The organism is Streptomyces sp. NPDC044106, from assembly GCF_056433985.1.
The window spans coordinates 1-49,847 of record NZ_JBWKFZ010000032.1 but is presented as its reverse complement, the minus strand read 5'-3'; the positions used below and the strand labels follow the sequence as shown (position 1 = coordinate 49,847).

At 72.2% G+C, this 49,847-nt stretch carries 51 protein-coding genes; 30 read left to right on the top strand and 21 right to left on the bottom strand.

Annotation, left to right across the window (positions count from 1 at the left end; translation table 11 throughout):
* A partial coding sequence (locus AC07DI_RS36635; RefSeq protein ID WP_478909199.1) for a flavodoxin domain-containing protein occupies positions 1-142 on the bottom strand: 142 nt, incomplete at its 3' end.
* A gap of 433 nt (positions 143-575) precedes the next feature.
* Here AC07DI_RS36635 and sigJ (AC07DI_RS36630) point away from each other — a divergent pair.
* A complete protein-coding gene (sigJ, locus tag AC07DI_RS36630) occupies positions 576-1,511 on the top strand; it encodes an RNA polymerase sigma factor SigJ (RefSeq protein ID WP_384250790.1) in 936 nt (311 codons plus the stop codon).
* A 77-nt stretch (positions 1,512-1,588) separates the two neighbouring features.
* Here the strand turns inward: sigJ (AC07DI_RS36630) and AC07DI_RS36625 are convergent, their stop codons facing one another.
* Positions 1,589-1,972, bottom strand: coding sequence for a nuclear transport factor 2 family protein (locus AC07DI_RS36625; RefSeq protein ID WP_384250793.1), 384 nt, complete (start codon positions 1,970-1,972; stop codon positions 1,589-1,591).
* Between the two features lie 184 nt (positions 1,973-2,156).
* Between AC07DI_RS36625 and sigJ (AC07DI_RS36620) the strand changes: the two genes are divergently transcribed.
* Entirely contained in the window at positions 2,157-3,089 is a 933-nt protein-coding gene (gene sigJ, locus AC07DI_RS36620; RefSeq protein WP_478909197.1) for an RNA polymerase sigma factor SigJ, read from the top strand.
* A 121-nt stretch (positions 3,090-3,210) separates the two neighbouring features.
* Complete coding sequence (locus tag AC07DI_RS36615; protein ID WP_478909195.1) at positions 3,211-3,684, top strand: carboxymuconolactone decarboxylase family protein; 474 nt, start codon at positions 3,211-3,213, stop codon at positions 3,682-3,684.
* Here the strand turns inward: AC07DI_RS36615 and AC07DI_RS36610 are convergent.
* Positions 3,660-4,505 (bottom strand): hypothetical protein, encoded by an 846-nt coding sequence (locus tag AC07DI_RS36610; RefSeq protein WP_478909193.1) that lies wholly within the window; start codon positions 4,503-4,505, stop codon positions 3,660-3,662. The genes AC07DI_RS36615 and AC07DI_RS36610 overlap by 25 nt on opposite strands.
* Before the next feature lie 706 nt (positions 4,506-5,211).
* Between AC07DI_RS36610 and AC07DI_RS36605 the strand changes: the two genes are divergently transcribed.
* From AC07DI_RS36605 to AC07DI_RS36595, 3 genes are all read left to right on the top strand, one after another.
* The gene (locus AC07DI_RS36605) at positions 5,212-5,691 is read left to right on the top strand and encodes a hypothetical protein (protein ID WP_478909191.1); all 480 of its coding nucleotides are present in this window, start codon (positions 5,212-5,214) and stop codon (positions 5,689-5,691) included.
* An 82-nt stretch (positions 5,692-5,773) separates the two neighbouring features.
* The gene (locus AC07DI_RS36600) at positions 5,774-6,088 is read left to right on the top strand and encodes a hypothetical protein (RefSeq protein WP_478909189.1); all 315 of its coding nucleotides are present in this window, start codon (positions 5,774-5,776) and stop codon (positions 6,086-6,088) included.
* A 598-nt stretch (positions 6,089-6,686) separates the two neighbouring features.
* A complete protein-coding gene (locus AC07DI_RS36595) occupies positions 6,687-7,217 on the top strand; it encodes a VOC family protein (RefSeq protein WP_478909188.1) in 531 nt (176 codons plus the stop codon).
* A 91-nt stretch (positions 7,218-7,308) separates the two neighbouring features.
* Here AC07DI_RS36595 and AC07DI_RS36590 read toward each other — a convergent pair whose 3' ends face one another.
* Positions 7,309-8,754: a multicopper oxidase family protein gene (locus AC07DI_RS36590; protein WP_384250803.1), complete on the bottom strand. Its 1,446-nt coding sequence runs from the start codon at positions 8,752-8,754 to the stop codon at positions 7,309-7,311.
* A 230-nt stretch (positions 8,755-8,984) separates the two neighbouring features.
* Between AC07DI_RS36590 and AC07DI_RS36585 the strand changes: the two genes are divergently transcribed.
* Positions 8,985-9,461: a cupin domain-containing protein gene (locus AC07DI_RS36585; protein WP_478909186.1), complete on the top strand. Its 477-nt coding sequence runs from the start codon at positions 8,985-8,987 to the stop codon at positions 9,459-9,461.
* A 751-nt stretch (positions 9,462-10,212) separates the two neighbouring features.
* Positions 10,213-10,758: a ferritin-like domain-containing protein gene (locus AC07DI_RS36580; protein WP_384251241.1), complete on the top strand. Its 546-nt coding sequence runs from the start codon at positions 10,213-10,215 to the stop codon at positions 10,756-10,758.
* 141 nt (positions 10,759-10,899) lie between these two features.
* On the opposite strand, the gene AC07DI_RS36575 is transcribed toward AC07DI_RS36580, so the two are convergent.
* Both AC07DI_RS36575 and AC07DI_RS36570 read right to left on the bottom strand, forming a co-directional pair.
* Entirely contained in the window at positions 10,900-11,274 is a 375-nt protein-coding gene (locus AC07DI_RS36575; RefSeq protein ID WP_384250808.1) for a hypothetical protein, read from the bottom strand.
* Between the two features lie 67 nt (positions 11,275-11,341).
* Complete coding sequence (locus AC07DI_RS36570) at positions 11,342-11,602, bottom strand: hypothetical protein (RefSeq protein WP_478909183.1); 261 nt, start codon at positions 11,600-11,602, stop codon at positions 11,342-11,344.
* Between the two features lie 302 nt (positions 11,603-11,904).
* Between AC07DI_RS36570 and AC07DI_RS36565 the strand changes: the two genes are divergently transcribed.
* Complete coding sequence (locus AC07DI_RS36565; RefSeq protein ID WP_478909181.1) at positions 11,905-13,083, top strand: PP2C family protein-serine/threonine phosphatase; 1,179 nt, start codon at positions 11,905-11,907, stop codon at positions 13,081-13,083.
* A 62-nt stretch (positions 13,084-13,145) separates the two neighbouring features.
* On the opposite strand, the gene AC07DI_RS36560 is transcribed toward AC07DI_RS36565, so the two are convergent.
* The 4 genes from AC07DI_RS36560 to AC07DI_RS36545 form a co-directional block, all read right to left on the bottom strand.
* A complete protein-coding gene (locus tag AC07DI_RS36560) occupies positions 13,146-13,361 on the bottom strand; it encodes a hypothetical protein (protein ID WP_478909179.1) in 216 nt (71 codons plus the stop codon).
* 73 nt (positions 13,362-13,434) lie between these two features.
* A complete protein-coding gene (locus AC07DI_RS36555) occupies positions 13,435-14,739 on the bottom strand; it encodes a cytochrome P450 (protein ID WP_478909178.1) in 1,305 nt (434 codons plus the stop codon).
* Between the two features lie 95 nt (positions 14,740-14,834).
* Positions 14,835-15,731, bottom strand: a complete 897-nt coding sequence (locus AC07DI_RS36550; RefSeq protein ID WP_478909176.1) for an SDR family oxidoreductase — start codon at positions 15,729-15,731, stop codon at positions 14,835-14,837.
* Between the two features lie 574 nt (positions 15,732-16,305).
* Positions 16,306-16,932 carry a hemerythrin domain-containing protein gene (locus AC07DI_RS36545; RefSeq protein ID WP_478909175.1) on the bottom strand — a complete coding sequence of 209 codons (627 nt, stop codon included), beginning with the start codon at positions 16,930-16,932 and terminating at the stop codon, positions 16,306-16,308.
* 266 nt (positions 16,933-17,198) lie between these two features.
* Between AC07DI_RS36545 and sigJ (AC07DI_RS36540) the strand changes: the two genes are divergently transcribed.
* Complete coding sequence (gene sigJ / locus AC07DI_RS36540; RefSeq protein WP_478909174.1) at positions 17,199-18,230, top strand: RNA polymerase sigma factor SigJ; 1,032 nt, start codon at positions 17,199-17,201, stop codon at positions 18,228-18,230.
* 11 nt (positions 18,231-18,241) lie between these two features.
* Here the strand turns inward: sigJ (AC07DI_RS36540) and AC07DI_RS36535 are convergent, their stop codons facing one another.
* The 3 genes from AC07DI_RS36535 to AC07DI_RS36525 form a co-directional block, all read right to left on the bottom strand.
* The gene (locus AC07DI_RS36535; RefSeq protein WP_478909173.1) at positions 18,242-18,946 is read right to left on the bottom strand and encodes a cation:proton antiporter; all 705 of its coding nucleotides are present in this window, start codon (positions 18,944-18,946) and stop codon (positions 18,242-18,244) included.
* Positions 18,946-19,599 carry a cation:proton antiporter domain-containing protein gene (locus AC07DI_RS36530; protein ID WP_478909171.1) on the bottom strand — a complete coding sequence of 218 codons (654 nt, stop codon included), beginning with the start codon at positions 19,597-19,599 and terminating at the stop codon, positions 18,946-18,948. Before AC07DI_RS36530 ends, AC07DI_RS36535 begins: the two co-directional genes overlap by 1 nt.
* 570 nt (positions 19,600-20,169) lie before the next feature.
* Positions 20,170-21,228 (bottom strand): GlxA family transcriptional regulator, encoded by a 1,059-nt coding sequence (locus AC07DI_RS36525; RefSeq protein WP_478909169.1) that lies wholly within the window; start codon positions 21,226-21,228, stop codon positions 20,170-20,172.
* 95 nt (positions 21,229-21,323) lie between these two features.
* Here AC07DI_RS36525 and AC07DI_RS36520 point away from each other — a divergent pair, with 95 nt between their 5' ends.
* A complete protein-coding gene (locus AC07DI_RS36520; RefSeq protein WP_478909167.1) occupies positions 21,324-22,154 on the top strand; it encodes a dienelactone hydrolase family protein in 831 nt (276 codons plus the stop codon).
* 117 nt (positions 22,155-22,271) lie between these two features.
* Here the strand turns inward: AC07DI_RS36520 and AC07DI_RS36515 are convergent, their stop codons facing one another.
* On the bottom strand, positions 22,272-23,783 hold the full coding sequence (locus tag AC07DI_RS36515; protein WP_478909165.1) for an SDR family oxidoreductase: 1,512 nt from the start codon (positions 23,781-23,783) through the stop codon (positions 22,272-22,274).
* 115 nt (positions 23,784-23,898) lie between these two features.
* Positions 23,899-24,879 (bottom strand): MBL fold metallo-hydrolase, encoded by a 981-nt coding sequence (locus tag AC07DI_RS36510; protein WP_478909163.1) that lies wholly within the window; start codon positions 24,877-24,879, stop codon positions 23,899-23,901.
* A 289-nt stretch (positions 24,880-25,168) separates the two neighbouring features.
* Between AC07DI_RS36510 and AC07DI_RS36505 the strand changes: the two genes are divergently transcribed.
* The 3 genes from AC07DI_RS36505 to AC07DI_RS36495 are packed head-to-tail and all read left to right on the top strand — an operon-like array spanning position 25,169 to position 27,384.
* The gene (locus AC07DI_RS36505; protein ID WP_384250839.1) at positions 25,169-25,378 is read left to right on the top strand and encodes a hypothetical protein; all 210 of its coding nucleotides are present in this window, start codon (positions 25,169-25,171) and stop codon (positions 25,376-25,378) included.
* Positions 25,365-26,798: an amidase gene (locus AC07DI_RS36500; RefSeq protein WP_478909161.1), complete on the top strand. Its 1,434-nt coding sequence runs from the start codon at positions 25,365-25,367 to the stop codon at positions 26,796-26,798. The genes AC07DI_RS36505 and AC07DI_RS36500 overlap by 14 nt, the downstream gene beginning before the upstream one ends.
* A gap of 43 nt (positions 26,799-26,841) precedes the next feature.
* Positions 26,842-27,384, top strand: coding sequence for a TetR/AcrR family transcriptional regulator (locus tag AC07DI_RS36495; protein WP_384251244.1), 543 nt, complete (start codon positions 26,842-26,844; stop codon positions 27,382-27,384).
* A gap of 486 nt (positions 27,385-27,870) precedes the next feature.
* On the opposite strand, the gene bdeA is transcribed toward AC07DI_RS36495, so the two are convergent.
* Positions 27,871-28,743: a bis(hydroxyethyl) terephthalate hydrolase gene (gene bdeA / locus AC07DI_RS36490; protein ID WP_478909159.1), complete on the bottom strand. Its 873-nt coding sequence runs from the start codon at positions 28,741-28,743 to the stop codon at positions 27,871-27,873.
* A gap of 475 nt (positions 28,744-29,218) precedes the next feature.
* Between bdeA and AC07DI_RS36485 the strand changes: the two genes are divergently transcribed.
* The 4 genes from AC07DI_RS36485 (at position 29,219) to AC07DI_RS36470 (ending at position 32,145) form a co-directional block, all read left to right on the top strand.
* Positions 29,219-29,971 (top strand): MgtC/SapB family protein, encoded by a 753-nt coding sequence (locus AC07DI_RS36485; protein ID WP_384250844.1) that lies wholly within the window; start codon positions 29,219-29,221, stop codon positions 29,969-29,971.
* Between the two features lie 117 nt (positions 29,972-30,088).
* Positions 30,089-30,784, top strand: coding sequence for a ribonuclease H family protein (locus tag AC07DI_RS36480; protein ID WP_478909158.1), 696 nt, complete (start codon positions 30,089-30,091; stop codon positions 30,782-30,784).
* A gap of 105 nt (positions 30,785-30,889) precedes the next feature.
* Positions 30,890-31,642, top strand: coding sequence for an alpha/beta fold hydrolase (locus AC07DI_RS36475; protein ID WP_478909156.1), 753 nt, complete (start codon positions 30,890-30,892; stop codon positions 31,640-31,642).
* The gene (locus AC07DI_RS36470; protein WP_478909154.1) at positions 31,639-32,145 is read left to right on the top strand and encodes a hypothetical protein; all 507 of its coding nucleotides are present in this window, start codon (positions 31,639-31,641) and stop codon (positions 32,143-32,145) included. The genes AC07DI_RS36475 and AC07DI_RS36470 overlap by 4 nt, the downstream gene beginning before the upstream one ends.
* A 306-nt stretch (positions 32,146-32,451) precedes the next feature.
* Here the strand turns inward: AC07DI_RS36470 and AC07DI_RS36465 are convergent, their stop codons facing one another.
* The 3 genes from AC07DI_RS36465 to AC07DI_RS36455 all read right to left on the bottom strand — a co-directional run bounded on the left by AC07DI_RS36465 (position 32,452) and on the right by AC07DI_RS36455 (position 35,091).
* Positions 32,452-32,673, bottom strand: a complete 222-nt coding sequence (locus AC07DI_RS36465) for a hypothetical protein (RefSeq protein WP_478909152.1) — start codon at positions 32,671-32,673, stop codon at positions 32,452-32,454.
* Between the two features lie 149 nt (positions 32,674-32,822).
* Entirely contained in the window at positions 32,823-33,719 is an 897-nt protein-coding gene (locus tag AC07DI_RS36460) for an NAD-dependent protein deacetylase (RefSeq protein ID WP_478909150.1), read from the bottom strand.
* A gap of 76 nt (positions 33,720-33,795) precedes the next feature.
* Positions 33,796-35,091, bottom strand: coding sequence for a PAS domain S-box protein (locus AC07DI_RS36455; protein ID WP_478909148.1), 1,296 nt, complete (start codon positions 35,089-35,091; stop codon positions 33,796-33,798).
* Positions 35,092-35,415: 324 nt separating this feature from the next.
* Here AC07DI_RS36455 and AC07DI_RS36450 point away from each other — a divergent pair, with 324 nt between their 5' ends.
* The 3 genes from AC07DI_RS36450 to AC07DI_RS36440 are packed head-to-tail and all read left to right on the top strand — an operon-like array spanning position 35,416 to position 40,165.
* Positions 35,416-36,789, top strand: a complete 1,374-nt coding sequence (locus AC07DI_RS36450; protein ID WP_478909147.1) for an ATP-grasp domain-containing protein — start codon at positions 35,416-35,418, stop codon at positions 36,787-36,789.
* Positions 36,786-38,801, top strand: coding sequence for a PEP/pyruvate-binding domain-containing protein (locus tag AC07DI_RS36445; RefSeq protein WP_478909145.1), 2,016 nt, complete (start codon positions 36,786-36,788; stop codon positions 38,799-38,801). The genes AC07DI_RS36450 and AC07DI_RS36445 overlap by 4 nt, the downstream gene beginning before the upstream one ends.
* A complete protein-coding gene (locus AC07DI_RS36440; RefSeq protein ID WP_478909143.1) occupies positions 38,798-40,165 on the top strand; it encodes an MFS transporter in 1,368 nt (455 codons plus the stop codon). The genes AC07DI_RS36445 and AC07DI_RS36440 overlap by 4 nt, the downstream gene beginning before the upstream one ends.
* Positions 40,166-40,211: 46 nt before the next feature.
* Here the strand turns inward: AC07DI_RS36440 and AC07DI_RS36435 are convergent, their stop codons facing one another.
* Positions 40,212-40,898 (bottom strand): HAD family hydrolase, encoded by a 687-nt coding sequence (locus tag AC07DI_RS36435; RefSeq protein ID WP_384250891.1) that lies wholly within the window; start codon positions 40,896-40,898, stop codon positions 40,212-40,214.
* A gap of 228 nt (positions 40,899-41,126) precedes the next feature.
* Here AC07DI_RS36435 and AC07DI_RS36430 point away from each other — a divergent pair, with 228 nt between their 5' ends.
* The 8 genes from AC07DI_RS36430 (at position 41,127) to AC07DI_RS36395 (ending at position 46,863) form a co-directional block, all read left to right on the top strand.
* Positions 41,127-41,846 (top strand): DUF998 domain-containing protein, encoded by a 720-nt coding sequence (locus AC07DI_RS36430; RefSeq protein WP_478909142.1) that lies wholly within the window; start codon positions 41,127-41,129, stop codon positions 41,844-41,846.
* 55 nt (positions 41,847-41,901) lie between these two features.
* Entirely contained in the window at positions 41,902-42,759 is an 858-nt protein-coding gene (locus tag AC07DI_RS36425; protein WP_478909140.1) for a DMT family transporter, read from the top strand.
* Positions 42,760-42,871: 112 nt separating this feature from the next.
* Positions 42,872-43,216, top strand: a complete 345-nt coding sequence (locus AC07DI_RS36420; RefSeq protein WP_478909138.1) for a hypothetical protein — start codon at positions 42,872-42,874, stop codon at positions 43,214-43,216.
* 301 nt (positions 43,217-43,517) lie between these two features.
* A complete protein-coding gene (locus AC07DI_RS36415; protein WP_478909137.1) occupies positions 43,518-44,033 on the top strand; it encodes a hypothetical protein in 516 nt (171 codons plus the stop codon).
* 118 nt (positions 44,034-44,151) lie between these two features.
* A complete protein-coding gene (locus tag AC07DI_RS36410) occupies positions 44,152-44,478 on the top strand; it encodes a nuclear transport factor 2 family protein (RefSeq protein WP_478909136.1) in 327 nt (108 codons plus the stop codon).
* 200 nt (positions 44,479-44,678) lie between these two features.
* Positions 44,679-45,089 carry a hypothetical protein gene (locus AC07DI_RS36405; protein ID WP_478909134.1) on the top strand — a complete coding sequence of 137 codons (411 nt, stop codon included), beginning with the start codon at positions 44,679-44,681 and terminating at the stop codon, positions 45,087-45,089.
* 52 nt (positions 45,090-45,141) lie between these two features.
* Positions 45,142-45,306, top strand: coding sequence for a hypothetical protein (locus tag AC07DI_RS36400; protein ID WP_478909133.1), 165 nt, complete (start codon positions 45,142-45,144; stop codon positions 45,304-45,306).
* A gap of 456 nt (positions 45,307-45,762) precedes the next feature.
* Positions 45,763-46,863, top strand: coding sequence for a glycoside hydrolase family 113 (locus AC07DI_RS36395; RefSeq protein WP_478909131.1), 1,101 nt, complete (start codon positions 45,763-45,765; stop codon positions 46,861-46,863).
* 474 nt (positions 46,864-47,337) lie between these two features.
* On the opposite strand, the gene AC07DI_RS36390 is transcribed toward AC07DI_RS36395, so the two are convergent.
* Positions 47,338-48,720: a DEAD/DEAH box helicase family protein gene (locus tag AC07DI_RS36390; protein WP_478909129.1), complete on the bottom strand. Its 1,383-nt coding sequence runs from the start codon at positions 48,718-48,720 to the stop codon at positions 47,338-47,340.
* Positions 48,721-48,985: 265 nt separating this feature from the next.
* Between AC07DI_RS36390 and AC07DI_RS36385 the strand changes: the two genes are divergently transcribed.
* Positions 48,986-49,561 (top strand): transcriptional regulator, encoded by a 576-nt coding sequence (locus AC07DI_RS36385; RefSeq protein ID WP_478909127.1) that lies wholly within the window; start codon positions 48,986-48,988, stop codon positions 49,559-49,561.
* Positions 49,562-49,847: the final 286 nt, after the last annotated feature.

Here is a 49,847-nt window from a genome sequence, read left to right as displayed (position 1 = left end):
CGGCCTCGGGGGCGGTCTCGGCGACCTTGCGCAGCCGCACGTTCGCCCCGGCCTTCTCCGCGCCCTCGGCCACCGCCTGGGCCAAAGTGTGCACGTTGCCAGTGGCGCTGTAATAGATGATCGCAACGTTCACAGGTTCCACAACTGTTTCCTTTTCTGTGCGTGTTCTATCGGGTCGTGCCGCGGGATGCGGCCGCTCGCGCGCGAGGGCCCCACATCCCGGTGGGGATAAGCCGGTGGGCAGGAGGAAAACCGCGCGGCCCTGCCGCGGCGGGCCGGACGGGCCCTGCCGCGGCCCGGATCACGGGAGGCCGCCGGCTGGTGATCCGCGGATCGCTATGAGGTGCACGGGAATTCTCCTGACGGGTGACGGACGGCTTCACACGGTTCGAAGCCGGGGTGGGAGAGCGCCGATTCCCGCTCCGGGCGACCGGGGGATGGGCCCCGGAAGGAATTCGATCTCCACCCGTACGACGACACAGCCCGTTGTAATGTGAGGTGACGAGCGCCACCTTCAGTGCGATGCCTCATCGAACTGGTGAAGCCAGGGCGCGGCCAAGGGAGTTGGCGACACCATGAGCATGCACCCCGAGCCGGAGGACAGCCGGCTCGAACCCGGCCTGAGCGCGGTTCTCAGCGAACGGCGCCAGCTGATCAACCTCGCGTACCGCTTCCTGGGCTCCCTGGCCGATGCCGAGGACGTCGTGCAGGAGACGTACGCCCGCTGGTATGCCATGTCCGAGCAGCGCAGGGACGCCGTCGCGGCGCCCGGCGGCTGGCTGACGACGGTCGCCAGCCGCATCTGCCTGGACCTGCTCGGCTCGGCCCGGGCCCGGCGCGAGCGCTATGTCGGCGAGTGGATCCCCGAGCCGCTGCCCGACCGGATGGAATGGCTCAGCGGCCCCACGGGAGCGGCCGCCGACCCGGCCGACCGCATCACCCTGGACGAGTCGGTCAACATGGCCTTCCTCGTCGTCCTGGACTCCATGACCCCGGCCGAGCGCGTGGCGTTCATCCTGCACGACGTCTTTCACTACTCCTTCGCCGAAGTCGCCGAGATCGTCGGCCGCAGCCCGGCCGCCAGCCGCCAGCTGGCCTCCTCCGCCCGCCGCCGCATCCGCACCGCCCAGCAGGCCCCGGCCACCGCCACCGCCCGACGCGCCGATGTGGTACGGGACTTCAAGCAGGCCTGGGAGGCCAAGGACATCGACGCCCTGATCGGCCTGCTGGACCCCGACGCCACGACGATCGCCGACGGCGGCGGCCTGGTCAGCGCCCAGCTGCAGCCCGTCACCGGCGGCGAGCAGATCGCCCGCGTCTTCGCCGACGTCGCCGGGCGGGCCCCGGACCTGACGATCCTGGAACGCACCGTCAACGGCCAGCCCGGCCTGGTGGCCCAGCAGGACGGCGTCACCGTCTCGGTGCTGGCCTTCGACGTGGCGGGGGAGCGGATCACGCACATCTGGGCCGTGCGCAACCCCGAGAAGCTGCGCTTTTGGACGGCCGGCTGACCCCGGGCGCATTCCGGCCACCGCACCCCCCCCGGGCACCCTGTCGGCACCCCGCCGGGGCCGGGGCCGGGCCGGGGTCAGCCGCGGGGCGGCCCGCCGAGCGGGACCTTGTAGCTCTCCAGGTGGCTGATCGCCTCCCCGGCGAAGGTGAACACGTCACAGAAGAGGAACTCCGCCTTCTGGCCGCCCGGCAGGGCCAGCACGGCGCGGCCGGTGGCGACCACCGTGTCCCCCTCCTCGATCAGCCGGTCGACGGTGATCTCCGGCCGCTGCACGACGCCCTTGGCGGCCGCGCCGTCCTTGTTCTGCACGATGCCCCGCAGGGCCTCCCTGCCCTGCACCCGCGTCTGGCCCAGGCTCTCCCACACGACGTCGTCGGTCACCAGGGACAGGACCAGTTCGTGGTCACCGCTGAGGACCCCTTCGCGGTACCGCTCCACGGTGGCTTTGTGTTTGCTCATGTCACATGACTAGGGGATACGCCTAGGAAGGCGCTGGAATCCCGACAGAAGCGGACGCACCCTCCCGGCGCAGTCCGGGCACAGCGCCACGAAGCGGTCGGTGCGGCCTGACATTTGGGGGTGCTGTCTCGTCGGAGGGGGGACGGCAGTTTCGGCCACGGGGAGCAGAGGGAGCACGCGGGCGATGAGGACGCAGACCGAGCCGGAAGACGATCAGCTTGAGGCGGGCCTGAGCGCGGTCCTGAGCGAGCGGCGTCAGCTGATCAACCTCGCGTACCGCTTCCTGGGCTCCCTGGCCGATGCCGAGGACGTCGTGCAGGAGGCCTACGCCCGCTGGTATGCCATGAGCCGCGCGCAGCGGGCGGCCATCACCTCGCCCGGCGGCTGGCTGACGACGGTCGCCAGCCGCATCTGCCTGGACCTGCTCGGCTCGGCCCGGGCCCGGCGCGAGCGCTATGTCGGCGAGTGGATCCCCGAGCCGCTGCCCGACCACTCGGAGTGGGCGAGCGGGCGGGCCGGGTCGGCCGCCGACCCGGCCGACCGCATCACCCTGGACGAGTCGGTCAACATGGCCTTCCTGGTCGTCCTGGACTCCATGACCCCGGCCGAGCGGGTGGCGTTCATCCTGCACGACGTCTTTCGCTACTCCTTCGCCGAAGTCGCCGAGAGCGTCGGCCGCAGCCCGGCCGCCTGCCGCCAGCTGGCCTCCTCCGCCCGCCGCCGCATCCGCACCGCCCAGCAGGCCCCGGCCACCGCCACCGCCCAGCGTGCCGACCTCGTGCGCAGCTTCAAGCAGGCCTGGGAGGCCAAGGACATCAGCGCCCTCATCAGCCTGCTGGATCCCGAGGCGACCGGGCTGGCCGACGGCGGCGGTCTGGTCAACGCCGCGCCGCCCACCGGCGGCGGCGAGCAGATCGCCCGCTACCTGGTCACCATCACCGGCAAGGTGCCCGGCCTGACGATCCTGGAGCGCACCGTCAACGGCGAGCCCGGCCTGGTCGTCCAGCAGGGCGGGGTGACCGTCTCGGTGCTGGCCTTCGACTTCGCCGGCAGCCGCATCAAGCACCTGTGGGCCGTGCGCAACCCCGAGAAGCTGCGCCCCTGGACGACCGGCTGAGCCGCACCGGCGCGAGGGCCACGAGAGGGATATTGCGAGGCCCAAGGGGGTGCTGTCACATCTTGACGGGCTGTTTCGTCAGAGCTGTGTACGCACCATCAGCACGGCAGAGGAGCCGGACATGGACGCTCGCTTGAACCTCTTCGACAACCCGGTCTCGGCCAAGTTCCTCAAGCGTCTGGCCGCCGCGGGCCAGGTGGCAGCCCAGTCGACGCTGCCGGCGGCGACGCAGGAACTGGTCGGGCTCCGCGCCAGTCAGATCAACGGCTGCGGCTTCTGCGTGGACATGCACACCAAAGAGGCCGCCCACGCCGGGGAGAACCCGGGCCGCCTGCACCTGGTCGCGGCCTGGCGCGAGGCCACGGTCTTCACCGACGCCGAGCGCGCGGCGCTGGAACTGGCCGAGCAGGGCACCCGGATCGCCGATGCGGCCGGCGGCGTCAGCGACGAGGCCTGGGCGAACGCCGCCCGGTACTACGACGAGGAGCAGCTCGCCGCCCTGCTGGCCATCATCGCCCTCATCAACGCCTTCAACCGCGTGAACGTCCTGGCCCAGCAGCCCGCCGGGGACTACCGCGTGGGCCAGTTCGCCTGAGCAGCTGTCTTCGGCCCCCGGCCGTGAGACAGCGGCAGCCGACTGACCTGCTGCGGGGGCGCCGGCGGGACGGTCCGGCGGAATGGCCGGGAGCGTGGTGATCCGTTGCCGGCGACGGACCGGAGCGCGCCAGGGGCATTCCCTGCCGGCGCCGCCCGTGCCACCTGCTCGTACGCCTGGCGACCAAGCGGCAGCGCTTCGCCGACCCGGCCGTCAGGGCCGTACAGCACCGTGCAGTTGCAGTTGTTCATGACCGGCCCGTTTCCTCGTGCACGGCACCGGCCAGCCGCCGCAGCCGGGCGCCGCAGCCGGGCGCCGAGCCGGGCGGCCCCGGACCAGCGCGGCCGGCTCGCCTTGGGGCGGACAGCAGAGCCAAGCCAGTCGGCCGCCTCCGTCCCGGCCTGGGGGCGGGCGGTATGAGCAGCCGATGGCCCACTGACATGGAGCCGGTCGGGCGCGTGGTCGGCCAGGCCCTGGTAGCCCGCGCTGCGGCTGAGCCGCAGCGCGGTGAGCGTGCCCGGCCCGGTGCGCATCGGCTCGGTGGACACCACCTCCCGCTGCCCGCCACGGTGCTCGGTGAGGGAGGCTTCGTGCCCCACAAGCCCAAGCACGGCGACCTCGACGCCTGCCCGTGGCAGGCCGCTGTCGACGCACTCCGCGATCGGCTGGCCCTCGCTGTCGCGGCCCCAGTGCGGTTCCTCCGCCGAGGTATCGCGCCCGCTGGCCAACACACAGAGGGCCATCCGCTTGCCGATGTTCATGCCCATGCCGTGGACCGCGCCCCCGGGCAGGACCTCCGCCCGGCCCTCTTCGTCGCGCACGAAGCTCGCGCTGTGCGGCGTAGTGCCGCTGCCACGTCGCCGGCCACGCCGGGTCCCAGTGCTCATCCACCACCCGGAGCGCGGCCTCCCGCGCCGGGTGGTCACAGCGTCCAGCGCTCGTCGCAGTACGTGCAGGCCGCTTCCACGTTCCCCCGGAAACGCGCGCAGTGTGCACAGATGCCCCCGGATTTTTCGCGACATGCAGCACCTGCTCCACACCTGCTCCACACGCTTATCCTGAACCGGAAATTTTTCCGGATTCCGGGCCAGTGGAAAGTTGCCCCTATCGCTGCATCGGGAATTCCTCATGGATCTTAGACGGGGCTCCCGGTAAGCTCCGGTCGTGGCGGGGAAGCGCAGTCAACTGCGGAATTGCTGCCGAACTGTTGCGGAGGAAGGTACCTGCATAGAATTACCGGCATTCTCCCATCCCGGCATTTCCGTGCACAGCCGTGAGGTCGGCACGAGGGGAAGGGGGGCGGCCTGCTGGGGTATTACCGGATGCGGCGCCGCAATCAACTCGGCACTGCGATTGCATAGCAACTGCGAGTTGCTTCACATTCTCCGGAGCTGCTTTGATCCGCCCGTAAAAGGAAGCACAGATCCACAGTGCCCGCTCTTGAGTGGCGCGGGCGTGGAAGCGGCCGCATTCCCGTCAAAGACCACGGCCGCTCCACGTCGTGTGAAACACACAAGGAGATGTTACGTGAAGGGCAATACCCTGCGGATAAGCGCGGTCACCGCGATGGCCGCGGTCGCCTTCGGTGTCGCGGTGCCGGCGGCCTCCGCGGCCGGGCATCACCGCACCGGTGGTTTCGTCGCATCCTTCACGGAGGCCGGGTGCGGGCTTCGGGCCTCCGAGGCCCGCGCCCTGCTGGCCGTGTGCGAGTTCCGCGCCGAACTCGCACCCGGCGCCGAGGCCGCGCTGCAGGCCGTGGCCGACGGTGCCGCTACCCAGGAGGAGCAGGCCGTTGCCCGTGCGTCCGCCGCCGGCACGATCTGGCAGCTGATCAAGAAGGCTGGTTCGTCCGTCGTCAAGGCGGCCAAGAAGGCGGCCGGGAAGTACGCGACCTTCCGGAACTGGATCAACAGCCTGTCCTGGTACCACCCGATCAAGCTGGCCTGGCAGGCTGCGAGCGGCGAAGCCCAGTACCGGATGTGGAAGTACGTCCACGACCACGTCTGACGCTCGTGCCGTGAGGGCCGGATGCCCCTCCTCATCCGGCCCTCACGGCCACCCGCCCCGGCCCCGAAGGACCTCAGAACCGATGACTTCCTCGCGACCTCACCATCCCGGCAAGGCGGTCGGCCCGTCCCCCGGAAACCGCACCGAGACCGTGATCGGCACGTTTCTGCTCACGGCCTTCGCCGGCTTCGTGTTCCTGCTCGTCGCGGACGCCCGCGACAACGACACCCTGGCCACGACCGGCCGTGTCCTGCACTGGGCGGCGGGAGCGGGCATTGCCGCCACCATCGTCATCACCCGTACCGCGCTGCGGCGCCGGACGTCCGGCTTCGACTGGATCTTCGCCGTGGTGTGGACCGTCCTCACGGTCCTGGCTCGGATGAATGGGGACCTTTGATCCGGTGGGGCGGGCGTGAGGATGCGCAAGGCACGTGGCCGACCGGGACGCCCTCCTGAACCGCCACTCGCGCGCCCGCATCAGAGGGGCATGCATTCCACCAGATCGACGTCACCGTAGCCGCCGCAGAGGCGCAGACGGAGCTTGCTCCGGGCGCACACCTTGGGCGGGGCCCGTCGCTGTTCCGTCAGGATGCCGCCCGTTCCGAGGCGACTCGGCGAGCTGCGGACGAGGCCTTCCGGCCCGGGGCCGCCCCGAGCAGATTACTGTTCAACCTTTTCCCGCCACTGGACGCACGCCGGGCCGGCATCCGCCGTCTTGGCGGTCGGCCTGCGTCAACGGGGCGGACGAGTGCGACGTCGGGCCAGGCCGGAGCCCTCGCACCCGCCAGGCCCGGCGAGTGGTGGGCCCGTCCGGGCGCGGATGCGGCACGTGCCGGCCCTCGTCGGCCGGCCGACGGGCCAACCGCTCCCCGGCGTACACAACGGCTCGAATTGATTTAGCGTTCAACCTCATTGAGCGGCATGCTGGCCACTAGGCCGGCGACCACCCAGGTCACCAGTCCAACACCCCGACCCGTCACGGGAGATGACTCGACATGAGCGAGAGCCTGCCGCTCCGCCTCCACCACCACGCCTGGATCACTGACGACCAGGAAGCCAACCGGCGCTTCTACGAGGAGGTGATCGGCCTGCCCCTGGTCGCCACGTGGACCGAACGCGAGGTGCTGTTGGGAACCGAGCGCGTCTACAGTCACACCCTCTACGGCCTGGCCGACGGCAGTGCGCTCGCCTTCTTCCAGTTCGCGAACCCCAAGGACCAGGAGGAGTTCAGGACCGGCATCAATTCCACCCCCGTGCGCCACATCGCCTTCAAGGTCGAGGCGGAGGCCCAGGAAGCCATGCGCGAGCGCGTCACCGCGGCCGGCCACGCGGAGACGAACGCCCATGTGGTCGACCACGGGTACTGCGTCTCGCTGTACATCACAGATCCCAACGGGCTGATACTGGAGTTTGCCGTCGACCACCCCGAGGCGGAAAAGATCGGCGCCGAGCGGCGAGCCACAGCACACGAGGACCTCTCCCGCTGGCTCGCCGGCGACCACGCCGGCAACAACCGCTGGCGCTGACCACTCGTCCGGCTTTGTACCCGCCCCACGGCCAAGGCCCCCGCCGCCGGGGGCTTTCCGGCGGCGGGGGCCTGGTGGCGGGCGGCCCGGTTCAGCTGATCTTCATGGTGGCCATCATGCCCATGGCCGAGTGGTCGAGCATGTGACAGTGATACGGGTAGGAGCCCCGGTAGGTGTCGAAGGTCGCCTGCAGCTTGACCGTCTCGCCCGCCAGGACCATCACCGTGTCCTTGAGCCCCGACTCGCCGGGCGCCGGCGGCTTCCCGCTCCGCTCCAGGACCCGGAACTGCACCAGGTGCATGTGGAAGTTGTGCGGCACCCGGGTGTTGGCGTTGGTGACCGACCAGATCTCACTGGCGCCGAAACGGATGCTGGAGTCCACCCGCGAACCGTCGTAGACCTTGCCGTCCAGGAACGCCTTGGGATGCTCCACGCCCTCCTCCATGCGCATCTCGATGGCGCGCTCGTTGGTGGGCGTGGGCAGCGGCGGCAGCGAGCGCAGCACCGCGGGCACCGAGCTCGGGTCCTCGGCGGTGCGCACCACGTCGAAACGCAGTACCTTGCCGACCTGCTCCGCGGTGCCGTTGAAGATGACGTTGTTCTCCAGCACCACCTGATCGCCCACCGCGTAGCGCGAGAAGTCGATGACGACATCGGCGCGCTCGCCCGGGGTGAGCACGAACGACTTGGTGGTGTGCGGGCGCGGCAGCAGGCCGCCGTCCGAGCCGATCTGGATGATGTCGCTGCCGTCGGAGAGCTGCAGGCCCAAGAAGCGCTGGTTGGCCATGTTGGCAAAGCGCAGCCGGTACTTGCGGGCGGCGACCTGGAAGTAGGGGTAGGGCACGCCGTTGGCCAGCAGCGTGGTGCGCTGCAGGTCGTCCATGACGTAGATGAGCTGGCCTGCCGTGTCGAAGTTCGCGTCGCGGATGCCTATCTCCACGTCGTACTCGCCCTTGGGCAGCGGCAGCTGGTCCTCGATGCTGTCGCTCAGCAGGTAGCTGCCGTGCATGCCGCGGTAGACGTTCTCCGCCTCCCGGTGGTGGGCGTGGTCGTGGTACCAGAGCGAGGCGTGCGGCTGCTTGTTGGGATAGGTGTAAAGACGCTCGCCGCCCGGGGCGAGGGTGTCCATCGGGTCGCCGTCGTTGGTCTGGCTCACCGAGGCGCCGTGCAGGTGCACCGAGGTCGCCACGTCCAGCGCGTTGCGCTGGCGCACGATCACGGTGCGGCCGGTGCGGGCCTTGATGGTCGCGCCGGGGAAGTTGCCGTTGTAGGTCAGCAGATCGGTCTGGATGCCCGGCAGGATCTCCTTGCGGGCCGGACGCATGGTGACGTCGTAGTGATCGGCCGTCGCGGTGCGGAAGGTGGGTCTGAGCACCGGCATCCTGGGCATGGGCACGGCGAACAGTTCCGGGGTGGCCGCTGTGGACGGGCTGGCCTGGGCGGGGTCCACGGCAAGCAGGGGAGTGAACGACGCCCCGGTGAGCCCTACGCCCGCGGCGGCGAGTCCGGTGCCGAGCAGACGGCGTCGGGTGACCATGGTTGCCCTCCTAAGTACAGTCGAGTGAAAACCTCGGCACCCGCCGGGCGCCCGCCCCTCGCAAAAGAGGCGCGGCAGCGTCCAGCCGTGCGGTGCCAGCCGCAGTCCACCAGGGGCGGCTCGAGGCTCACTCGGGTCTGCTCCGGGCGGCTTTGCCCCCATTGGCCGGGGCCGCGCACGCCGGAGCACGCCCCCTCAGCCCCCGCCGCCCCGAAAGGAGCCCCCGGCCCATGAACGACCCGGCCTCCGCCGACCCGGCCTTCGCCGGCCCCGAGCAGACCCTCGCCCCGGGGCGGGGCCCGATCAGCGTGGTGTGGTCACTGCCCGGCCAGGGACGCGGCCTGGAAGCCGCCGTGGTGCGCCTGGCCCCCGGCGCGGGCCTGGAGGAGCACACCGGGGACGGCTGCGCGCTGCTGCTCACCGTGCTGGCCGGCAGCGGCGAACTCACCCTGCCCGGCGCGGTGCTGGCCCTCGCGCCGGGCGCCCTGGCCTGGCTGCCCGCACCCACCCCGCGCGCCCTGCGCGCCGGCGGGCACGGCCTGACCTACACCACCGCCCACCGCCCGCCCCGCGCCGCCGCCCCCGGCCCCGGCGGCGAACCGGTCTGCCTGCTGGAGCGGGTCTGCCCGCAGTGCGGCCGCCTGAGCGCCGAACGCGAGGACCGCTACTGTGCCCGCTGCGCGACACCGCTGAGCGCCCCCGGCTGACGGCCCCCGGCCCCGGGGGCCGCGCGGCTCGTGGCCCGGCGCGCAGCCGGACAGCAGCAGCTGGGCCCCCAGCCCTGCAACAGCTGGCGCGGTGCCGCCTGTTGCCCCGGGCCCGCCCGCCTGCCCGCCCGCCCGCCTGGCCTGGTCCTGGTGGCGGGTGCCGGGGGACGCCGACGATGCCGGCCCGGATGCGACCGTACGGCCGACGCCGCGGCGATCCCCGGCCACCGGGGGACCACATGGACGTTGCCGCACAGTGACGGTGCGCTGCCCGCACCGGCAGAGCACGCCACCCGCGGTGAACCGCACCCTCGCCGCGCTGCGGGCGGTACGCCAACCGGGCCCGGGCAGCGATTCCCCCACTCACCGCGCTGCGTGCAGGCGCTGGTCGACGAGCGGGTCCCCGCCGGGGGTACTGGGGTGGGAGCCCTCGGCCGGGCGCACCGGCCGCGTACCGGCTCACGGACACGCCTTCCGTTCTCTTCCGGGGGCGGTGCCAAGGGGACGGCGCCCAGCCCGCCCCCTCTCGCGGGCGGCCCCGGGGGAGCGCCTCGGCCCGGCCCCGGCCCCGTCGTTCGGCCCGGCCGGCCGGTGGTTACACGGGGTTCGGCCAACGCCACCCGCGGGCCCCGCCCGCCCGCGTGCCGGGCCGCCCCCGCGGGAGGAATATGGCGAAATGGGTACGTTCAAGGTCAGTGGGTCGCCGGACGGTCCGCCCGCTGTCTCGTTCACCGAGGAGAGAGCAGTTGTCATGGCCGAGTTCCTGACCGACATCAAGACCATCCGCGCCCGGGCCCGCCAGCAGATCGAGAAGGGCCCGGTGACCGATGCCTACGGCGCGGACCTGGAGCGCGTCCTGGCCGTGCTCAACGAGGCTCTCGCCACGGAGGTCGTCTGCACGCTGCGCTACCGGCGGCACTACTACACGGCCTCCGGCCTCTACTCCGAGCCGGTGGCCGCGGAGTTCCTGGAGCACGCCCAGGAGGAGCAGGAGCACGCCGACCGGCTGGCGCAGCGGATCGTGCAGCTGGGCGGCGATCCCGACTTCAACCCCGACACGCTCACCGCCAGGTCCCACGCGGAGTACCACGAGGGCACCGACCTGATCGAGATGATCAAGGAGGACCTGGTCGCCGAACGCGTCGCGGTGGCCGCCTACACCGAGATCACCCAGTGGCTGGGGGAGGGCGACCCCACCACCCGCCGGGTCTTCGAGGACCTGCTGGCCCAGGAGGAGGAGCACGCCGACGACCTGCGCGGCCTGCTGGAGCGCATCCCGGGCGACCACCACGCCTGAGAGCCGGTCCTTGAACGCCCGCCTGCGTCCCGGCGCCCGGCACGCGCCCCCCGGCGGGAAGCGCCTCCTGGAGCGCCCGCGCCGCGGGCCCGGCCGGAAGACGGCCGGGCCCGCGGCGTCACCGGTCCCCGCGGTGCCGGGTCACCTACTCTCCAGGCGCAGGGTCACATCCTTTTCCTGGTCGCCCGAGGCGGAGCCTTCCTCGGCGACGGTGAAGGCCGCCGAGAGCACCTTGACGATCTGGTCGACCGCGACGTAGCCGCCCTGCACCGTGGCGGTCACCGCACCGTCCAGCGGCGGCGGCCCGCCCGGCCCGCCGCCCGCCGGGCGGGCGGTGTCGAACACGCCGCTCCACACGGTCGGCCCGCCGCCGTCCCGCGCGGAGCGCGGGGCCGCACCGTCCTCCCGGTCCGAGGCGAACGCCGCCTTCAGCACGGTGAAGACGCTCTCCGCGTCGTTTGCCGTCCCGCTCAGTTCCACCGTGACCTGCGCCGAGGGTTCTCCCGCACCGCTCACCGTCGTTCCTTTCCATCGCGTCGTACTGCTGGGCCGAGGACCGGGCCGTCCGGGCCCGCCTCCGGGCTCACCCGGAGGGCTCCTCCGGCACCGGTTCCCGGTCGGGGCCGCCCGCGTTCGCGGAGCCCTCGGGCGCACCGGAGTCACCGCGCCGGCCGGCGCCGGCCTCGTCCGTGTCGGGCACGTCGTCCCGCTCCCCGCGGCCGCCGTCGCTCTCCCGCGCCGGCTCCCAGCGGTCCTGCCCGCTGTCGGCCTGCTGGTCGGGCGGGTCCCGGGGGACCGGCGTGCTGCCGTCGGCGCCGGGGGACGCCGGTACCTGCTCACTCATCGATGTCTCCTCTCGACCGTCCGGCTCCGGGAGCGTCCGGCCCTTGCCGGCGGGGCGCACCCGGGGCTGGGGTGCAGGTACCCGCGCAGGGCAGGACAACTCGTACTGATCACCGTGGACCACCCGCGCCCGATCGGCGACACGGACGGGGCGCCCGAACGCACCCCGCACCAAGCCGCGCACCAAGGCCCCGCGCGACGCCCCCGCACGGCGTGGCGGGCGGCCCGCGGCAGCCGAGCAGATGCGCCAGGGCGGTGTGAGACTGCTCGTGTCACGCCGCCCGTCCGCGGAAGGGAGAAGACGTGCCGCCATCGGAGCCGCCCAGCGGACTGGAGGAGTTCCTCGCGGACCCCGACAACGCCGTACTGGACCTGGCCACCGCGGTCGTGCAGTGCGCGACGGCCCTGGGCGTGCCCCAGGCGGTCATCTACCTCGCCGACCTCCAGCAGCGCCGGCTGGTCCCGCTGAACGAGGAGGGCGCGGGGTTCGCCATGGACGAATCCCTGGCCGGCTGGGCCTACCGCACCCTCTCCCTGCGCGTGGAGGAATCCCCCATCGGAGGCATGACCGCCTGGCTGCCGCTGCTGGACGGCGCCGAACGCCTCGGCGTGGTCGCCGTCCACGCCCCCTACCTGGACGCCACCCTGCTGCGCCGCGGCCGGGCCCTGGCCGCCCTGCTCGCGATGATGATCACCTCCAAGCGCGCGTACAAGGACAACCTCGTCCAGCGCACCCGCGCCGAACCCATGCGCCTGCCCGCGGAGATGCTGCGCGCCTTCCTGCCGCCGCGCACCATCGGCAACACCCACGTGGTCTCGACCGCCGTGCTGGAGCCCGCCTACGAGATCGGCGGCGACGCCTTCGACCACTGCCTCACCCGGACGGACCTGCACGCCACCATCGTCGACGCGATGGGCCACAACCTGCTCTCCGGCCTCACCACGGCCGTCACCCTGGCCGCCTGCCGCAACGGCCGGCGCACCGGCGCGGACCTGCCCGAACTCCTGGACACCGTGGACACGGCACTGGGCCAGTGGCTGCCCGACCAGTTCTGCACGGGCATCCTGACCCGCCTGGACCTCTCCAGCGGGCTGCTGCGCTGGAGCAACTGCGGGCACCCGCCGCCCCTGCTGCTGCGCGACGACCGGCTCGTCGAGGGCGCCCTGGAACGCGATCCCGACCCGCCCCTGGGCTTTCCCGCCGGCCTGCGCGGCGGGGAGCGCCAGGTGCACGAGACGACACTGGAACCCGGCGACCGCGTCCTGCTCTACACCGACGGCCTGACCGAGGCGCGGCTGGCGGACGGCACGGAGTTCGGGCTCGAACGGTTCGCCGACTTCGTCACCCGCGCCTCCAGCGCCGGGGAGGTGGCGGCGGAGACCCTGCGCCGGCTCATCCACTCGATCCTGGACGCGCAGAGCGACCGGCTGCGCGACGACGCCACCATCCTCATGATCGAGTGGCAGCCCTCGCACCGGTGAACCACCGCCCCCGGGCGGGGGTACTTGCCCCGCCCGGGCCCGGCCCCGCCCTGGCGCAGCCCCTAGCTGTCGTCGCCCCGGTCGTCGCGGTGGATGTCCTCCTGGGCGGTGGGGCTGGGCGTCAGGGTGTCGCCGGCCTCCCCGTCCTTGGCGTGCTCGCGCTTCTCGTCGGGCACGGGCCGCTCCTCGGCCTCCTCCACCTCTTCCAGCACCTCACCGGCCGCGGTCTGGGCGGGGGTGTGCGGGTGGGTGTTGTCCTCGCGGTGGCTGTCCTGCATGGTGATGTCCCTTCCGGTCCAGGTGTCTCGTACGTCTTCCTCGCCCAGGGCCCCTTGTCGCCGTGCCCTGGCCTCAGGCGCCCTGCCTGCCCGCCTCACCCGCCGTATCCGCGGTGTCTGCGGTGTCTGGGGTGTCTGCGGTGTCTGGGGTGTCTGCCGTCGTGATGACGAAACCGCTGCGCGGCCGGGTGGGCACCCGGTGCAGGGGGATGCGCAGGTCCTGCTCCGGTACCCGGTAGTCCAGGCGGGCCAGGCGGGGCAGCAGGGTGCTCAGGACCGCCAGGGTGATGTCCTCGCCGGGGCAGCGGTGGCCCTGGGAGGCCTCGCCGCCGCCCTGCGGCACCAGCTCGTCGCGGCCGGGCTCGCGGCCAGTGAACCGTTCGGGGTCGAACACGTAGGGGTCGGGCCACAGCGCCGGATCGTGGTTCTGCCCGTACAGATCGAGCAGGACCATCGTGCCCTCGGCGATCGGCTCCCCGCGCCAGGCGGTGTCCCGCGGCGCCAGGCCCGCCACGAACGGCGCGAAGGGGTAGAAGCGGCGCACCTCGTGGGCGAAGGCCCGCGCGTAGCCCGCCTCGTCCCGCGCGAGGCGCTCGCGCAGCTGCGGGTGGCGGTGCAGGGCGTGCGCCCCGAAGACGGTGAACCAGGTCACCGCGACCGTGGGACGGATGATGTTGAGGACCTCCACGGCCGCCGTCCGCGCATCGAGCAGCTCACCGTCGGCGTCCCGGTGGGCGGCCACGGTGTGCACGGCGTCCGTGGGTGTCCCGGCCCGGTCCGGCTCGGCGCGGGTCGCCTCGATGAGGCGGGCCAGGGCCTGCTCCTGGCGGGCGCGGGCGCGCCGGGCGCGCACATGACGCGGCCCCGCGGTGGCGAACCCGTCGACCATCGCCACCAGGTCCCGCGCCATCTGCCGCGCCCCGTCACCGGGACGGTCCGCCCAGGGGATGCCGGCCCACCGGCACACGGCCCGGGTCAGCACCACGCTCACCTCGTCGAACAACGTGAACCGGGGCAGGCAGGACCACTCCTTGCGGGCCTGCTCCCACTCCTCGCCGACCCGCTCCGCCAGCGCCTGCACGCCCGGCCCGTCCTTGAGCAGGGAGAGGAACAACGCCTTGCGCGCGCGGTGCTGTTCGCCGTCCAGCGTGTGCACCGCACCGTGGCCGAAGAGCGTACTGAGAACGGGGCCGGGCAGCGCGGTGCGGCGCCGCACGTGGTCCTCGTCGTAGAAGAAGGCCACCGCCTCGGGGCCGCGCAGGGCGATGGCGGGCTTGCCCAGCAGCCGGGCGCGCACCGTCTCGCCGCCGGAGCACCGGCTCCGGTCGGGCAGCCAGGCGTAGCCCTGGACGAGCAGGGGCAGCGTGCTGTCGATCATTGATTTCCTCTCAGAAACACGGGGGCGCGGGCCAGGAGCGGGGCAAGGGGGGGCGCGGCGCCGGCACGGCCGGACCCGGGGCCCAGGGGGCGGGCTCAGGGCAGGGGCGTGCCGCCCGTGGCGTTCATGATCTCGGCCGTGATGAAACTCGCGTGCTCCGAGGCGAGGAAGACGTAGGCCGGTGCCATCTCCGCCGGCTGCGCGGGCCGGCCCAGCGGCGCCTGCTTGCCGAACTCCGCGGTGTCCGGCAGCGTCGCGGGGATCAGCGGCGTCCACACCGGGCCCGGCGCGACCGCGTTGACGCGGATCCCGTCCTCGACCAGCATCTGCGCGAGCCCCTGGGTGAAGGTCACGATGGCGCCCTTGGTCATGGCGTAGTCCAGCAGGTGCGGGCTGGGCTTGTAGGCCTGCACCGACGCGGAGTTGATGACCGAGCCGCCCCGCGGCATGTGCGGCACCGCCATTTTGCACAGCCAGAACATGCCGTACAGGTTGGTGCGCACCACCCGGTCGAACTGCTCCGTGGAGATGGCGCCGATGCCCTCGGGCTGCGACATCTGGTACGCGGCGTTGTTGACCAGCACATCGATCCGCCCGAACTCGGCCACCGCACGCTCCACGAGCCTGCGGCACTGCTCCTCCTCTCGGATGTCGCACGCCACCGCGACCGCCCGGCGCCCGGCGTCGCGCACCCAGCGGGCGGTCTCCTGCGCCTCACCGGCCTCGGACGGCAGATGGGTGAACAGGATGTCCGCCCCCTCCCGGGCCATGGCGATGGCCACCGCCCGCCCGATCCCCGAGTCGCCCCCGGTGATCAGCGCGGCCCGGCCGGACAGCAGCCCGGAGCCGCGGTAGGAGTCCTCGCCGTGGTCGGGCGGGGGGTCCATGGGCCCGGTCCAGCCCGGCGGTTCCTGCTCCTGCTGGGGGAACTCCGGCCGCGGGCCCCTGCCGGTGGGGTCCTGGGGGCCCTCCTTGCCGGGGGTGTCCTTCATCTGCTGCCGCCTTCCCTGGTGCCTGCGGGCCGGCGCACCGGCCCTGCCGGCCCGGGCGCCTGTCCCTACCTTCCGCAACAGCGCAGCACCTCACCACCGGAGCCCGGCGGGCGAGGCGCACCGCTGCGCGCCGCCCTCGGGTGCCCGGGCACCCGAGGGACAAAACGCACCTCACGGGAGACTTGGGGCCGCCCAGGCATGTCCCGCACGATCGGGGGGAGCTGAGGACCATGAAGATCCTCATCGTTCTCGTCGTCATCGCCGTCGCCGCCGCCTGGTACATGAACGGGCGCAAGGGACGCTGAGAGCCTGTCTTTGCACCCGCCTGCTTGCCGTCCGCGCGGCCGAGGAGGCCCCTGCGGGCTTCCGGCCCCGCCCGGTACGGGGACGGAGCGGGCTCAGCCCCGGCCGGTACGGGGACGGGCTCAGCCCCGGCCGATACGGCATCCCACCCCCGTGCACCGTGACGATCCGCTCCCGCGAGCCGAGCTCGGCGCGCAGGCTGCTCACATGGGTGCCGACAGTGCGGGCCGGCTGCCAGGAGCCGGCCGGTGGTGGGTTCGAAGACCGGTCCTCAGGCGGAGAACAGCTTGCGCTTTTGGTAACCCGACTCCCAGAACAGCTTGTTGAGGACCTTCACCGGTGCGGGCATGCAGTCCAGGAACCGCTTGCGCTCCGCCTCACCCGTGCCGTCCATGACCCAGGGAATGTAGACGGCCGCGCCCTTGGGGCCCTGCTTCTTGGCCATGGCGCCGCGGAAGGCGTCCCAGTCCTTGGTGGTGCACACGTCCTGGATGAGCGGCAGCGCCGCGTCCTCCTCGTGGCGCATGTGGGAGCCCAGCGACCGGGCCAGGCGCTCCACGCGCTCGGCCAGGTCCGGCGACCGCTGGGACAGGCCCGTGTCGACGGCGCTCAGCACCGCGTCGAGCGAGGCGTGCTCGGCCTCCATCTCGGCCAGCAGCTTCTGGTCGTCGGGGCGTTCGGTGATCTGCCGGGCGACCTGCGGCCACAGCACGGCGTCCTCCACGCTGTGGTGGACGTGCAGCTGGCGCTTGAAATTCTCCCAGCCGGCCCGGACCCGGGGGGCGTCGGCCCGGCCGGCCGCCACGGCGGCCGCGAACCTTTCGAGGTCACGCCGGAACGCATCGTGCGTCGCGTACATGACGGCGAAGTTGATCGGGGCCTGCTGTGCAACTGCCATGGTGTGCCGTTCCTTTCGTCGGCGACCGGCCCCCGCCGGTCGACATGTCGGGCAACTCGCGGCCGTGGCCGGGCGGTTCGGATCTCACCGGCCGCACCCCGGCACCCCCGCGGCCGGGGCTGCCCTCGCCGACGGGAGGGCGCCGGCATGGACGGGTGTGACACCGGGCCCCGATTCTGTGAGGTGAAACACACCTGCCGGGCCGATGTCACACTCCCCGCGGCCCTGTCCTCTCAGTGGCGAACGCGTCACACGGGAGGTGGACCATGTCCGACAGCGCGGAAGACGACGTCACCGGCGAGGAGTTGACCGGCGAGGAGTTGACCGGCGAGGCCGCCCCGGCCCAGGGCGCGGCGGCCGGGGGCGCTCAAGGCGACGTCATCGAAGCCTCCACCGAGGTCTTCGTCAGCCACCGGGAACTGCTCTTCTCCATCGTCTACAACCTGCTCGGCTCCGTCGCCGACACCGAGGACGTGCTGCAGGAGACCTGGCTGTCCTGGTCGGGCAGGAAGAGCCGCTCACCGCGCCAGGAGATCGAGAACCCGCGCGCCTACCTGGTGCGGATCGCGGTCAACCACGCCCTGGCCCGCAAGGACGCCATCACCCGCAGGCGCGAGACGTACGTCGGTCCCTGGCTGCCCGAACCGCTGATCACCAAGACGGCCGGTGAGCGGGTGCCGGACGGCGCCGAACAGGCCCTGCGCACCGAGTCGGTGTCGATGGCGATGATGGTGGTCCTGGAGACGCTGACCCCGCTGGAGCGGGCGGTGTTCGTGCTGCACGAGGTGTTCGGCTACGCGCACACCGAGATCGCGGGCATCCTGGACCGCAGCCCCGCCGCGGTGCGCCAGCTCGCCCACCGGGCCCGCGCCCACGTCCAGGCGCGCCGCCCCCGCTACGAGACGACCCCGCAGGTCCAGCAGGAGGTCACCGAACGCTTCGTCGCCGCGGCGCTGGGCGGCGACCTGGACGCGCTGATGGAGATGCTCGCGCCGGAGGTCACCATGTGGACCGACGGCGGCGGCAAGGTGCGCACCGCGGGCCTGCGGCCCGTCACCGGCCGCGACAAGGTCTGCCGCATGCTCGCCGGATACGCCGGGCGGGCGCCCAAGGACCTCGACGTCCACTACCGGCACGTCAACGGCGACGCCTCCGCGGTGGTCTTCTCCCAGGAGTCGCCCTACGCCGTCATCGTCATGGACCTGACGCCCGGCGGCGACCAGGTGCGCGGCATCTACGCCGTCACCAACCCCGACAAGCTGGCGCGGGTCCGCTCGGACCCGGACACCGAGGAGTGAGCGCACGCCCCTCACCCCGGGCCGGGCGCGGCCTCGGCGTTCTCGGCCGGGCCGCCCGCGGCCGCCGCCACGCCCGCCTGCGCGTCCGGTGCGCTCTCCGGCGCCCGCTCAGGGCCGGCGCCCCCGGCGGGCGCGCTCATGTCCAGCGCCCGCAGCAGCGGGCCCGCCATGGCGGTGGTCACCAGCGCCATCACCACCATCATCGTGAACATCTGCGCCGAGATCAGGCCCAGTTCGCGGCCGATCTGGAGAATGACCAGTTCGGTCAGGCCGCGGGTGTTCATCAGCGCCCCGAACGCGGTGGCCTCCCGCCAGCCCAGGCCCGCCGCCCGGGCGGGCAGCGCCGCCCCGGCGAACTTGCCCGCCACGGCGCACACCACGATCAGCGCGAGGGCCGGCAGCCCGCAGACGCCGAGCGCGCGCACGTCCACCGAGAGGCCGGTGACGACGAAGAAGACCGGCAGGAGCAGCGCCGAGACCTTCTCCAGGGGCACCTCGAGAAGGTGGTGCAGCTCGGCGGCGCGCCGGCGCGGCATGGCCAAGCCGAAGGCGAACGCGCCGAAAATGGCGTGGATCCCGATCCAGGAGGTGACGAAGGCGGAGACGAACACCCCCGAGACGATCAGGACGAGCAGAGTGCTGCGCTCGGCGCGCACCGCACCGCGCACCGCACCGCGCAGCAGCCGGGCCAGCAGCGGCCGTACGCCGAAGGCCATCACGATCCGTACCCCGCCGTCAGGGCGAGGACCAGGAAGAACTCCCCGCTGCCGCCCGTACCGGCCACGGCGGCCACGAGGACCAGGACGCACCAGGCGGCCACGTCACCGATCGCCGCGCAGGCCATGGCCAGGGTGCCGGCCCGGGAGGTGGTCAGGCCGCCGTCGTGGATGATCCGCGCCAGCACCGGGAAGGCGGTGATGGAGAACGCGGTGCCCAGGTAGAGCACGAAGGTTCCCCCGCCGACGCCGGGGCCGGCCCGCGTGGAGTACAGCAGGGCCGCCGCGCCCGCGCCGAGCGCGAACGGCACGGCCATGGCCAGGGCGGCCACCGCGCCGACCGCCCGACCGCGCCCGTGCAGCCGGGTCAGGTCCAGTTCCCAGCCGGCCAGGAACATGAAGAGCACCAGGCCCACCTGGGCGACGGCGCCGAGCAGGGGCCGCGCGTCGGCGGGGAAGATCCGTGCGGGCGGGTCGCCCGGCAGCAGTCCCAGCAGGCTGGGGCCGAGCAGCAGGCCCGCGGCGATCTCGGCGACGACGGGCGGCTGGTGCAGCCGGCGCGCGAGGCGGGCCATGGCGGCCCCCGCGAGCAGGACGATCGCCACATCGATCAGGACTATCGCTTCCAGCGGCAGGGCCTTGCCCGTTGCCATCTCGCCTCCACACAACGCGACGTGCGGCAGCGCCGGCGGGGATCGGGACCCGGTCGGACAGCCACCGCCGTGTACGGCCGGGCCCCCGGGCGGGGGCTCAGAGCCTGTGTCATATCCCCACCCGGCCGGGGACATGACACAGGCTCTTAGAGCCTGTCTTTGAACCCCCGCCTGCGCCCCGGCGCCCGGCACGCACGCTCGGCGCACGGAGCCCCAGGACAGGTGGCTCCGCCACATGACCTGGAACTCCGCACACCGATCGCACGCACCGAACACCGCTGCGCCCGCGCTTCGCGCGGACGACGGGGGTTCAAAGACAGGCTCTTATCGGACAACGGTCAGGTTTGTTCGGGGGAAGCCTTCCCGCCGGCGGTGACGGGGTGCAGCCGGATGCGCCGGCCCCGCGTGTGCAGCTCGCAGCCGCCCTGGGCCAGGGCGCTGCGCACCCAGTGACGACCGGGGGCCGTAGGGCAGCGGCATCACACAGCGCGGGCCGCTGCGGAACACCGCTACCGCCTCACCGTCCCCCCTGTTGCCCTGTGTCCCGCCATGGAGGGGTGAGGGGGCTGGTCAGGGGTGTTCCGGGTCCTGGGCGGGCCGGCGGAAGGCGGCGCGGTACGCGCTGGGCCTGTGGCCGGTGTGGCGGGCGAAGATTTCGCTGAATCCGCCGGGGTTGCGGTAGCCCACCTCGGCGGCGACGCTCGCGATCGTCCGCTCGGTCGTCTCCAGCAGGTGTTTGGCCCGGCGCACCCGGGCGGTGTGCAGGTAGGCCAGCGGGCTTAGGCCTGCCTCCTGGCCGAAGCGGCGCAGCAGGGTGCGGGTGCTGACGCCGAACTCCCGGGCCAGGGCGGGCAGGTCGTAGCGGGTCTGGAGGTTCTGCTCGAGCCACCGCTTGACGCCGGGGGAGAAGCCGCGGCCCACGGCGGGCAGCAGTTCGGTGTCGACGTAGGCGCTCTGGGTGGAGCGGGCGTCGTCCAGGAGGGTGATGCGCGCGGTGCTGCGGGCGATGCGGGGGCCGTCGTGCTCGCGGATGAGGCGCAGCGCGAAGTCGTACATCGCGCTGAAGGCGGCCGTGGTGGTCACGCCCCCATCGCTGACGACCAGTTCCTGGGGGCGCAGCCGCACCTGCGGGTAGCGGCGCGCGAATTGATCCGCGTACAGCCAGGACGTCGTCGCCTCGCGGGCGTGCAGCAGCCCGGCCTCGGCGAGCAGGAAGGCGCCGACGCAGACCGACACGAGGGCGCCGCCCGCCTGCGCCTGCGCGCGGACGGCGGCCGTCTCCGGCCCCAGGCGCGCGAGCACACCGTCGAAGTCGGGACCGGCACCGGCACCGGCACCGGGACCGGGGCCGGGGCCGGGGCCGGGGCCGGGGCCGGGACCGGGGGCGGTCTCGAAGCCGGGCACGATGAGCACGTCCGCCGGGCGCAGCGCCGCGACCTCGATGCCCGCGCCGCCCGAGGCGGTCACCCGCCGGCGGGGCGAGACGACCGACACCCGGTAGGAGGGTCCCGGCCTGCCCTGCGCCGCGGCGACGTGCCCGGCCATGGTCAGCAGGTCGAGGATCCCGTACACCTGTGAGGCGAAGCAGCCGGGGTAGGCCAGCACACTGACCCGCAACGCACTGGACACCCGCACCTCCGGCACTCGGCGGTGGCGGGATCACCGGGAGATGTGGCGATGCCGCCGCTTCTCGGCAGGGGCAGCCTCTCGTCATTCTTTCGCCCATGACAACCAGCCAAGGACAGCGCGACGATCCCCTGGACGACTTCGAGCGGCGGCAGGTCGTTTTCGAGGGCGTCGGCAAGAGCGTGTACGTCACCGGGGACGGCCCGGGTGTCGTCCTGATGCCCGAGATGCCGGGCATCAGCCCGGACGTGGCCCGTTTCGCCCGGTGGCTCCGTGCGGCGGGCTTCCGGGTGTACCTGCCCTCGCTCTTTGGCACCGACGGCGCCTATCCGCTGGCCGGGGCGGGTGCGGAGGTGGTGCGGCGGGCCTGTGTGAGCGCTGAGTTCCGGGCGTTCGCGGGGGGCGGCACGAGCCCGGTGACCGGCTGGCTGCGGGCGCTGGCCCGCGCCGCGCACGCCGAGTGCGGCGGGCCGGGGGTGGGCGCGGTGGGGCTGTGCTTCACCGGCAACTTCGCACTGTCCATGGCGCTGGAGCCGGCGGTCGTCGCGCCGGTGCTCAACCATCCCTCGCTCCCGCTGGACGACCCCGCCGCTCTGGAGCTCGGGGAGCGGGACGCGGCCGCGGTGGCGGCGCGGGTGCGGCAGGACGGGCTGGAGGTGCTCGCCTACCGTTTCGAGGGCGACCGGTGGTGCACGGGCCGGCGCTTCGCGGCCTACCGGGCGCTGCTGGGCGAGGCGTTCACGGGCCGGGTCCTTCCCGCCGGGGCGGCGAACACGGAGCCTCCGCCCTTCTTCCGCGAGGTCGTCGGCTGCGCCCACAGTGTCGTGACGGCGCACTTCGTCGATGCGCAGGGGCACCCCACGGTGCGGGCCCGGGACGAGATCATCGCTTTCCTGGCCGGCCGGCTCCTGGCGCCGGAGCCGGCCTGAGAGCCTGTCTTTGAACCGGCCCGGGCACCAGGAGGCGCCCGTGGTGCGGCCGCGTGGCGGCAGGGACAGCGGCTGGGACGCGAAGCCCCCGCCCGCCCGCCCGGCCGGGCGGGCGGGTCAGGTGTGCTCGCGGCCGGCGGCTTTGGCGATGTTGCGGGCCATGCCGCCGAAGACGAAGGCGTGGAACGGCGCGACCGACCACCAGTAGGCGTGCCCGAGCAGGCCCCGGGGGTGGAACAGGGCCCGCTGCCGGTAGCGGGTGCGGCCCCGCTCGTCCTGCTCCACGTACATCTCCAGCCAGGCCAGCCCCGGCAGCCGCATCTCGGCGCGCAGGCGCAGGAGCCGGCCCGGTTCGATCTCCTCCACGCGCCAGAAGTCCAGGGTTTCGCCGGCGCGCAGGCGGTGGGCGTCGCGGCGGCCCCGGCGCAGGCCGACGCCTCCCACGAGCCGGTCAAGGCGGCCGCGTACCGCCCAGGCGAGCGGGAAGGAGTACCAGCCGTTGTCGCCGCCGATGCCTTCGACGACCCGCCACAGCTGGGCGGGTGTGGCGTCCACGGTGATCTGGCGGTGGTCGGTGTAGAGGCTGCCGCCGGCCCAGTCGGGGTCGGTGGGCAGCGGGTCGCTGGGGGCTCCGGGAAGGGAGGCGGCGGACCAGCGGGTGGCGACCTGGGCCTCCTGGATCCGCCGCAGGGCCAGGCGCAGCGCCTGGTCGAAGGCGAGCGGGCGGCCCGGGGCGTCGGGGACGTAGCGCGCGATGTCGTGTTCCTGGCAGACGACTTCGTGGCGCAGGGAGAGCACCAGCGGGCGGGCGATGCCGCGGGGCACGGGGGTGATCAGGCCGACCCAGTGGCTGGAGAGGCCCGGGGTCAGCAGGGGGACGGGCAGGATCAGCCGGTGCGGCAGTCCGGCGATGCGGGCGTAGGTGCGCATCATGTCCCGGTACGTCATGACGTCCGGGCCGCCGATGTCGAAGCCGCGGTTGAGGGTGGCGGGCAGGCCGGTGCCGGCGCCGGCCAGGAGGTAGCGCAGCACGTCGCGTACCGCGATGGGCTGGATGCGGGTGCGCACCCAGCTGGGCGTGACCATGAGCGGCAGGCGTTCGGTGAGGTGGCGCAGCATCTCGAAGGAGGCGGAGCCCGAGCCGATGATGACCGCCGCGCGCAGGACGATGCTGGGGACGCCGGAGGCGAGGAAGATGTGGCCCACCTCGGCCCGTGAGCGCAGATGCGGCGAGAGTTCGGACTCGGGCACGCCGGCCGGGGTGAGCCCGCCCAGGTACACGATGCGTCCGACGCCGGCGGCGCGGGCCTGTCCGGCGAAGGTGCGGGCCGCGTGCCGGTCGGTCTCCTCGAAGCCGGGCCCGGAGCTCAGGGCGTGCACCAGGTAGTAGGCCACGTCGATGTCGCGCAGGGCGGCGGCCAGGGAGTGCGGGTCGCCCACGTCGCCCTGGACGACGTCCACCCGGTCGGCCCAGGGGTGATCGCGCAGCTTCTTGGGGGTACGGGCCAGGCACCGCACCCGGTGCCCGGCGGCGAGCAGTTCGGGGACCAGGCGCCCGCCGATGTAGCCGGTGGCCCCGGTCACGAGGATGTGCCGGCCGGGCCGGTGGGTGTCCTGGCTCTCACTCACGTCTGGCTGCCGCCTCGTTCCGGGGTCCGGGGGAGCGGGCCTGCAGGGCGGCCCCGGGGAGCGGCCCGTTCGAGGGGCGCTCCCGCCTGCCCAGTCTCACCCGCTGGGGGCACTCTCACCCGCTGAGCCGCGCTGCGCTTGAGCTGTGCGTGGGCGGCAGGGGGGTCAGCCGGTAGGTGTCGCGGTGGGCGGTGACCCGGCCGGCGGTGGGGGCGGGGAAGTGGGTGCCGAGCAGCAGGGTGTCGGTGCCGGCGAGCGAGGCGAGCAGGGCGCGGCGGGAGGCTTCGGCCTGGCCGGGGTCGATGTCGACGCAGCTTCCCAGGTGGGGGTGGGAGAGCTGGACGGGGTGGTGGATCAGGTCGCCGGTGATCAGCGCGGTGTGGCCGCGGCTGGTCAGCTGCACGGCGAGGTGGCCGGGGGTGTGGCCGGGGGTGGGCAGCAGGCGCAGCCCCGGGGCGATCTCGGCGCCCTGGGCCGGGACGTCGAGGAGGTCGAGGAGCCCGGCGTCCTCGACGGGGTGCACGGAGTCGCGGAACATCTGCCGGCGCGCCTCGTCCATGCTCTGCGCGGCCCAGAAGTCCCGCTCGGTGCGGGAGGTGAGGTAGCGGGCGTGGGGGAAGGTGGGCACCCACGCGCCGTCCGCCGCCCGGCGGGTGTTCCAGCCGACGTGGTCGGTGTGCAGGTGGGTGAGGACGACCAGGTCGATGGTCTCGGGGGGGAATCCGGCGTCGGTCAGGCGCTGGAGGTAGTCGGTGCGCAGGTGGTGCCAGGCGGGGTTGGCGCGGGTCTTGCCGTTGCCGATGCCGGTGTCGACGAGGACGCGCAAGGGCCCCAGGGTGAGCGCGAAGCTGTGGCTGTCCAGGCGCAGGGTGCCCTCGGGGTCGGCGAAGTCGGGGCTGAGCCAGTCCTGTTGCGCGATGACGTCGGCGGTGGCGCCGGGCAGCAGCCAGGGTCCGGTCTGCGGGGGCAGCGGTGTCTCGTCGATGCGGTGAAGGGTGATGTCGCCGACGGTCCAGTGGGGGGCTGCGGCGGACGGCCCGGTGCGCTGCGGGGCGGGTGCCTGGGGGACGGGTGTCTGCGGGGCGGGCGTCTGCATGGCTGGGGTCCTTTGGCCGGGAGGCGGGCGGGTGTGCGGGTGCAGGTGTGCGGTGGTGCGCGGGCTGAGCGCGAGCCGCGAGCTGCTGGTGCGGGGCGGGTCGGTGCCAGTACGAGGATCCGTACCGGCACCAGCCAACTAAAAGCTAACCGTTTGCGTTAAGTGAACATAGGCCCTACCGTGGCCCTAACGCAAACGCTTAGCTTTTAGCGGCGGTGGGCGCCCCTCCTTCCGCCATCCGCCCCCGCACCGCCCTCCCCGACAAGCCCCGACAAGCAGAAGAGGCCCCATGCCCGCCGCTGAAGAACTCACGCCACCCGAAGCCGCCCGCTGGGCGGCCCGCGCCGGGCTCCCGCTGCCCGGTGACCGCCACCAGGCGGTGGCCGCCACGGCCGACCACATCCACTCCGTCGTCGCCGTCCTGCGGGAACTTGACTTCGCCGACACCCCGCCCACCCCCCACGACGCCGCAGGGGAGACGCACCATGCAGCCGTATGAGCTGACCCTGACCGCTGCCGCGCAGCAGATACGGGCCCGCCGGCTCTCCCCCGTAGAGCTGGTGGACTCGGTACTGGAGCGGATCGAGCAGAGCGAACCCGTCCTGAACGCCTACGTCACCGTGACGGCGGAGCGGGCCCGCCGTTCGGCGCGCAGGGCCGAGGACGACGCCGCGGCGGGCCGGTTCACCGGCCCCCTGCACGGCATCCCCGTGGCGCTGAAGGACCTGATCGACGTTGCGGGGCTGCCCACCACGGCGAGCTCGCGGGCCCGCACGGGCCACCGGGCGGACGCCGACAGCACCGTCGCGGCCCGCCTGGCCGCGGCCGGCACCGCCCTGCTGGGCAAGACCCACACCCACGAGTTCGCCTACGGGCTGACCACCCCCCAGACCCGCAACGCCTGGGACCAGGACCGGGTGGCCGGCGGCTCCAGCGGCGGCTCGGCCGTCGCCGTGGCCGCGGGCGCGGCCCCCTTCGCCCTGGGCACCGACACCGGGGGATCGATCCGGGTGCCCGCCGCGCTGAACGGCATCGTCGGCCTCAAGCCCACCTACGGCCTGATCCCCCGGCACGGCGTGACCTCCCTGTCCTGGTCCCTGGACCACGTCGGCCCCCTGACCCGCACCGTCCAGGACGCGGCGCTGGCCCTGAACGTCCTGGCCGGCCACGACCCCCGCGACCCCGCGAGCCTGGCCGCACCCCCCACCGACTACCGGCCCGCCCCCGACGCCGACCTGAGGGGCCTGCGCGTCGGCGTCCCGCGCACCTACTACTTCGACCACGTCAGCGACCAGGTCGAGACCGCGGTACGCGCCGCCATCACCCACCTGCGGGAGCTGGGCGCCACCCTCGTCGACGTCGACATCCCCATGACCCGCTACGTCCAGGCCACCCAGTGGGGCCTGATGGTCCCCGAAGCCACCGCCTACCACGAACAGACCCTGCGCTCGGCCCCCGAACAGTACGGGCCCGACATCCGGGTCCTGCTGGAAGCCGGTGCGCTGATGCCCGCCGGCGACTACCTGCGCGCCCGCCGGGCCCGCACCCTCATGCGCCGGGCCTGGCTGGACATGCTGCAGGCCGTCGACGTGATCGCCGCGCCCACCGTCCCCGCGACCGCCGTCCCCGCCGGGCAGGAGAGCCTCACCTGGCCCGACGGCACCCGCGAGGCGGTCTCCGACGCCTATGTGCGCCTGTCGGCCCCCGCCGACATCACCGGCCTGCCCGCCCTGTCCCTGCCGGTCGGCCGCGACCGCGCCGGCCTGCCCATCGGCATGCAACTGCTGGGCGGCCCCCTGGCCGAAGCGGCCCTGCTGCGCGTGGGCCACGCCTACGAACAGACCGCCCCCACCCCCGTCGCCGCCCCCGCCCTCGCCCCTGTTCCTGTTCCCGTCCCGGCACCCCGGGCGGGAAGCTGAAAGACGGATCCGTCCTAGAGTGAGGCCCGTGACCCGTAGAACGATGGCGCGCCCGGGCGGCCGCAGCGCCCGCGTCCAGGAAGCAGTCCACACCGCCGTACGCGAGCTCGCCGCGGAGGTGGGCCGCGACGCCCTGACGGTGCCCCAGATCGCCGCCCGCGCCGAGGTCACCCCCTCGACGATCTACCGCCGCTGGGGCGACCTGCAGGCACTCCTGTCGGACGTGGCGGTCGAGCGCCTGCGCCCCGAGACACCGCCGGAGGACCGGGGCGCCCTGGAGGCCGACCTGCGGGCCTGGGCCGAACTGTTCCTGGACGAGATGGCCTCCCCGGCGGGCCGCGCCTACATCCGCGACGCACTCCTCGGCGACCCCGACGGCAGCAACGCGGGCCAGTGCTCCGCCTACGCGGCCGAACAGATCGACGTCATCCTCGCCCGCGCGGCCGGGCGCGGGGAGCGCGGACCCGACACCGAGACGGTCCTCGACCACGTCGTCGCACCGATGATGTACCGCATCCTCTTCCGCCCGGGCGCCCTGGACGCCGCGTACGCGCACCGGCTGGTGAGCGGCGTCCTGGCCACCTGACCCGCCCCGCCGCGCCCTGGCCACGCGCGCGGTGACCGCCCGCGGCACGCGTGGCCAGGCACCCAGCGCCTGTGCCGGCGCCGGGCAACCGTGGTGCGGGCCCCGCGGAAGTCCCCGGTGGGAGGGGCGAGGGCGGGCCCGCGCACGGCGCCTCCCCGTGAAGAGCACCGCTTCACTCGCTCGGCGCCCCTTGGCTGCCCGCATGCCGGGGGCGGAGCGGGTGCCTGGAATGCATTGAGTAGGCGCCGGCCCGCACGGCCGCCGTTTCCTCACGGCGGCCGTAGAGCTCAGGGGGTCCGGGCACACCGGGCGGGGGCGGCGAAGGGAGCACGCCCGCACGCTACTTACGCCCACCCCCGCCCGGAAGCCCCGCGTCCACCGCACGGGGCACACCACCAGCGGCCCGCCCGCCCGGGTGTGCGCGGGCACAACCGCAGAGCCGCGAGCCGCCCACCGTCCCCCCGCCACCAGCCAGGTGACGGGCCGTCAGGGCCAGGAGGTATGCGGGCAGTTGCCCCGGTACTCCTCGATCGTCGGGCTCGGCTTGGGCAGCGGGCAGAGGAACTGCTCGCAGCGGCTGTCGTCGTCGATGAACCGCTTCAGCCAGGAAATGCTGTACTTCGCGATCGTCGTGTTGGACGTGTTCGGCGTGAGGTGGGTGGCGTTGTTGAGCTCCAGGTAGGCCTTGTCCAGCGAGGTGGGCAGCGACCGGTAGAACGGCTCGGAGTGGGTGGCCACCGGGGCCACGGTGTCCCCGTCCGCGCCCACGACCAGCGTGGGCGTGCGCAGTTCGGGCCAGGTGGTGTCCAGGTTCCAGCCGGTGAGGGGGATCGCCGCCTTCAGCGACGTGCGGCTCTTGGCCGCCTCCAGGGTGCCGCCGCCGCCCATCGAATGCCCCATCACCCCGAGCCGGGACGCGTCGATCCGGCCGCGTACCGAACTGGACTTCGTCAAGTAGTCCAGCGCCGCCAGGAGTTGACGGCCACTGCTGTCGGGCTGGTCCAGGGTGGTGAGGGTGTCGATCGTGAAGACGACGAAGCCCTGGGAGGCCAGCCGCGGACCCAGCCAGGCGATGCTCGACTGGTAGGCGGTGAAGCCGGGGGAGATGACGACCGCGCCGAACGTGCCGTCCGCGGTGGAGGTGGGGTAGTAGACGGTGCCCCCGCCGAAGCCGGACACCCCCAGCGGGGAGACGCTGGTCTGTGAGACGGCGTAGGAACCGCGCGGGGCCTCGATGCTGGAGACCGTCGGCGCGGGGCCGCGCTCATAGGGGTTGTCCGCGGCGGCCCGGGCCCCGGGCGCCAGGCCGGTGCCCAGCAGGGCGGCGGTGGCGGCGGAGGCGGCCAGACAGGCCCGCACCGCGGGACGGGAGAAGACGTGCAGAGGCGCGGGAGGGGTCCTCTCGGTCGTGGCGGCACCCCACGGGAGGAGACAGGTGCGCCCCGCTGGGCACCGCCGTGTTCGTCGGCGCTCTCACCGTGACGCTCCCGGGCCGCGCAGGCATCGGCGAAATCACCGGCGCCACCAACCACATGCGCCGCCGGGCCCCGCCCCGCGTGCCCCACGCCGCCCTGCGCCGCGCCCCGCACCACCCGCCCCCCCCCGGGCCCGGTGAACCCCCGCCGCGCCCCGACCCGACCTCCGCACCCCAGCCCCCGCACCCCAGCCCCCGCACCCCAGCCCCCGCACCCCAGCCCCCGCACCCCAGCCCCCGCACCCCGACCCAGCCCCCTCGCACCCCCAACTCACCCCACCTCACCCCGGCCCACCCCCACACCCCACCCACCCCCGCCCCCTCCTCCGAACCACGCCGCCCCAGTGGAACAATTGGGGCATGTTGTCCACCGGTCAGGCGCTGCAGTCAAGCGCCGCACCCCTTTTCGACACGGGCGCGGGGCAAAGCGCCCGCCAGTTCGCCGAACTCGGCCTGGCGCTCGTGCTGTCGCTGCTGATCGGAGTGGAGCGCGAAGCACGGCAGAAGAGCGCCGGCATGCGTACCCACATGCTGGTCGGCGTGGGCAGCGCCCTGTTCATGGAAGTGTCCATCCACGGCTTCGCCGCCACCGCCCACCTCCAGGGAGCCTCCCTCGACCCCTCACGGGTCGCCGCCCAGATCGTTTCCGGGATCGGCTTCATCGGCGGCGGACTGATCTTCGTCAAACGCGACGCCGTCCAAGGGCTCACCACGGCCGCGACCATCTGGCTGACCTGCGGTATCGGCATGGCCTGCGGCGGCGGCCTGCCACTGCTCGCCGCCGCGGCGACCGTCGTGCACTTCCTCGTCGTACGGGGCCTGCCGCGCCTGACCGACCGCATCCCCCTCAAACCCCGGCCGAGGGCGCTGCAGCTCACCGTCACCTACGACACCGCGCAGGGCCTGCTGGGCCGGGTACTGGAGCTGACGACCACCGCGGGCTTCCGGGTCGACGCGGTACGCGTGACGCGCGAGGAAGCACCACGGGGCCGGGCGTCGGCGTGCCTCAGACTCCAGGGCGCGGCGGAACCCCACCCCCTCGTGGCGCAGCTCGCCCGGCTCGAGGGGATCAGCGAGGTCGACCTGGGCTCCCCGACGGACACGACCGAATGACCAGAGCCGCCCGCCACGCCCGCCCCACGGCCGCCCCACGCCTCCCGAGCAGGTCGGACGTACGGGGGCGGAGGACGCGCCGCCCCGGTCCGGGACGGCCAATGAAATCATCGAGGAATGTCTGACGTGATCATTGCCGCCTGCGACGGAGCGGCGAAGAAGAACCCCGGGCCCGCGGCCTGGGCCTGGGTGGTCGCCGACGCCGAGGGCCGCCCGCAGCGCTGGGAGGCAGGACCGCTCGGCCACTCCACGAACAACGTGGCCGAACTGACCGCGCTGGCCGAGCTGCTGGAAGCCACCGACCCCGCCGTGCCGATCGAGGTACGCATGGACAGCCAGTACGCCATGAACGCGGTCACCAAGTGGATCGCCTCCTGGAAGCGCAACGGCTGGCTGACCGCGGCGAAGAAGCCGGTCGCCAACAAGGACCTCGTCGTACGCATCGACGCCCTGCTGCACAACCGTGCCGTGACGTTCCGCCACGTGGCCGCCCACCGCGTGGACGGCGATCACCTCAACGCGATCGCCGACGTCGCGGCCAGCGACGCCGCCACGACCCAGCAGCCCGCGGGCACCGCCCACGGCGCACAGGAGATCCCCGCACCGCGCCCGGACCGCGTGAGCGCGTCCCCCGCGCGCCGCACGCCCCACCAGAGCGGCGCCCGCGCGAAGAAGACCTCGACCGGCGCCGTCATCAAGGCCAAGTTCCCCGGCCGCTGCCACTGCCAGAAGCCGTACACCGCCGGGGAGAAGATCGCCAAGAACGCGCACGGCTGGGGCCATGTGGAGTGCCGCGAGAGCGCCGGCGCCTGACGCCCGGCCCGCAGGCGGGGGTTCAAAGACAGGCTCTCAGCGATGCCGCGCCGACACGGCCCGCGCAGCACCGCTGAGGGGCCCGGCCCGGGGCAGGGTGGAGGAGTGGATCAGACGACAGAGGCCGGAATCTTCACCCGCAGGCTCGGCGCCCCGCCCCGTGCAGGCACCCCCGCCATGGTCCTCGTCCACGGACTGGGCCTTTCGGGACGCTACTTCCTGCCCCTGGCGCGGCGCCTGGCCGCGAACGGCACGACCGTCCTGGTACCCGACCTGCCGGGCAACGCCCGCTCCAGGGCCGCCGCGCGCCGCGCACCGGGCGTGGGACAACTCGCCGACGCCCTGGCGCACTGGCACCAGCGCCTGGCACTGGGCCCGAGCTGCCTGGTGGCCAACTCGGTCGGCTGCCAGGTGAGCGCGGCCCTCGCCGCCCGCCACCCGCGCCTGGTGAGCGGGATGGTCCTGGTCGGCCCGGCGCTCCAACCAAGGACATCCGGCCTGCGCCAGTTCGGCCGGCTCCTGGCGGACGTACCCCGCGAGCCCTTCTCCCTGCTCCCGCTGGCCGCGACGGACTACCTGCTGACCGGCCTCGCGCGCTGCGCCGCGTCCTTCCGCGGCGCCCTGCGCGACGCGGCTGAGTCATTCGAGGGGAACCTCGCCCGCGCCACCGCGCCGACCCTCGTCGTACGGGGAGCGGGTGACACCATCGCCTCCCGGGCCTGGGCCGCGCACGTGGCGCGCCTGGCCGGCGAGGGACGAACGGCCCAGATCCCGGGCGCGGCCCACGCCGCCCACTACAGCGCGCCGGACGCCCTGGCGGCGCTCATCGAAGAGTTCACGGCGGGAGAGCCCTCATGAAGCCGTCAAGGACGTCCGGTTCCGCGCCGGAGCGGCGCCCGCGCCCGCAGAAGCCCTCGCCCTGGCTGCGCCTGCTGCCCGGCATCTCTCCCAAGCGCCGCGGCTTCGTGCTGGCCTGGTGGGGGTTTGCCCTGACCTTCGCGGGGATGCGCCTGCTGACCTGGCTGATCCACATCGACGTGGCCGGGGTGGGGGACATGCAGGCCGGGGGAGTGCACATCCACCACTACGTGTGGGGCATCCTGCTGCTGGTGGCGGTGGGCGCCCTGGGCCTGGCCGAACGCTCGGCCAGGGCCCGCGCCTGGATGGGACTGGCCTACGGGGTGGGGCTCGCCCTCGTCGTCGACGAGGCCGCACTGCTGATCAGCCTGGAGGACGTGTACTGGGACACCGAGGGCGGCGTCAGTATCGCCCTGGCCATCGCCGTGATCGCCCTGGCGGGAAGCGTCCTGGCGATGACACGCGGGCGGCGCGCCTCGAAAAGGGACCGGGAGGACAGCTGAGGGCTGCGGGCCTGTCGCTCCCTCCGCTCACGTCAGGTCGATGCGTCACATGACGTATGGGCAGGCGCAGTTGAGCACATCCTCGTCTTCACCGCAGCTCAAGAAGATCACATAAACGGAGATCAGAGCTGGCAAGCTGCTCGGCATGGGGTGGAGGTTTAAGACAGGCTCTCAGCCGGGCCGGCGAGCCCCGGCCGGATACGGCCGCAGAACCTGCCTTTGCACCCTCGCCGTCCGCGCGGAGCGCGGGCGCGCCCCGGCGCCCGGTGCGCGGGCGGGAGTCCAGAGCCAGGCTCTCAGGCGCCCTCAGGTGTTCTCGCCCTCACGCACCTGCCGCACCGCCTGCTGGGCGGCGTAGAAGTCGGCGTCGGACACGCCCGGGTCGTCCTCGATCCGGTCGAGCCAGTCCTCGATCTCCTCGGCTGTCCACAGGTCGAAACCCTTGGGAATGTCCAGCGTCGTGGTATCCGCGCGCAGCTGCTCGGCGGCAGCGGCCTCCTTGACGCTGCGCGTGCTCACCTCGATCATCGCGGCTCTCCCTTCGCTACGTTGGGGGGAACGGACGGGCGACCTTGCCAGAGGCCGGCCGGGGATGTCCAACCGGCTTCAACCGGCTGCCGCTCCCGCCCGTACACCGCCCCGCCCGCCCGCCGCCCGGCGGGTTCAAAGCCAGGCTCTCAGAGCCCGGCCTGCGCCACGACGTCGCCGAGCGCACGCCCCAGCGGCAGGTCGACGCGCCCACTGGCCCAGCGGTCCCCGCGGGTGGGGCCCTGGTTCACGATCAGCACCGGGATGCGGGCCTGCGCCGCCTGGCGCACGAAGCGCAGCCCGGACATGACGGTCAGGGACGAGCCCAGCACGAGCAGCGTCGCCGCCTCCCCGACCAGACGCCGGCACGCCGCGACCCGCTCGGGCGGCACGTTCTCGCCGAAGAACACGACGTCCGGCTTGAGGACCCCGGTGCCGCAGGCCGCGCACGCCACCACCTGGAAGGCGCGCACCGCCTCCTGGGGCAGCTCCACGTCGCCGTCCGGGTTGACCCGCGCCGCGCGGTGCCGTGCGGCGACGGCCTCGAACTGCGGGTTGGCCTCCCGCAGCCGGCCGTCGAGCTCCGCGCGGTCGGTGACCTGCCCGCAAGCCAGGCAGACCACCCGGCTCAGACTGCCGTGGAGCTCCTGCACCCCGCGCGCTCCCGCGGCCTGCTGCAGCCCGTCGACGTTCTGCGTGATCACGCCGGTGACCAGGCCCGCTGCGGCGAGCGCGGCGACCGCCCGGTGGCCGGTGTTCGGGCGGGCCCGGGCCATGGCCCGCCATCCCAGCTGGCTGCGGGCCCAGTACCGGCGGCGTGCGTGCGCGCTCCCGGTGAACTCCTGGAACGTCATGGGCACGTGATTGCGCCGCAGCGAGCCGTGTTCCCCGCGGTAGTCGGGGATGCCGGATTCCGTCGACAGGCCCGCCCCGCTGAGGACGACGACGCCTCCCGCCCGCACCGCGGCCACGACCGGCGACAGGTCGCGGGAGGCGGGAGGCAGGTCGCCCTCGGGCTCCCAGGTCAACGTCGGCCGCATCCGCATGACCGCCAGCTTAGAGCCTGTCTTTGAGACCCCCGCCGTCCGCGCGAAGCGCGGGCCGGGGGGCCGCCGTGCCCTTTCAGACGGCGCTGAGCGGGTGGGCCGCCGTGGCCGAGCGCGGGGGCCAGGCGCGGGGGGCCAGGATGCCAAGGACGTAGGCCCGGGCGACGAGCGCGGGGCGACTGGCGGCGCCCAGCAGCTGCCGCAGCCGGCTGAGGTGGTAGTCGACCGTCTGCCGCGACAGCTTCAGCGAGGCGGCGATGTCACTGTTGCTGCTGCCCTGCGCCAGGAGGGAGAGGATACGGACCTGCGCGGGGGTCAGCGAGGGATGCGCCTCATGGGCCAGGCCCCGCTGGGTGACCACGGCCCACACATGCCGGGCCCGGGCCGCGCCGGGCCCCACCGTCGTCAGGTTCAGCTGCGCACGGCACTGCAGCCCCTGGGCGTCGACGAGCACCGCGGACGTCTCCACCCGTCTGGTGCGGCGCGCTATCAGCCCCTTCCACCGGCGCTGCAGCCCCTCCAGGCCGGGGGAGGGGGCGAGCAGGGTGTGCGCCCGGCGCCCCACCAGGTCGGGCAGGCTGAGATGGAACAGCTCGGCCGCCGCCGCGCTCGCCTGCACCACCCGCCCGCCGGCCGACAGCAGCGCACAGGGCAGCCCGCTGTGATCGCGCAGCGCCTGCAGGCTCTCCTCCGCCTCCTGGCGCTGGACCCTGGCACGCAAGTGGTCGGTGATATCCACGTAGATCCCGGCGACACAGCTCTGCGCGTTCTCCCGCACGGGAAAACGGTGCCCGACCGCGTGCCCGGCACTGCCGTCCGGACGCCGGTAGCCCACCGTGTGGCGCACCGGCCTGCCCCGGGTCAGGACCTCCTGGTCCAGGGCGCGGAAGCGGACGGCCTCGGCGGGAGCGTCGAAGTCCTCGATGCACTTGCCGGTGAGCTCGCCCACCGTGGTCCCGTACAGGTGCGCGTAGGCGTGATTGGCCCACAGGTAGCGGCCCTCCCGGTCCCGGATGAACGCGGCGGCCGGCGCCAGATCGACGAGATCGGCGAAGGCGGCGTACCGGCGCGGCACTTCGGGGCTGTCCCCGACCTCCACGGCAAGGCCCCGCGTACGGCTGCGGGCCCGGCCCCCGTCCAGAGGCCAGCTCACCTCGAAGGTGCGCCCGTCGAAGCGGGCCTGCCAGTGGCCCTGCTGCGCCGGACGCCCCGCCTCCGCGCACTCCTGGTGCATCCGCTCCAGAAAACGCTGCGCCGTCCCGGTGTCGGCGAACGCGCCGCCGCCCCTCTCCAGCACCTGCCACGGCTGGTCGACCTCCCACCAGAACACCGGAAGCTGCTCGAGCAGCGCCTTGAGACTGGAATCATCCACAGCGGTTTCTCCGTCCGTATACGGCCCGTTGACGCACGGTCACCACGCGATGCGTATCCCGCCCCGATCTCCCGCATGCTCGGTTTCTCGGCCGAAGTGGCACCAGCCCACCAGAAGCACCGCCCAACACGCCCCGCGACTCAGGCATTTGCCTGAACGCCAGACGCCCGCGCCGCCCCGGCACACCCCTGCCGCCTGGTCCCCTTGAGTGTGCGGGTGAACACACCCCGCCACCCACACCCCGGTGCCCCCCGCCGTACCCGGCGCGCGGCACCGGCCCCCACGGGGGACAACCGTCAACTGAACGAATGGAGACGAACTTCAGTGAGCAAGGTGCTGATAGTGCACGCAAAAGGCGGCCCGCCGCTCGGCCACGTCCTGTCCCGGGCGGCCGCGAGAGCACAAGTGCACCTGCTGGCGCTCAGCGCCCTTCCCCCCGCCGTGGCGGACACCGCCCACACCCTGTGCGCCTCGGTGACCACACCCACCCGCGCCGAACGCGGCGACCTGGTGTCCCTGATCGTCTCGCAGGCCCGGGCCGTCGGCGCCGACGCGGTGCTCACCTTCTCCGAATACGCGGTGGTGGCCGTCGCCCAGGCATGCCAGACCCTGGACCTGCCCGGCGCGGGCAACGCCGCCGCACTCGCCCGCGACAAACGCCTGATGCGGCACACCTGGCACCGCCACGGCCTGCCCCAGCCCCAGTTCCGCCCCGTCGCCACCCTCGCCGACCTGCACGACGCAGCCGCCCACCTGCCCTTCCCGCTGCTCCTCAAAGCGGCCTGGAGCGCGGGCTCCACCGCACACCAGATCATCCGCACCCCACGCGACGTACCCGCAGCCTGGCACCGCTCGCGCGAAGTCATGGCCGAATCCGCCCAGCTGGGCTACGCCGAACTCCATGTCGCCGAAGCCGACGCCGACTTCGTCGTCGAACAGATCGTGACCGGCACCGCCGCCGACTGGTTCGAGGAACCCGGCTGGGGCGACTACGTCAGCGTCGAAGGCGTCGTGGCGGACGGCGTCTTCCACCCCGTCTGCCTCAGCGGCCGGATGCCCACCGTCGAACCCTTCACCGAACGCGCCGGCATCACCCCCGCCCTGCTGCCCCACGCCGCCCAGGAACGGATCGTCGACCTGGCCCGCCGCTCCGTCGACGCCCTGGGCCTGCGCGACTGCGGAACCCACACCGAGATCAAACTCGGCGCGCACGGACAGATGTGGCTCATCGAGACCGCCGCCCGCTTCGGCGGCGCGATGACCGTCCCCCAGGTCGAGGAAGTCTTCGGACTCGACCTCATCGCCATGCTCATCGACCACCTCCTGGGCCGCCCCGTCCACTGGCCCGCACAGGCCCTCACCCCCGCACAGGCCAACGGCGCCGCCGGCTCCCTGGTCGTCCTCGCCGTCGACAGCCAGGGCCGGCCCTGGCCCGACCGCAAGATCTGGGACTTCCCCACCCTCACCGCCACCGTGCCGCTCAGCCCCGGCAGCCGCCTCTCCGTGGTCGCGGAGAGCTCCCTGGACGACGGCAGCCTCATCCCGCTCTACGACCCGGCCGCCGGCGCCAACACCATGGCCGCCCTGTGCCTGCTCTCGGCCACCGACCCGCACACGGTCCTCAGCGACTTCGAAACCCTCATCGACGCCCTGCCCCACACCCTGCCCACCGCCCAGCCCGAGGAGGCCGCCCGATGACCACCCCGCTCCTCACCAACACCCCCCAGCCGGCCACCGACCGCACCGTCATCGGCGAAAACCTCTCCCTGCCCCTGTTCCGCACCCTCTCCGGCGTCCTGGCCGGCCACCCCTACCTCAAAGTCGTCGTCGACCGCACCGAAAACACCTGGCACCTCCTGGACACCACCGCCCACCCCTTCCACGTCAACTACATCGCCACCCGCATCCTGGGCATGCAACTGACCGAACTCGACGCCGACCTCGACACCTTCAACACCTCCGTCTACACCGACCCCCACCGCCGCTTCCTCCTCGGCGTCCTCTCCCTGCACACCGACCCCGACACCGAAGGCCGCGAACGCACCTTCCTCGTCCTGGAGACCACCGAAGCCGACACCATGCACGGCGAACTCCTGGAAATCTTCTACGAGTTCACCCGCGCCCGCGTCGACAGCCGGCTGCCCCTGCTGCTCAAACCCGCCAACCACAGCCAAGAAGAAGCCCTCGCCACCATCAGCGAACTGCGCGTGCCCCGCATCCTCAGCCACGAACTCTTCGGCTCCCGCACCCGCACCCCCCTCAACCCCGGCGAAGCCACCGGCCGCCTGCGCTACTTCGCCACCCACGAGGAGTACACCGCCGCCGAAGCACAACTCGGCTGGGCCGACATCGTCGCCATGCCCTGCCTGCCCGACGACATCCCCCGCGTCGCCGGCTTCCTCAACACCGCCCCCATCACCCCCCTCTCCCACACCAACGTCCTCGCCACCGGCTGGGGCATCCCCAACGCCATCGTCCTGGACCTGCAACCCCTCCTCACCCAGCACGACCTCAACAACCAATGGGTCCACTACCAGGTACGCGAAGACGACATCACCCTGCACCGCCTGGATGACGAACCCACCCTGCAACCCCCCTCCTGGCACCAGCAGCGCATACGCCTGCAGCCACCCCTGCTCGAAGACACCCCCGTCCTGGCCCTGCACCGCCTGCGCAGCACCGACCGGGACCGCTACGGCACCAAAGCAGCCAACCTCGGCGAACTCCACCACGTCCTGGACAGCCGCAGCGCCGACCTCACCGCCTACTACGCCCGCCCCCGCCCCCCACGCGACAACCTCTACCACCACCTCGCCCAACGCCTGGGCCTGACCACCCCCACCCCCCACGAACTACGCGCCGCCGCAGCCCACTTCACCGCCACCACCACCGGCGCCCCCCAAGGCGTCGCCCTGCCCTTCGCCCTCCAGCAGCACTTCCTCACCTCCAGCCCACCCCTCCAGCAAGCCATCGGCAAACTCAAAATGGCCCTCGAACTCGACGCCGGCGACGTCCTGGACTCGCTCTGCCTGCAACTCCAGCACCTCATCCGCCACACCCCCCTGCCCGACACCGTCACCCGCCAGATCACCCAGGCCTTCCCCACCCCCCACAAACGCCTGGTGGTGCGCTCCTCCTCCAACGCCGAAGACCTCCCCGGCTTCTCCGCGGCCGGCGTCTACGACTCCGTCACCACCGTCCACTCCACCAGCCAACTCCTTGACGCCGTACGCCAGGTATGGGCCTCCCTGCTCTCCCCCCGCAGCGTCCGACTGCGCCACCAGGTCGGCATCTCCCTGGACGACACCTACATGGGCGTGATCATCCAGGAGTACGTCCCCGCCACCCTCGGCGGCGTCCTGGTGACCTGCAACCCCACCCGCCGCGAAGACTTCCGCAACGTCTACCTCAACTGCACACCCGGCTCACCCGAAGACGTCGTCGACGGCTCCGTACTGCCCCAGCAATACCTCTACAACACCGTCGAAGGCGGCGGCCGCACCGTCGCCCTGGGCTCCTGGGACAAGCCCCTGCCCGCCACCACCCGCGCCCGCCTGGCCGACCTCTGCCTGACCGGACGACTCCTGCAATCCCACTTCAGCACGGCACCAGGCGGCGGCACAGACGTCGACACGCCCCTGGACATCGAATGGCTCATGACCGAACAGGGCGACTTCCGGCTGGTCCAGATCCGCCCCTACGCCCTGTGACCCCCCGCCCCGGGCGACCGCACCCCGCCCACAAACCGGGCACACCCCACCTGACCCACACCGCACGCCGCATCATCCGGCTCAACTACGGCTTCCAGCTCCTGTTCAACCTGCTGTGGTGGATGCCGGTCTTCTACGCCTACCAGAAAACAGCCGGACTGAGCGACGCCCAGATCTTCGGCATCCAGAGCATCTACTACATCGCCTTCTGCCTCTTCGAAATCCCCACCGGACTCATCGCCGACCGCATCGGCACCCGCAACTGCCTGCGCGCCGGCGCAGTAGTCATGACAGCCGCCAACCTCGCCCCCGTCCTCAGCGCCTCCTACACCGGCTTCCTCCTGCACTTCCTCGCCATCGCCGCAGGCCGCTCCCTGACCTCCGGCGCGGCAAGCGCCTACCTCTACGACGGACTGCGCGAGGAGAACTGCGGCGAGCACTACCTCACAGCGGAAGGCACCGCACGCGCCCTGGGCCTGGCGGCGAAAGTCCTCTGCTGGCCCCTGGTCGGCCCCCTCATGTCACTGGCCCACCCGGCCCCCTACCTGCTCAGCGCCCTCAGCGCGGCAGGCTCCCTGGCCTGCGCCGCCGCACTGCCCCGCCTCACTCCCCACCCAGCCACCCCACCGACAGCAGGCCGGAGCACCACCGCCGCCGCCGGACGCCAGAGCGGCACCTTCCTGCGGGACGCGGGCTCCGCACTGCGCTGCGTCGCCTCCTCACCCTGGCTGGCCCTGCTGATGATGCAGGGCGTGGCACTCTTCACGCTCTCCCGCATCTGCCAGGTCAACCTCTTCCAGCCGATCCTCCTGGACCACGGCATCGCGGAAACCTCACACGGCGGAGTACTGGCCGCCATGACAGTGGCCGAAGCAATCGCCTCGGCCCGCCCCCGATGGCTGACCCGCCGCCTCACCCCCGTCACCTGGGTCACCCTCCTCAGCCTCGCCCTCGCGGCCACCCTGGCGGCCATGACCCTCGGCGGCGCCTGGACCGTCATCGCCCTGCTCTGCCTGTTCGCCGCCGCAACCGGCTTCGCCTACCCCATCCAGCGCAAACTGATCAACGACGCCATCCCCGCCCACGCCCCCCGCGCCACCCTGCTCTCCATCGAAAGCATCGTGGACCGCGCGATCTGCGCCCTGGCCGCCGTCGCCGCGGGCGCCTACCTCTCCGCCGGACACCTCGACACCCTGCTCTGGCACAGCGCCATCGCCACGGCACTCCTGCTCACCGCCTTCCAACTGCTCCTGCACACCGGCGTGATGAAACGCCACAAGGCATCCGCAGCCGCCCGGGGCGACCACACGGGGGAGCGGACGGGGGAGCAGACACGGGAGACGGACGCGACACGGACCGGCTGACCGCGGGCCGGGCACCCGCCGACACGGACACCCGCCCGCCCCTGCGTCAACGGCCCCGGCGGCCGAGGAGTTCGATCCACCAAACCGGCAGATACGCGGGCCGGTGAGGCCGGCCGACCTGATACGGCACATACCCCAGCGATCCCGCCACCTCGACCTCCCCGGCCGTCTCCGCCTGATAGACCACCCGGCAGCGCCCCGCCCCGGCCTTGGCGCGCTGCCACAGCACCGCAGCCGGCTTGCGCTCCGCCTCCGTACGAGGAGTAAAGACCCGATCACCGAAGTCCCGCCACGCGAAAGGCACCGACCCCCGCCACGTGGCATCGACCTCCTTCCGCAACCGGGCAGCCCGCTCAGCATCACTCGCACCCCAGGAAGAGGGAACATTGGTGATCAGCCCGACCCGGACATGCCGCTCCCGCAAGGCCCGCAGATACGAAGCCGCCCCCGGCAGATAACCGGTACTGCCGTCGTCCGCGGTGTGCACCAAGGTCTCCCCCAGGTCGAAATACACGACGGGACAGCCACGTCCGGCCCCGTCCCGCGCCCCGGAGCGGGCGCCCGGCCCACCCTCCGCACCCGCCGGCGCAGCCGCAACCGCACTCACCGGAGCACAGAGCACCACCGACGCCACCACCACACCGAGCGCAAGCCGCACACCAACGGCCCTGCTGGAGACGGAACTCCTCACGGCGTCGCCACCCTTCTCCCGGCGCACCACGAAGATGCGCACCTGTCCAGTCCATGACACACAGCCGCCGCAAGATACCCCACACAACTCAAGGCACACCCGCACGAGCCGCCCACCTGGAACACGAGCCGCCCACCCGGAACACGAGCCGCCCACCCGGAACGCGAGCCGCCCACCCACACCCAGCAACCGACACCACCCCGACCTCACACGAGTGACTCGGCGGCCCTACTCCCTCACCCCACGCCCAGAACCCGCTATCAAGGCCCAATGACCAGCACAACGACACACGGTCACCCCACCACCCGTCCCCGCCGACCCCGCGGGCACCCCTGGGCAGCAACCGCACCACTGACCGCAGCCGCACTCCTGTACAACGCCTGGCTCCTGGAAACACTCATCCCCACAGGACTCGACGCACGCCACTCCTACGTCAGCGAGCTGTATGCCCAGGACAGCCCACACCGATGGCTCTTCGCCAGCCTCGAACTGATCTGCGCCGCCCTCATCGTCACCGGAGCCCTGGCCGGCGCCGCCGTCACCGCAGCCGACCGAACAGCCCGCACCGGATGGTGGGCCCTGGCCGGACTCGGCCTCTGCTCCGTAGCCGACGTCCTGATGCCCATGACATGCGCACCCTCACTCCAACCCGGATGCCGCGCCGTACACCCCGCCCACACCCTCACCAGCGCCCTGGTGCACTTCTGCCTCTTCGCCTCCATGGCCCTGATCATCCGGTCCGCACAAAAACGCGGCCACCCCCGCCTCCTCACCCACTGGGGACCACCGGTCGCCTGGAGCGCCCTCACCTTCTCGCTGTGCACCGTAGGACCCCTGATCGGACACGGCGGATGGCACGGCATCGCCCAACGCTGCCACCTGCTCATGGTCGGCACCTGGCTGGCGCTGCTCGCCCACAGCGCCCACACGACACACACCGCCCCCCAAACCACCACCGAAACACCGACTCAGCACCAAACCCCGGCATAACCGCGCACCACCCACCCGGCCACCACCCCTCCGCCCCCCACCGTGAGAAGCCGCCGTGGACGCAACCATCCTGTCCACCCTCTTCGCCGTACTGACCGCCCAGGCCAACGCCACCGGCACCGTCCTGCAACGAGTGGCCGCCCGCACCCTGCGGACCGAAGACGCCTTCAGCCCACGCCTCATCCGACACCTGCTGCGCAACCCCGCCTGGCTCGCAGGCATCACCGTCATCATCGCCGCAGCCGCACTCCAAGCACTCGCCCTGGCCTACGGCCCACTCTCACTCGTACAACCCCTCCTCGTCCTCGAACTCCCACTCGCCCTGATCATCGCCCAACTCTTCACCCACACCCCCATGCCACCAGGCGGCTGGACCGCCTCCCTCCTCACCACCACAGGCCTGGCCCTCGCCCTGAGCGCGGCAGCACCCACCGAAGGCAACCACCACATCTCCGGCCTCCGCTGGACCACCGCACTCCTGACCACAGGACTCGGCACAGGCATCTGCACCGCAGCCGCCCTGACCCGCCCCCGAGGCAAAGCACGCGCCGCACTCTTCGGCACCGCATCCGCACTCACCTACGCCCTCACTGCCGCACTCATGAACGCCGCCATCGCCACCCTCACCGACTCAGGCATCCGCGCCTTCGCCACCACCTGGCAGACCTACGGCTGCCTGGCAGCAGGCGCATGCGCCCTGTTCCTGCTCACCAACGCGATGGAATCCGGCCCACTGATCGCCTCACAACCCGCCCTCACCCTCGGCGAAGCCGCCGCCAGCCTGGCCCTCGGCACAGCCCTCAACGGCGACCGACTGCACACAGGCTGGTCACTCGCACCACAGATCGCGGGCGCGGCCCTGATGATCTGGGGCGTCGTCCTGCTCTCCGCACTACAGCCCAGCGAGGACTGACCGAGCACCACATCTGAGAAACCGTGCGGACCGCCCACCAGGTCACGAGCCGCGCTGCTACCAGGTGCTGGCGACTAACCTGGGTGACTCGTAAACGAGCTGAAAGGTGCAGATGGTGGCTTACACGCCGGCTGAGCGCGCCCTGGCAAGCTCGTTCACCTCCGATGACGGCGCGACCAGGTTCGATGTCATCGACCTGACGGTGGATTACCACCCGGACCGCAGCATCACGTTGACCTACCGGCTCAGCGTCGTGCGTAAGGGGCAAGCCGACGAGTGCTGGGTGTTCACACTGCCATGGAGCGACAAATCCTTCGCGGACGTGTTCACCGCGCCTGCCCCCGACCCTGAGCGCCTTCGTCAACTGGTCCAGCTGGTGCGCGGCCTCATGGGCGACTGGTGGGACCTCAAGAGGTCCAACCGGCACTTCGCGAAGATGGGACACCGGTGTCCCTGAGTGGGGGCGCCGACGGCCGTCTTCATGTGCTCTTCGTCAGCTCCGCGAACCTCAAAACGATGCAGCAGGGCTGACTGCCCCAGGTTCCCGTCCGGCCCGTGTGACACGGTCACGGGTATCTGTACACCTCTCATCTGTTTTCCCAGGTAGAGGCGTTTCGGAAAGAGTCTGTGACTCTGCGCCTCTGTCCAGCGGTTCCAGACCGCGGCGCCGCGCGCAGCATGTCATCGGGCAGGCCGACCTCCTGGAGCATGTCGGCGGCCTTACTCAGTTCCGGGGCCCGGCCGCCGTCGACGCGGCGATGCCGCACGCCTCCGAGACCGGCCGCCGCGCGGCGGCCGGACAGCAGTTGCACCAGGACGTCACCGCCCAGGAGTGGATCCGCGAGCACCGGTGGGCACAGGTCCGCGAGCAGCAGGCCGGTGCAGCTGGGGCCCGTGCCGAAGCAGCGGCCGACGCGGCCGCTGCCGCCGACGTCGACCAGGAGCTGGAGCTTTGTCCTCGAGGACCTGGCCCGCGAGCAGGCCGCATCTGGCGGGTGCGGGGGTTGAAGGACCACAGCCTCGTCTTCGACCACATCGACCACATCGACCGCTACGGCGAGACGTCCGCGAGGCGGCTGTTCAGCCACCAGCTGGTCGATGAGGCGCAGCGCCTGGCCGGGTATGCTCCACCCGCTTCTCGGGCACGCCACCTGGGGGCGGGCATGAGCTCGGCTGCCGCGTCATACCAGCGGCGCCACTGCACCTGGTACTCCTCGCCGACGAGGCCAGCGAGCTGCGCCCGTGCTTCCTCGGCGCCGTGGTCATTGGCGTGATGGCCGGCCCGTCAGCACCAGCCGCCTGCCACACGCGTTTCGCATGCGGAGAAACGGCGGGCCGGCGTGGTCTCCTGGCAAGGAGAAACGGCTTCCCCACGTCAAGGAGCACACCACCATGACCATCGCTGTCGAACAGCTCTCCGATCCGGCAGTCCGACGACTGCTCGGCGCAGTCAACGCAGGTGACCGTGACGCTTTCGTCGCGGTCCTGACGGAGGACGCCACGCTGTCCGACGACGGTACGGAGCGCGACCTCGCCGACTGGGCCGATCGGGAGATCTTCTCCTCCCACGGGCACATCGACGTGGTGAGCGAACAGTCCGGTGGCCGGGCCCTGGTTGCTGACTATCGCAACGACACGTGGGGCGAGATGCGCACCGCCTGGCGGTTCACCGTCGCCCCTGACGGCCGCATCAGCCGCGTCGAGACCGGACAGGCCTGAAGCCCGCCGCCCCGCCATGAGCGCCGACCGCCGACGGCCCACCGCACGGACGGCCCGTCAGCGGCCCGCCGACGACGGATAGGGGGCCGTCCCACACGCCGTGGGCGTTCCAGCTCCCTCGCTCCTCAGCATCGACCGGACAGCTGCGGTCCACTCCACGAAGCCTGCGCCTGACGCCAGCACCCGCAGGGTTGAACTCCATGACCCGGGACGGAAAGACGTACTTCTACCTCACCGACACGCTCGGCTCCGTCGTCGCGGTCACGGACGAGGCAGGAGAGAAGAATCCGTACCTCTATGCCGAAGGCGACCCCGTCAACCGGATCGACCCGAGCGGCCTGGCACCTTGGGATGCTCTAGGAACTGCCGGCGACGTCACCAGCGCTGGAGTGAAGCTGATCCAGGGAGACACCAAAGGACCGTGGGGCGATGTCGCCGGGTCCGTGGTTGGCGCCGGTTTCGGTCTGGCATGCGAGTCCGTCATGCCGGGCGGCTCGATACCGACAGCTGGAGCCTCTGCCGTCGGTGGCCAGGCTGTGTGCTTCTCCGGCTCCTGGGCCTGGGCCGCAGGACAAGGAGCTTCCGAAGCCGTCAACTCCGCCGTCGGCTAATCAGGGACCTCAGCGCCGGGCGGCGAACTCAACAAGCGGAGGTGCCAGCAACATGGAAGACAACTACTTCAGGAGAAAAAGGACGACCTCCCGGCTCTTCCTGGTCGCCACGCTCCTCCTCGTTTGCGGCGCGGGCCTCGGCCTCGCCCTGACCATCGCCGGAAAGCCGACAGGCCTTGGGCTGGTAGCGCTCTCCCGTAGCCATCTGGGGCGTTAGTTACCTCGCTCGGCGCAGAGTGACTGGCGACGAAGTGTAAAGACCCGCCCGGCAGTGACAGGCCCCGACCAGAGCATCTGGTCGGGGCCTGTCACGTCTCCGCTCCGCCGGGAGCGCCAGTCCGATCGCCTCGGCGAACTCGCGCAGGTGCCTTCCACGCCGAGCTCGTCTTCGCTCAGCGTCATGTCCCCGCCGTGGGAGCGCAGCAGGGCAATCACCGGAAGACCGCCGCTCCGCAACCGAACCATCCCAGTCCCGCCCCGGTCGAGCACGGCTTCGCCCACCTCAAGAACTGGCGGATCCTGACCAAGCTCCGTACCGCTCCCGCCCGCGCCACCCACCTCCTGCGTGCACCCGGCGCCACCACCTTCGGTAGCCGTTCCGCCCTCTGGCCAAGAACCCCGAGCACGGCTTTGACTTGCTCGAACACGGCAACGGCAGTGAAGGGACACAGACGTGCGCGCACGGGGCATCAACTACGACACAGGGTTCCTCCCAGGGGAAGAACTCTCCCGCAAGAGCTTCACCCCTGAGACGGTCCGGCACGACATGGCGGTGATCTCCGAAGAACTCCACTGCGACGCCGTTCGCATCTCGGGACGAGAACCTGAACGGCTGAGCCTCGCCGCAAGACACGCTTCAGACACGGGCCTTGAGGTCTGGTTCGCCCCCTTTCCCGTGGACCTCCCCCACGACCAACTGCTCCCGTTCTTCACCGACTGCGCCGCTCGGGCCGAAGCCGTACGGGAAGCCGGCGCCGATGTCGTGTTCGTCGCCGGCTGCGAGATCAGCGCGTTCTGCCGCGGTTTCCTCCCGGGCGACACCTACGGCGACCGTATGCGGGCCATGGCCGGTGCCGACATGGAGTGGTGGTCCTCCCTCGGGCCGGTGCAAGAACGCCTCAACGACTTCCTCTCCCAGATCGCCGCGACCGTCCGTACACACTTCGGCGGGCAGATCACCTACGCCTCGGCCCCCTGGGAGTCCGTCGACTGGGGTGCGTTCGACGTCGTCGGCATCGATGCCTACCGGGCCGCCTACAACGCCGACAGCTTCCGTGACGAGCTGCGCGGGCACCTCGCCCACGGCAAGCCCGTCGCGGTGACCGAGTACGGAACCTGCGCGTACCGGGGCGCGGGAGAACGTGGCGGCATGGCCTGGCAGGTGCCGCACGGCGCCGTCCCGGACGAAGAGGAGCAGGCGCGCTACCTCACCGAAATGCTGGACATCTTCGAGGACGAAGGCGTGGACACCGCGCTTTGGTTCACCTTCGCCGGCTACAGCAGGCCCGGAGAGCACGACCTTGGCTCCTACGGCGCCGTCAGGATGCTCGACGAGAGGCGCTGGGAACCGAAGAAGGTATTCCACACGATGGCCGCCAGCAACTCGTCGCGGTCGCGGCGCCACTGCCTGCGTGCCCGTTCCAGCTCCCAGCCCAGCCGGACCACCACGACCCCCGGCCCCGCAACCAGCCCTTGCTGCTCCGCCGGCTCCTCCCCCTGCTCCTCTTCCTGCCCCTCGGCCCGCTCCCCGTCCTGTCCTTCCGCCTGCTCCTGACCCAGTCCTTCGGCCCGGTCCTGGTCGGGCTCGTGTTGCTGTTCCTGCGCCCGCTCCTGCCTTCCCGCGAGCTCAGGCAGCAGCGTCTGCTGCTCCTCGCTCTTCTTCTTGAGCAGGGGGATGCGGGTGTAGTCCAGGGGGAGGGTTTCGTGCCAGTCCACGGGCACGCGCAGGTGCCCCGTGCGCCGGTGGTAGGCGGTGATGGCGCGCATGAGGCGTTCGGTGTCTGCGGTGACGGGGTCGGACAGCACGGTGATCTTCAGCCAGTCCACGACCGCTGCGGCGGACCGCTGGCGGGTGAGAGTCAGCATCTACTGGAACTCGCGCGCGCGTTCCTCGGCCCGCTGCCGCGCCTCTGTGGGCGGCTGCACGCGGTGCGGGCCGCGACTGCTGCTGCGACCCGCACGCTCCAGGCGCCGTACCGCCTCCTCCGGCCCCTCCAGCTCCTCATCTCCACGGGCGGTGTGGTCGGGTTCATAGGACTCCAGCGCGCGCAGCATGTTGATCACCGGGGCCCAGTCGGGTCCGACGAGTGTGTCGTCGGCTGCCTGGGGCGAGGTGGAGGACGGGCACGATGATGGATGCGACCTTGTCCGGGTTCTCCCAGTCGTAGCGCACAGCCCTGCCCGCGATCTGCAGGAGGTCGCCCTGCGCGGCGCGCGGGTCGACCAGGGCGACGGCGTCGACCGTCGGCACATCGACACCCTCCACCAGAAGCCGCGCTGAGCAGACGACGGCCAGGTCCACCGGCCGCCCCCGCAGGTCCGTCCCCGCCGCCAAGGCCCGCTGCCGCTCCCTGGTCGGCGTGCCTTCGTACAGGGCCACGGCCCATACCCGCTGGGGCGCCGAGGTCCCCTGTCCGTGCAGGACTCGCGCGAGCTGTGGCAGTGAAGAGGCGGCCGCGCGGGCTCCGGCCACGGTGGAGTGGTAGGCCAGCAGCCGACGGCACCCCACCCGGCCTGCGGCCCGCAGCACGGCCCCCAGCGACTCCGTGAGCAGCTCCGCCCGCACTCCCGCATCCACCCGCCCCCGGGCCGCGACGAACTCACGCAGACGCGCCTCGTCGACCTCGGCCGCCACGACCGGGCTGTGCGCGAGCTTGCCCCGCCGCTGCGCCTCCCGCAGACCCAGCCGGTAGGCGACCGGCCCATGCCGGCGCTCCGAGAGCCGCACCACCGGATCAGCAGCGACCAAACGCCCCTGCTCATCCCAGTGCACCGCACCCAGCAGCCGCGGCGTCGCCGTCATCGACAACCGGTGCCGCGCGGGCACCAGATGCTGCACGTTGACCCGCCCCCACACCCGTGACGTCTCCGTGTGGTGCGACTCGTCGCACACCAGCAGGTCCCACTCCGGCAGCGGCCGCGCCTCGTCCCGCTCCATCCTCAGCCGGTGCCCGGCGATCAGAGAGCCCTCCACACTCGCGTAGGTCGCCAGCACCGTGAACCGCCCCACGCCCTGGGAGGCGAAGGCGTTGGCGTGCCACGCCACCACCCGCGGATCTGTCGTCACCATCACCCCCGGCTCACCCGTCAAGGCGGCACCCCGTGGGGAGTACACGGCGATCACCGGCCCGCTGCGCCCGGCCGCGCGCAGCACGTGGTGGGTCTGCTCGAGGAGCGTCCGTGTGGGCACCACCATCAGCAGCGACCCCTGCCCGGCGACCAGGTCCGCGACGCGCACGGCCACCCGCGTCTTACCCAGCCCGGGCGCCATGTGCAGCTGGGCCCGGAACCGCGGACGGCGAGCCCTGGGGGAGGGGGTGTAGACCCGCATGATGGCGGCGACCGCGTCGCCCTGGTGGTCGTAGAACGCCGCGAGCTCGGCCTCCGACCGGACGGCCACATCCACCTTCACGATCAGCTCCCGGGGGTGCTCTGCAGGGGTGCCAGCGAATCAGCCGAACATCCAACCAACTTCCCTCTGTGACAACCTAGACGGCGCCCTCAGCCGAAGCAGTACATCCCTCCCCGTCCGAGCGAGCAATCGAACGCACACCCCAACCACCACCCCCAGAATTCCGGCAACAAATTGACCGCGAAAAGGCCACCAACTCACAGCACGGCAACGCCAATTACGGTAGTGTGTAACCAAGCAATCATGGTGTCGGGAGAAGGAAGAAGTGCCGGATAGGACGATCGACTTCGGGAAGTTCGGCGCCCACGGCATCAAGGGCTACGAGGCTGTTGCCCGACAGCTCGACAGGCTCGCCGGATTCATCGCCACTCCCATTACCGCGCGCCGTGGCCTGATGGCCCGTCTGCACTACCTCACCCGCACCCCCCACGCCCGCGAAGCAGCCCGCGCCGCCGGCCTCACCGTCAGCGACCGCACCCTGAAGGCCTGGCTGGACGGTAAGCGCAGCCCCTCCAAGCAGAACCTGCAGCACATCGAGACGGCCTACCGCACGGTGCGCCGCCGCAACGTGGCCCGGTACCTGACCAGCCGCCTCAACCGCGAAGGCCGCGGCACCCGGGTGGAATTCCACCCCCTCAATCAGTCCCGCGTCAGCCGCCCCCACCAGCGGGCCGTGCAGTTCCGCACCCTCAACGTCCGCCGCTGGGATCCGGTCGTAGCGGCCTGGGCCGCAGACGACGACCAGGCCCTGGACGACGCCTGGTTCGGCGACGTGACCGTCGAACTCGGCAGTGAATATGGCAGTTACGAGTACGTCTCCAATATCGGGTTCGCAGCATAACCTCAGAATTCGATATCCGACCCCGGATATCGAATTCAAAAACTGAAAGAGCGTCAGCGATTCCCGGAACAGAGGGAGAGCCGAAAACCGGCAGTCCCACCCACTCCCGTAGCTAGCCCCAGGAATTCGCGGAGCGAATTCCGCGCCGGATCGCGGAGCGATCCGGCTGCCAGGCAACGGAGTTGACTGGCCGTCAGCCCCGGAGGGGCTGACGGAGCAGCGCGGAGCGCTGCTCCGTCCCGCCGCGTAGCGGCGGCGCGTCGTGTCTGCGGAGCAGACCGCGCGC

What these genes read in the sequence shown, in the direction of transcription:
- sigJ (WP_384250790.1), top strand. Translation starts at nt 576, where the DNA reads ATGAGCATGCACCCCGAGCCGGAGGACAGCCGGCTCGAACCCGGCCTG.
- AC07DI_RS36625 (WP_384250793.1), bottom strand. Translation starts at nt 1,972, where the DNA reads ATGAGCAAACACAAAGCCACCGTGGAGCGGTACCGCGAAGGGGTCCTC.
- sigJ (WP_478909197.1), top strand. Translation starts at nt 2,157, where the DNA reads ATGAGGACGCAGACCGAGCCGGAAGACGATCAGCTTGAGGCGGGCCTG.
- AC07DI_RS36615 (WP_478909195.1), top strand. Translation starts at nt 3,211, where the DNA reads ATGGACGCTCGCTTGAACCTCTTCGACAACCCGGTCTCGGCCAAGTTC.
- AC07DI_RS36600 (WP_478909189.1), top strand. Translation starts at nt 5,774, where the DNA reads ATGACTTCCTCGCGACCTCACCATCCCGGCAAGGCGGTCGGCCCGTCC.
- AC07DI_RS36595 (WP_478909188.1), top strand. Translation starts at nt 6,687, where the DNA reads ATGAGCGAGAGCCTGCCGCTCCGCCTCCACCACCACGCCTGGATCACT.
- AC07DI_RS36590 (WP_384250803.1), bottom strand. Translation starts at nt 8,754, where the DNA reads ATGGTCACCCGACGCCGTCTGCTCGGCACCGGACTCGCCGCCGCGGGC.
- AC07DI_RS36585 (WP_478909186.1), top strand. Translation starts at nt 8,985, where the DNA reads ATGAACGACCCGGCCTCCGCCGACCCGGCCTTCGCCGGCCCCGAGCAG.
- AC07DI_RS36580 (WP_384251241.1), top strand. Translation starts at nt 10,213, where the DNA reads ATGGCCGAGTTCCTGACCGACATCAAGACCATCCGCGCCCGGGCCCGC.
- AC07DI_RS36570 (WP_478909183.1), bottom strand. Translation starts at nt 11,602, where the DNA reads ATGAGTGAGCAGGTACCGGCGTCCCCCGGCGCCGACGGCAGCACGCCG.
- AC07DI_RS36560 (WP_478909179.1), bottom strand. Translation starts at nt 13,361, where the DNA reads ATGCAGGACAGCCACCGCGAGGACAACACCCACCCGCACACCCCCGCC.
- AC07DI_RS36555 (WP_478909178.1), bottom strand. Translation starts at nt 14,739, where the DNA reads ATGATCGACAGCACGCTGCCCCTGCTCGTCCAGGGCTACGCCTGGCTG.
- AC07DI_RS36550 (WP_478909176.1), bottom strand. Translation starts at nt 15,731, where the DNA reads ATGAAGGACACCCCCGGCAAGGAGGGCCCCCAGGACCCCACCGGCAGG.
- AC07DI_RS36545 (WP_478909175.1), bottom strand. Translation starts at nt 16,932, where the DNA reads ATGGCAGTTGCACAGCAGGCCCCGATCAACTTCGCCGTCATGTACGCG.
- sigJ (WP_478909174.1), top strand. Translation starts at nt 17,199, where the DNA reads ATGTCCGACAGCGCGGAAGACGACGTCACCGGCGAGGAGTTGACCGGC.
- AC07DI_RS36535 (WP_478909173.1), bottom strand. Translation starts at nt 18,946, where the DNA reads ATGGCCTTCGGCGTACGGCCGCTGCTGGCCCGGCTGCTGCGCGGTGCG.
- AC07DI_RS36530 (WP_478909171.1), bottom strand. Translation starts at nt 19,599, where the DNA reads ATGGCAACGGGCAAGGCCCTGCCGCTGGAAGCGATAGTCCTGATCGAT.
- AC07DI_RS36520 (WP_478909167.1), top strand. Translation starts at nt 21,324, where the DNA reads ATGACAACCAGCCAAGGACAGCGCGACGATCCCCTGGACGACTTCGAG.
- AC07DI_RS36510 (WP_478909163.1), bottom strand. Translation starts at nt 24,879, where the DNA reads ATGCAGACGCCCGCCCCGCAGACACCCGTCCCCCAGGCACCCGCCCCG.
- AC07DI_RS36505 (WP_384250839.1), top strand. Translation starts at nt 25,169, where the DNA reads ATGCCCGCCGCTGAAGAACTCACGCCACCCGAAGCCGCCCGCTGGGCG.
- AC07DI_RS36500 (WP_478909161.1), top strand. Translation starts at nt 25,365, where the DNA reads ATGCAGCCGTATGAGCTGACCCTGACCGCTGCCGCGCAGCAGATACGG.
- AC07DI_RS36495 (WP_384251244.1), top strand. Translation starts at nt 26,842, where the DNA reads ATGGCGCGCCCGGGCGGCCGCAGCGCCCGCGTCCAGGAAGCAGTCCAC.
- AC07DI_RS36485 (WP_384250844.1), top strand. Translation starts at nt 29,219, where the DNA reads ATGTTGTCCACCGGTCAGGCGCTGCAGTCAAGCGCCGCACCCCTTTTC.
- AC07DI_RS36480 (WP_478909158.1), top strand. Translation starts at nt 30,089, where the DNA reads ATGTCTGACGTGATCATTGCCGCCTGCGACGGAGCGGCGAAGAAGAAC.
- AC07DI_RS36470 (WP_478909154.1), top strand. Translation starts at nt 31,639, where the DNA reads ATGAAGCCGTCAAGGACGTCCGGTTCCGCGCCGGAGCGGCGCCCGCGC.
- AC07DI_RS36465 (WP_478909152.1), bottom strand. Translation starts at nt 32,673, where the DNA reads ATGATCGAGGTGAGCACGCGCAGCGTCAAGGAGGCCGCTGCCGCCGAG.
- AC07DI_RS36460 (WP_478909150.1), bottom strand. Translation starts at nt 33,719, where the DNA reads ATGCGGATGCGGCCGACGTTGACCTGGGAGCCCGAGGGCGACCTGCCT.
- AC07DI_RS36445 (WP_478909145.1), top strand. Translation starts at nt 36,786, where the DNA reads ATGACCACCCCGCTCCTCACCAACACCCCCCAGCCGGCCACCGACCGC.
- AC07DI_RS36430 (WP_478909142.1), top strand. Translation starts at nt 41,127, where the DNA reads ATGACCAGCACAACGACACACGGTCACCCCACCACCCGTCCCCGCCGA.
- AC07DI_RS36420 (WP_478909138.1), top strand. Translation starts at nt 42,872, where the DNA reads ATGGTGGCTTACACGCCGGCTGAGCGCGCCCTGGCAAGCTCGTTCACC.
- AC07DI_RS36415 (WP_478909137.1), top strand. Translation starts at nt 43,518, where the DNA reads ATGCCGCACGCCTCCGAGACCGGCCGCCGCGCGGCGGCCGGACAGCAG.
- AC07DI_RS36410 (WP_478909136.1), top strand. Translation starts at nt 44,152, where the DNA reads ATGACCATCGCTGTCGAACAGCTCTCCGATCCGGCAGTCCGACGACTG.
- AC07DI_RS36405 (WP_478909134.1), top strand. Translation starts at nt 44,679, where the DNA reads ATGACCCGGGACGGAAAGACGTACTTCTACCTCACCGACACGCTCGGC.
- AC07DI_RS36400 (WP_478909133.1), top strand. Translation starts at nt 45,142, where the DNA reads ATGGAAGACAACTACTTCAGGAGAAAAAGGACGACCTCCCGGCTCTTC.